The organism is Brevundimonas sp. UBA6550 (assembly GCF_002434505.1).
In the GTDB taxonomy this organism is placed as follows: Bacteria; Pseudomonadota; Alphaproteobacteria; order Caulobacterales; family Caulobacteraceae; genus Brevundimonas.
Genome location: NZ_DJKE01000008.1, coordinates 100,562 through 153,289 on the forward strand (window position 1 = coordinate 100,562; position 52,728 = coordinate 153,289).

Genomic DNA, 52,728 nt, shown 5'->3' on the forward strand with positions numbered 1-52,728 from the left:
GGTGGGATTCGAACCCACGGTACCCTTCCAGGCACGCCGCATTTCGAGTGCGGTACATTCGACCACTCTGCCACCTCTCCGCGGCGCCGATATCGCTTGGTCGAGCGAGGGGCTTCTCTAATCGGAGCCGCTGCGGTTCGCAAGCGGTCTGTGAAAGAAATCCGACGCTATCTTTGGGCCGGCAGGGACAGGCCGGGCGCGGCGCCGGTCTGGTCGTCCACGCCCTTGAATCGAAACAGTTCGGCGGGGCGGCCGCCGGTCGCGGAGGACATCTGCCCGGTGGGTTCGACCAGGCCCGTGCGTTCGACCCCGCGGCGAAAGTTCTGCTTGTGCAGGCCAAGGCCCGAGACGGCCTCTGCGCCGGCCTGAAGCTGCGACAGGGTGAACAGACCCGGCGTCAGGTCGAACAGGACCGGGCGATATTTCAGCTTGCTGCGCAGGCGGCCGAGCGCGGTGGCCAGGATGCGGCGGTGGTCGGACGCCATGGGGCGACCGGGCAGGGGGAAGGGGGCGGGCCGGCCCGCGTCGCGCCAGGCCTCGGACGCCAGGCGCGCCTCGTAGAGCAGTTCGTAGCGTTCCAGCACCCGCTCCTCGTTCCAGCGGTGATCGGGCGTCAGGGCGAACAGGCTGCGCGCGCGGGTCAGGCGCGCCTCGTCGCCATCGGCCCAGGCGATCAAACGCTCGCCGAGATCGGGGGCCGCCGGCAGGCGGCGGTCTTCCCATGGGAAATAGTCGAAGACGGCGTCCCAGCGCGCGTCGTGGACCTGGCCTTCGGCGGCGTCCGGCGTCAGGGCCAGATAGCCGACAGAGACCTCGCGACGGCGGCCCGGTCCCGGCGTGGCGCGGGGCGACGCGCGGCCGGCGTCGCCGAAGGTGTAGAGCTGTTCGACGAAGCCCAGGCGAAAGCCGGTCTGGGCGGTCACGAAGTCGCGCAAGGCCCGCTCGAACGTGCGGTCGCGCGCCGGGTCGAAGGGTCCGAAGGGCAGGGCGCGGGCGCCGTCCTCGGCCGGGGTGGTCAGGACGACGGCCTTCCGGGTCTGGAGCGTCATGACGACCGCCGACAGACCGATGCGAACGCCGTCTTCCGCCCCCTGGGTCATGGTCCTATTCCGTGTGCCAGGCGTCGTCGGCGGGGATCAGGCCGACCGCCCCGGCCAGGACGCGATAACGCTCCAGATAGCGGGCCTGGGCGACCGGCGCCGGCTGGGGTTCGATCACCAGGCTGTAGCCGGCCGGCGGGCTGCCGAAGAAGCCCAGGGATTCCTTTTCGGTGAAGCCGGCCAACTGAGTCGCTTCGAAGAAGGCGCAGGCCTTGTCGGCCTTTTTGATCAGGGTCTTGATGGTCTGCGGCGTCTTGGGCGGCAGGCCGTAGCGCAGGTGGATGGCGGCCTCCAGCTTGGCCTCGAAATCCTTGTAGCCCGAGCCCAGCGCGGCCTTGAACGGCGAGATCATGTCGCCGATCACATATTCGGAGGCGTCGTGCAGCAAGGCGGCCAGACGCCATTTCGGGTCCAGGCCCGGCTTGATGTGGGCCGCGATCTCCTCGACCACGACGCTGTGCTGGGCGACCGAAAAGGCGTGTTCGCCGATGGTCTGGCCGTTCCAGCGCGCGACGCGGGCTAGGCCGTGGGCGATGTCCTCGATCTCGATATCGAAGGGCGAGGGGTCCAGCAGGTCCAGGCGGCGCCCCGACAACATACGCTGCCAGGCGCGGGGGGCGTTCTTCTTGGGGGGGCGCTCGGCCAAGGGACGTGTCCTGATCGCTTACGGGACGGTCAGGTGGCGCAAAGACGCGCCGGGATCAAGCGTCGCCCGTCGATCCGGCCAACTATCCCGCGCCGCAATGAGGCTTTCGGGCGGCCTCAGCGGCCGACGTTCAGCGCGACCAGATCGCGGGCGTCGTCGAACACCCCGCCGTCGCGACGGTCCTTGGAGCGGACCACGGCGATGACGATGGGCCCGCCGGCGGGGCCGCGCGCCTCGAAGCCCACACGGCGCCAGCCGGCGTCGGCGGGCAGGTCGTCGGACAGGATATAAGTCATGCGCGTCGCCGCGCCGGGCGCACGGGTTCGCACCCGTGTCGACTTGTCGTTGGAATCCACGCTGACCGTCGAGGTCTCGGTGCGGGCGTTCTGGCCGTCCTTGGACTGTATGTTGATGCCGCCGATGCGGACGCTGGCGTTGTCGCCCTGGGTTTCGATCCGCAGGCCGGGCAGGCGCACCGAGGCGTCCTCGCCCCGGGTCTGGATGTTGACGCCTGGCGCCTGGACCGAGGCGGTCTCTTCACCGTTCGCGGCGGCGGCCGGCGCCGCCTCGGCGGCGGGCGAGGGGGCCAGTCGGGCGGAGGTCGTCGGCAGTTCGGCGCTGACGCGGTCCTCGAAATCGCGCAGAACGTCATCGACCGGGCGCCCGTCCAACCGGACCAGATGCAGGACGACGTCCGATCCCTTTGGCCCGCCATAGACGCAGTTGGCGCCGCCCGCCGCCGCCAGGCCTTTGCGGGTCAGGACGCCCAGATTGTCCGGGCATTGCAGGGTGTCGATCACCTTCAGAACGCCGGTCTCCTGATCGTCGCTGGACTGGGTGGTGGTGATCCGCACCGAGTTCTCGCCGTCGCAGGCGGACAGGCCGGTCGCGAGGGCAAGGCAAATCAGGACATGACGCATGGTCGAACCTCTCTTGGCCCCTATTCTGCGCGCCGTGGTCGGGCGTTCCAGTGAAATCGCGGTAAGGCGGGTTCAGCCGCCGGGACGCGCGCCTTCGCGGCGGTTCAGGAAGGCCAGCCGTTCGAACAGATGCACGTCCTGCTCGTTCTTCAGAAGCGCGCCGTGCAGCGGCGGGATCAGGCGATTGGGCGTCTTTTCGCGCAGGGTTTCGGCGTCGATGTCCTCGACCAGCAGCAGCTTCAGCCAGTCCAGCAGTTCGGAGGTGGACGGCTTCTTCTTCAGGCCCGGCGTGTCGCGGATCTCGTAGAAGGTTTTCAGCGCCTCGGAGACCAGGCGCGGCTTGATGCCGGGGAAGTGGACATCGACGATGGCCGACAGGGTCTCGGCGTCCGGGAAGCGGATGAAGTGGAAGAAGCAGCGGCGCAGGAAGGCGTCGGGCAGCTCCTTTTCATTGTTCGATGTGATGATGACGATGGGCCGAACCTCGGCGTGGATCGTCTCGTCTGTTTCCTGGACGTAGAACTCCATCCGGTCCAGTTCCTGAAGCAGGTCGTTCGGGAACTCGATGTCGGCCTTGTCGATCTCGTCGATCAGCAGGACGGGTCGGACCGGGGCGGTGAAGGCTTCCCACAGCTTGCCCTTCTTCAGATAGTTGCGGACGTCGTGGACACGCTCTTCACCCAGCTGGCTGTCGCGCAGGCGGCTGACGGCGTCGTATTCGTACAGGCCGTTGTGGGCCTTGGTCGTGGACTTGACGTGCCAGGTGATCAGCGGGGCGTCGAAGGCCTTGGCGATCTCATAGGCCAGCACCGTCTTGCCCGTTCCCGGCTCGCCCTTGATCAGAAGGGGACGCTCCAGCGCCACGGCGGCGTTGACCGCCACCTTCAGGTCGTCGGTCGCGATATAGCGGTCGGTGCCTTCGAAACGGCTCATGAAAAACCCACTCCGTGTTTCCACGAAGTGGGTAGCGTATCGCCATCGACGTGAACAGCGATCAGGTGATGCGTTTGGCCGAAACGGGATCGCTGGCGGGGAAGGTCTCTTCCAGACCCTCGTCGACCAGGGCTTCCTGGCGGCTCTCGGACTTGTCGATCTTGTCCAGTTGATCGGGCTTCTCGACCTGGCCGTCCGCACGTTTGGCGTGGGGGGCGTCGGAATGGGCGTCGTTACGGGCTTTTTCGTGATCCATGACGTTATCCTCTCGGGTTATCGGGCGGGGCTGTCCTGATCGCCGTCCGGGCCGTAGCCCAGGTCGGAGATGTCGTCGTCGGACAGGCGTTTGGCTTCCCAATGGGCGGCGCTGGCCTGGGCGCCGCGTTCATTTTCCATCAGGCCGGAATAGACCAGCTCAACCTCTTCGGGGGCGGACGTCGGCTCTCCGTCGGCGTCCAGCTGACTGCGGTTTTCCCCGTCAACGCCGAGCAGGGCGTCGGCCTCGCGTTCGATGCCGTCCAGGGCCAGCTGGTCGTCGAGGTCGATCTCGGCGTCGGGGTCGAAATCCTCGTCGTCGGCGTCGCCTTCGGCCTGGGTGACGTCCAGAACCTGATCGGCTTCGTCCAGCAGGAAATCGCCGTCGCCCTCGTCGTCCAGATGGGTTTCGTCGAAGGTCTCCGACTGTTCCTGATCGTCCTGATAATCGTTGTCCGGCATGGTCGCCTCCTGTGTCACAGGCAAACGCCGCGTCGGCGATACGTGTTCCCGCAGAGGCTTCGCACAAGGGATGGTTAACCGATGGCGGGCTAGGGTGGCGCGCATCAAGCCTGTCCTTGGGGACGCTGCCTGGAGTTCGGTCCTCAATGGCCCTGAAGCTGTCGCTGAAACCCGGCGAGAAATTCGTCCTGAACGGCGCCGTGGTCCAGAACGGCGACCGTCGCGGCGTGCTGATCCTGCAGAACCGCGCCAGCGTCCTGCGGGAGAAGGACATCATGCAGGCCGAGGACGTCACGACCCCCGCACGCCGCATCTACTTCCCCATCATGATGATGTATCTGGACGAGAGCGGGGCGGCCAAATTCTACGACGAACTGGCGCTTCGGATCACCGAATTCATGGGCGCGACGCAGAACCCGGACATCCTGGCGGAATGCGTTTCGGCCTCGCGTCACGTGCTGGCGCGCGAATACTACAAGGCCCTGATGTCGGCGCGTAAGATTGTCGAGTATGAAGAGAGAGTGCTGAATGTCGCTTCAGGCCTACACAGCGGCGACGGCGAGGGCTGAGAGCCCGCGCGACCTGGAGTACCGCTTGTTCGGTCAGGTCACGCGCGCGCTGGTTCACGCTTCCACGCTCGATCCTTCGGACATCGGCGGCCGCATCGACGCGCTGGATTGGAACAGGCGTCTGTGGTCGACCCTGGCCGGCGACTGCAGCGATCCGGCCAACGCCCTGGCCAATCCGGTTCGAGCCCAGATCATCTCGCTTAGCCTGTTCGTCAATCGTCACTCCTCTGCGGTGATGCGGGGCGAGGAGACGTTCCAGGAACTGATCGACATCAATCGCATGATCATGCAGGGCCTGTCGGGCGGCGCACAGGCCGCCTGAGGTCGCCGACTTCACGAAAGCGCGAAGTCTATTGGCGCAAGGCGTTGAGACGGCTTACGTTTGACCTCCCTGTTCAACAGTCGAAAGGAGGTGATCCAGTGTCTCATTGTCATCAATCGCGAGCGACGGCCGCGACCCTGGGCCTCGGGAAGGCCCTGGTCTGATCCTTTCAGACTGACGTTGCGGCCTGATCCTCTGCGATCAGGCAATGAAGGGCCGTCGGAGCGATCCGGCGGCCCTTTTGCATTGTCCGGTCAGTGAAAGATTCGCGCCATCCAGCTTGCCGCATGGTGGGCGACCTCGATCACCGTTCGCCAGATCAGGAACAGATAGAGGCCGCAGGCGCCCGACGCGACCGCGCCTAGCAGGATGGCCACGCCGTCGCGCTGCATCATGCCCAGGGCGAAGAAGACCAGGGCGATGCCGGGCAGGGCGTCCCCGAACGGAATGGGCAGGGCCATTATGAGCGCCAACACCACGCAGACCAGCCCCGTGACGGTGTCGGCGATCTCGCCCGTCAGGAACGGAATGCGCGGCCGGGTCAGGTTTTCGACATAGCGGACCATCTTCATGATCCGCGATACGCCGGCGCGATAGGCCGGACGGCTGATCGAAGCGTTCAGCGCCCAGCGGGGCAGCCAGATGGCGTCGCGCTGGAACGCCAGTTCCAGCGACATCAGGATGATCGGCACGGCGAACACCGCCTTGCCGCCTGGCGGCCAGGGCAGCAGGGCCAGCATCGACAGAATCAGGATCATGGCCCCGAAGCCGCGTTCGCCGAAGGCGGCGACCAGCTCTTCCAGCCTCAGCTTGGGATCGGGACTTTCGCCGATTTCCTCCAGGACGTCGGAAAACCGCCGCAGGTCGTCGTTTTCAGGCGGTAGGGCGGGCATCGCGATGGGCGCTCGGCTGAAGGTTCGAGCCATCTAGGCGCGCAACGGTTTCACCGCCACTTACAGAATGGCGACACGGTCGAATAATCACGAAATGCGACTTATTTTTCCGCTACGTGATCGGGTTTTCCCTTGCGCTTGGTGTGCGCCAGGTCTTCCAGCTGACCCTCTGTCATGCTGTCGACCATCGACTTGGACGCGCCCTTCAGCTTGGATTTGGGCGTGTCGCCGCGCTTGGCCGACAGGGCGGCGCCGGCGGCCTTTTGCTGGGCTGCGGATTTTGCGGGCATCGGATGTCTCCTCTGGCGGAGACAAGCCGTCAGCCGCCCAGCAGTTCCCGCCCGATCAGGAAGCGACGGATCTCGTTGGTGCCGGCGCCGATGTCGTACAGCTTGGCGTCGCGGACCAGGCGTTCGACCGGCCATTCCTTGGTGTAGCCGGCGCCGCCCAAGGCCTGAACGGCTTCCAGCGACACCTTCACCGCGTTCTCCGACGCCAGCAGGATCGCGCCGGCCGCATCATAGCGGGTCGTCTTGCCCTGATCGCAGGCGCGGGCGACGGCATAGACATAGGCGCGGGCGCTGTTCAGGGCGACGTACATGTCGGCGACCTTGGCCTGCATCAGCTGGAACGAGCCGATCGGCTTGCCGAACTGCTTGCGGTCGCGAACATAGGGCAGAACCACGTCCAGCGCGGCCTGCATGATGCCCAGCGGTCCGGCGGACAGCACGGCCCGCTCATAGTCCAGGCCGCTCATCAGCACGCCCGCGCCGCCGCCCAGCGGACCCATGACGTTTTCTTCCGGCACTTCGCAGTCTTCGAACACCAGTTCGGCGGTGTCCGAGCCCCGCATCCCCATCTTGTCCAGCTTCTTGGAGACGCTGAAGCCCTTCATGCCCTTTTCGATCAGGAAGGCGGTGCAACCCTTTGATCCGGCGTCGGGATCGGTCTTGGCGTACACGACCAGGGTGTCGGCGTGCGGAGCGTTGGTGATCCAGAACTTGGTCCCGTTCAGGACATAGCGATCGCCCTTGCGATCCGCGCGGGTCCGCATCGACATGACGTCCGAACCCGAACCGGCTTCCGACATGGCCAGGGAGCCGACGTGTTCGCCGCTGATCAGTTTGGGCAGGTATTTCTGCTTCTGCTCGGGCGTGCCCCAGCGGCGGATCTGGTTGACGCACAGGTTGGAGTGGGCGCCGTAGGACAGGCCGATGGACGCGGAGGCGCGGCTTACCTCTTCCATCGCCACGACGTGTTCCAGATAGCCCAGGCCCAGGCCGCCGAACTCTTCCTCGACGGTGATGCCGTGCAGGCCCAGATCGCCCATCTCGGGCCACAGCTCGCGCTTGAACTCGTTCTTCTCGTCGATCTCGGCCGCCAGCGGCGCCAGACGATCGGCGGCCCAGCGGGCCGTGGTGTCGCGAATGGCGTCGGCGTTTTCGCCAAGGCCGAATTCCATGGATTGGGGCGCGAAGGGAATGCTCATGCGCAACGGGGTAGCATCGCGCACGGGTCTTCGCCAAGCGTCGTCAGTCGCGGTCGGGACGGCCCCAGCGGCGATAGAGGTTGTAGGCCGACACCCCGATACAGGCGACCGCGATCAGGGCCAGGACCCAGGCCACCGTCGCCGTGTCGCCGCTGCGCGTCGACGAAGCACGTTGAAAGGCGGCGACGGCGACCCCCAGCGACACCATGCCCAGCGCGCCCATGGCGAAGAAGGTGACCAGTTCACCCAGACCCGCGCGCCGCGAAGCCTTGGCGCGCGCCACGACCTCGCGAACCCCCAGCGCCTGATCGGGTGGCGTGAAGTCGGGATCGAGGGCGGTCAGGGCGGGGTCGGCAAGTGTCGGCGCGGCGCTTTCGGCGGCGGTCAGACCCGGCGCGGTCAGGACGACGCTCGCGGCTTCGGCGGCTGCGAAATCCGAGGGGGCGGTTTTGGCGGGCTTTCCAACCAGCGGCTCATGCACATCATTCGCGACGACGACAGCCACGGTCTCGACCGCCTGACCTGTCAGGGGCGCCACGTCGGCGATGGGGCCGACGGTCCTGGCGGCATAGGTCGCCTCGGCCAGCGGCGTCGGGACGGCGCCGGCTTCGGCGGCGGGGAAGGGGGCGACGGCTTCTTCCAGGGCGCCGTCGACCAGGGGCAGGGCGGTCTGGCCTGTCTCGAAAGGAGACGGCAGGGGCGCGGCCAGCAGGTCGGCCAGGGTGACGGCCGCGCCCGGCGCGGCGTTGAACAGGGCGTGTTCGGCCGAGCGGCGGCGCGTGGGTTTTTCGGCGGCGGCGTCGTCGGCCCAGGCGCTCATCGCGGCGGCGGCCTGTCGCGATGCGCCGGCGTTCAGTTGGGCGAGCACGTCGGAGGTCGCGAAGCGCTCGGCGCCGATGGAGAAGGCGAAACTGGCCAAGGCGTCGAACTGGTGCTGGTTCAGCGGCGCCGTCACGTGGTCGCTCACGGCCTTGACGACCGGCAGCAGGTCATACTGCATCAGAAGCTCGGCCTCGGCCTCCGACACCGTGGCGCCGTCCCTGGCGGATCGGGTGTGGCCGTAGCCGATGACCCAGCGGCCGTCGCTGCGACGCACGGCCCGGGGGCGGAACCCTTCGAAGCTCTTGATCAGAAGGACCCCCTCTCGGGAGACCCTGGTCGGTTTGGCTAGGACGTCGGACAAAGTTGACCCAATTGAAGACAGGCGCGTGGCGTTCGCACCGTCCTCAGCAAGGGCCGCGCCGGACGCTGGATCGCGCCCGGTCTAGAGCAGGACCAGTGTGGCCAGACCAAGGAAGATCAGGAAACCGAAGAAGTCGGTGGTCGCCGTCACGAAGACGGCCGACGACACGGCCGGGTCGAACTTCAGCTTGGACAGGGTCAGCGGCGTCAGCACCCCTATGATGGCGGCGACCAAGAGGTTCAGGATCATGGCCGCGCCGATGACCAGGCCGATCTTCCAGTCCTCGTCCCTAAACCAGAATCCGGCCGCGACCCCGATCAGGGGCGCCAGGATCAGGCCGTTGGCCAGGCCCACGACCAGTTCGCGCAGGAAGGTCCGCATGGCGTTGGCAGAGTTCAACTCGCGTGTCGCCAGCGCCCGCACGGTCACGGTCAGGGCCTGGGTGCCCGCATTGCCGCCGATGGCCGAGACGATGGGCATCAGGACGGCCAGGGCCACGATCTGCTGGATAGTGGCCTCGAACAGGCCGATGACGCTGGCGCCCGCCGCCGCCGTGGCCAGGTTGATGGCCAGCCAGGGCACGCGACCGCGCACGATCTCTGGCACCGAGGAGCCGCGATCCTCGTCGGCCACACCGGCTAGGCGCAGGATGTCCTCGCGGTTCTCTTCCTGAATGATGTTGACGATGTCATCGACGGTGATCTGACCGACCAGCCGCCCGCCCGCATCGACGACCGGCGCCGAGATCAGGTGGTATTTCTCGAAGATGTAGGCGACCTCTTCCTGGTCCTGATCGACGGTGATCTCGTTCACCGATTCCATCAGATCGGTCAGGGCCGCGCTGCGGGGCGCGCGCAGCAGGGCGCTGATGGCCACGCCGCCGACCGGCCGGTTGACCGGATCGACCACATAGATGTCGAAGAACAGTTCGGGCAGGTCGTCGCCCTGTTTGCGGATGTGGTCGATGGTGTCGCCCACGCTCCAGAATTGGGGCGCGGCCATGACCTCGCGCTGCATCAGGCGGCCGGCCGATTCCTCGGCGTAGCCCAGGCTGCTTTCGATGGCGGCCCGGTCGACCTCGGGCATGGCGGCCAGGACGCGCTCGCGCTGATCGTCCTCCAGATCCTCCACGACGGCGGCGGCGTCGTCGGAGTCCAGTTCCTGCAGCGCCTCGGCCAGGGTGCCGTGCGGCACGCGCTCCAGCACCTCCTCGCGAATGCCGTCGTCCAGCTCCGGCAAGGTCTCGGCCAGCAGTTCCGGCGGCAGCCACAGCACCACGACCGCGCGATGCTCGGCCGTCAGGAAGCCCATCAGGTCGGCGACGTCGGCGGGGTGCAGGTCTTCCAGCAGCGAACGCAGCCGCATCCCGTCGCCGTCGTCGGCGGCGTCCACGACTTTTTCGACGAAGGCCGGGGTGAGGACATAGTCCTCGTCCAGGGCGGCGTGGTCTTCGGTATCAGGCGCTTCGGCTGGCGCGAAGGCGTTGTCCGTGGTGCTCACGTTGTCGCCTTCCTTGGTAGTGTGTCCAGCCGGAGTTAGCCGATGAATCGCCCTGTTTAGCCAGATGGTGCGGTCGAGAAGACTCGAACTTCCACGGGTTGCCCCACAGCGACCTCAACGCTGCGCGTCTACCAATTCCGCCACGACCGCTCGCATCGGAGCGGCGGCGAATAGACGAAGCCGTTGAAAAAGGAAAGGGGCGAATTGAGCGGCGTCCTGGACGCCCGCAGATCAGGCCGATCCGGCCATGAAGTCATACACGTCGGCCTGACGGGTGACGGTGATGGCGATGCGGTCGTCCCGAATCTCGATCTCGCCGCGCGCCACCGGATAGTTGTTGGCCAGGATCCACACCTCGTCGCCCTCGGCCACGTCCAGGGGAATCACCGCGCCGCGTCCCATGCGCAGCAGTTGGGACATCGGCAGCACCGAACGCCCCAGCACGACTGAGATTTCGACATCGACGGCGTTGATCTGGGTCACGAAAAGCTCTCGGTCACGGCAAGGCCGTCCCTTGCGGAAACGCCTTCGCACCCACATTGAAGCCTCATGCTTGCTGAGCCGTTAAGTCCGTCCCTTCAGAAACTGCGTCTCGACGACGGCCGGCCCGTCGAATGGGCGGTATCCGAAGCCTATGTCGACTATGCCGTCGCCGAAGCCTTCATGGAGGCGCGGGTCGCCGCCATCGCGGCGGGCGAGGCGGCCGAGATGGTCTGGCTGCTGGAACACCCGCCGCTTTATACCGCCGGGGTGTCGGCCAAGGACGAGGACCTGCTGGACGCCGGTCGGTTCCCCGTCCACCGCACGGGGCGCGGGGGGCAGTTCACCTATCACGGGCCGGGACAGCGGGTCTGCTATGTCATGCTGGACATGAACCGGCGGGGCAGGGACGTGCGCTGTTTCGTGCGGGGACTGGAGCTTTGGCTGATCGGCGCCCTGTCCGACTTCGGCGTCGCGGCCGACGTCCGCCCGGGCCGGGTCGGGGTGTGGGTGGAGCGTAAAGGGCCGGGCTGGTCGCGCGAGGACAAGATCGCGGCGATCGGCGTTAAGGTCCGCAAATGGGTCACCTTTCATGGCATCAGTCTGAACGTCGAACCGAACCTGGATCATTTCGGCGGCATCGTGCCTTGCGGCATTCAGGAGCATGGCGTGACCAGCCTGGTCGATCTAGGCGTCCTGGCCACGCTGGACGAGGCGGACGCGGCGCTGCGGCGCAGTTTCGTCTCGTTGTTCGGGCCGGTGACGACAGCGAAGGCGCCGGTCTGAGCCGCGCTGCATCGCTGGGTCGCATGTGACAATGCGGCGAAATCGGGTCGTGCGGGCTTGGCAAGCGCGGGACGCATGGGGTTTAACGCTGGCCAAGCGTTTACCTTTGAGAAGACCGCAGGAAACCCCATGAACCGCATGATCGCCGCCGCATCGGCCGCCGTTCTGTCGCTGACCGTCGCCGCCGGCGCGGCCGTCGCCCAGGACTTCCGCGCCCTGGCCCAGCAGGATCTTCAGGCCGCGCACGACGCCCTGGCTGCGAACCATCCCGCAGCCGTTATTCCCGGCGCGCCCAGCGAAGCCTTCCGCAGCTGGATCGACGCGGGCCTGGCCCAGGCGAAAGCCAAGGTGGGTCAGGTCAACAGCGGCGACAGCCATGCCTATCTGATGCGCTACTACGCCAACGGTTTCCGCGATTCGAACATCGCCATCCGCCCGACCTATGAAGGTCTGGGGCCGTTCTTCGCCACCAGCTGGCCGGGCGTGGCCACGGCCTGGCGCAACGGGGAATATGTCGTCTCCTACGCCAAGCCGGGCGTGCGCAACCTGCCGCCGGTCGGGGCGACCCTGGTCAAGTGCGGCGACAAGACCGTTGCCCAGCTGGCCGAAGAGCGGCTGGATCGCTGGGAAGGCGACCTGACCACCGAGGCCGGTCGCGTTCGCACCGCGCCCTATCTGCTGTGGAACCGCAACAATCCCTTCACCGGCGGCGTGCCGTCGCTGTGCACCTTCAAGGTCGGCCGTCGCGACCGCGACTTCCAGATGCAGCCCCAGCCCGCCGACGCCGCCGGCCTGGAGGCCGCCTATCGCGCCACCGTCTATGTGCCCGGCGCCAATCCGCTGTCGATCGAGACGGTGAACGGTCGGCCCTGGATCAATGTCCATACCCTGGCGGACGACGCCGGTTGGGACGCCTTCTTCGCCGCTGTCGAGGCGCAGCTTCCGGCCATTCGCGGGGCGCAGGGCCTGGTCATCGACCTGCGCGGCGCCAACGGCGCCTCTCTGAACGCCACGGGTCGCGGCTATGGCCTGGCCAACCGCATCTGGACGCCCGAGTTCACCGTCAGCCGCCAGCCCGAGGCCGGCTCCATCACCTATCGCGCCACCCAGGCCAACCGTCAGTGGTTCGTCGACACCCTGGCGCGGATGCAGGCCGATCCGCGCTTCGTCGCCGAATCCGGCCCGGTGATCGAACAGACCCAGGCCATCGTCGCCGCCTTCGATTCGGCCCTGGCCGCCAATCAGCCCACCTTCACCCTGCCGGGTCGTCCGTCCGTGGCCGATACGGGGGCCGCCAACCCGGTCGCCGGGCCTGTCGTGGTTCTGGTGGACGGCGGCTGCACCAGCGGTTGCCTGGACACGCTGGACCTGCTGACGCGCCTGCCGAACGTGCGCCTGGCCGGATCGGTCACGGCCGAGGATTCGATCTTCATCGAGCCCACCGTGCTGCGTCTGCCGTCGAACTATGCCGAGCTGACCTATGGCCACAAGGCCTGGACGACGCGCCAGCGCGGCAATGACGCGCCCTTCACCCCGGCGCAGGGCCTGGCCTACACCGGCGACGCCACCGACGAAGCGGCCGTGCGCGCCTGGGTCGGAACCCTGTTCCAGTAACTTCGCGGTAGTCCGAGAGGCGCAAGGGGCGGGCAGGGGTGGAACCTCGGCCCGCCCCTTCCCATTTGCAGACCATGACCGACTTCGCCCAACACACCGAAAGCCTGCGCTCGCCCTCCGGCTATGATCTGACGCCGCCCGACGCCGAGGAACGCGCCCGGCTGGAGGCGGACCTGAACCCGGAGGAAAAGCGTGTCCTGCTGTCGCACGGCACCGAGGCGCCGTTCTGCGGGACGCTGCTGGGCGAGAAGCGGGCCGGCGTCTTCTGCTGTCGCGAGTGCGGCCTGCCGCTGTTCCGCAGCCGCACCAAGTTCGAGAGCGGCACGGGCTGGCCCAGCTTCACCGAGCCGGTCGACGCCACCCACGTCCACGAAGTCCGCGACACCAGCTACGGCATGATCCGCATCGAGACCCAGTGCGCCCGGTGCGGCAGCCACCAGGGCCATGTCTTTCCCGACGGCCCGCCGCCGACCGGAAATCGCTACTGCATCAACTCCGTGGCCCTGTCGTTCGTCGCGGAGGGAGAGCCGTTGCCGGACCCGTTGGAGCGCGGCGACGGAAACGCCTGACCATCGCCTTATTCGCCGTGCTAGGATGATGTCGAAGGGAGAGGCGAAATGCTGATCGCAGGTTTCTTGGCCGGCATGGCCGTGATGGCGCCGGGCGCGGACCCGGACGGGGTGGTCGCTACCGCCCCGACCAACGCCCCGACCTTGGCCCAGGCCATGAACGCCGCGCCCCAGGCCGCCGTCTCGGCGCCGACGGCCCAGGACGCTCAGCCGCACGGCATGACCACGGAACAGCAGATCCAGAACTGGATTTCGAACCGCACGCCAGGCGCCAGTTTCGAGGAGGCGCCTGCGCCGGGTCCGCAGGACGACCGTCAGATGCATGGCATGGTCGAAGCGGGCATCGGCACCGGCGGATATCGCACCTATGGCGCGGCGGTCTCCATGCCGGTCGGCGAGAACGGACGGCTGGATCTAGCCTATCGCGAGGGGCGCAACGAGCCCTGGGGTTACGGCTATGGCTATCCGGGCCGTTATGGATTGGCGGGTCCCGGCTTCTATTCGCCCTATGGCGTGCGCGCTCGCGGCTATGGCGGCGACACCACCAGCAAGTCGCTGTCGATGGGCTTCAGCTGGAGCAAGGATCGCGATTCGGACGCGCGCGACCCTTACCGGGGGCGGATGTCCGCCTTCGACTGAAAGGGTCGAACCGACAGGTTCTGAATGCAAAAAGGCCCGGCGAAAGCCGGGCCTTTTCAGGTCTCAGATGGTGCCGCCGGGGGGAATCGAACCCACGACCTCAGCCTTACCAAGGATGCGCTCTACCACTGAGCTACGGCGGCCCCGACTGAGGAAGCGGCCGTATAGCCAAACCCTTCCGGGGAGGGAAGCGGCTTTTTGACGATCTGAAAGAAAGTTTGGACATGGCCCGTGATCGCGGCATTCTGCGGCTCATGACTCGTTCTCCGCACGACGCCGTTACGCCGCCAGCCGCCCCCGCGCCCCCGTGCGTCGAGTCGCCGGCCAAGGCCGAGGCCGTGCAACCGCCCGCCGCCGCACCCGAACCAGCCCCGTCCGAAGCGGCGCGCGCCAAGGCCGAAAAGGCCATTCGCCTGGCCGCCGCCCTTCGCGCCAATCTGCGACGCCGCAAGGCGCCTGCCCGGACGCCCGCGGCGCCCAAGGACAGCAACTGAAAGTCATCGGCGCGTCGCCGCCCAGCCCTTTGGCAAGCGCCCGTCGGCTTGCTACAGAACCCTCCCCCCGAAGCGTTTCCTTCGGGCGCGCTTAAGGACCACATGGACAGCATCGCCATTCACGGCGGCGCCCAGCTTTTCGGGGATATTCCCGTCAGCGGCGCCAAGAACTCCGCCATCAAGCTGATGGCCGCCTCGATCCTGACGGATCAGCCCCTGCTGCTGACCAATATGCCGCGCCTGGCGGACACGCGGTTCCTGGGGCAACTGCTGCGCCAGTTCGGCGTGGAGGTGACCGAGCGGGACGGGGCGGACGGGCAGGAGAGCCTGTTCCACGCCAAGGACCTGACCTCGACCTTCGCCCCCTATGATCTGGTTCGCCAGATGCGGGCGTCGTTCAATGTGCTGGGGCCGCTCTTGGCGCGCACGGGCGAGGCCAAGGTCTCGCTGCCGGGCGGCTGCACCATCGGCGCGCGTCCGGTGGACCTGCACCTGCAGGCCCTGACGGCCCTGGGCGCCGAGATCGAGCTGGAAGAGGGCTATGTCACCGCCCGTGCGCCCAAGGGGCTGCGCGGCGCCGAGATCGAATTCCCGTTCGTCTCCGTGGGTGCGACCGAACACGCCCTGTTGGCGGCGGTGCTGGCGCAGGGCACCACGGTTCTGCGTCGCGCGGCGCGTGAGCCGGAAATCGGCGATCTGGCGCACTGCCTGACCGCGATGGGCGCCAGGATCGAGGGCATCGACACCGACGTCCTGACCATCACAGGCGTCTCGTCCCTGAACGGCGCGACCTGGTCGGTGATTCCCGACCGGATCGAGATGGGCTCCTACGCCGTCGCCGCCGCCATGGCGGGCGGCGAGGTGCGCCTGACCAAGGCGCGCGCCGAACTGATCTCGTCTTTGACCGACAAGATGATCGAGGCGGGCGTCGAGGTGTCGCCCACCGCCGACGGGGTGCTGATCAAGCGCGATCCGAAGCGGCGGCTGAAGGCCGTGGACGTGGAGACCGCCATCTATCCCGGCTTCGCCACCGACCTGCAGGCGCAGTTCATGGCCCTGATGACGACCGCCGAGGGCGTCAGCACGGTGCGTGAAACCATCTTCGAGAACCGTTTCATGCACGTGCCGGAACTGGCGCGTCTGGGCGCCGAGATTTCGGTCCACGCCGGCGAGGCCCAGGTGACGGGCGTCGAGGTTCTGCACGGCGCCCAGGTCATGGCCACCGATCTGCGGGCCTCGATGTGCCTGGTGATCGCGGGCCTGGTCGCCGAGGGCGAGACGACGGTGGGGCGCGTCTATCATCTGGATCGCGGGTTCGAGCGTTTGGAGGAGAAGCTCGGCGCGTGCGGCGCCGACATCCGACGCATAAAGGGAACAGGTGATGAGCACTGAGATCGACGCGGTCCCGCCCGTTCCCAGCACGCCGGTCGAGCCGCTGCGCCTGCTGGCGGAGGACGCCGACGATCTTCAGATCATTTCCGCCGCGCTGCAGGACGCCATCCTGCGGCCCGTCGATATCGTTTGGGAAAAGCAGGCGCGCACCCTGACCATCGCCTTCAGCCGCTTCTGCTGGGAATGCGGGGGTACGCGGGTGATGTGCGCCATGCAGTTCGGGGACGTGCTGGCGGTCAAGAGCCGTCGTCTGTCGCGCAGCCCCGACGCCTCGCTGGAGTTGCTGGCGCTGGACTTCCTGCCGACCGAGGCGCCTGGCGGCCGCGTCATCCTGATGTTCGCCGGGGGCGGCGACCTGCGGATCGACGTGGAATGTCTGGACGCCGTGGTGACGGACATCTCCGAGCGCTGGCCCGCGCGGATCGCGCCGACCCATCTGGACGGCCCCGAACTGGATGCCCTGGCACTGGACAAGGGGAATGCGGCATGAGCGGTCCGCACAGGCTGGCCTCCGTCGAACTGGACGCCGCGACCCTGCCGGCCGCGACGGCCGAGATCGAGCATGAGCGGCGCGTCGCCATCTTCGATCTGGTGGAGAAGAACAGCTTCGAACCGCAGGGTGCGCCCGGCGGGCCGTATCGGCTGAAGCTGTCGCTCCAGGACAATCGTCTGGTGTTCGACATCGACGGCGAGGATTTCACCCGCACCTACGCCATCAGCCTGACGCCGCTGAAGGGCGTGCTGAAGGACTATCTGCTGATCTGCGACAGCTATTACGAGGCGTTGCGCGGATCGTCCCCCAGCCAGATCGAGTCGGTCGACATGGGCCGGCGCGGTCTGCACAACGAAGGCGCCGAACAGCTGAAGTCGCGGCTGGACGGCAAGATCGTGGTCGATCACGAGACCGCGCGACGGCTGTTTACGCTGCTGTGCGCCCTCTACCGTCGCGGCTGACCTCGACTATCTCTGCGTTTTCGGGCATTAGGCCCCTCCATTCCGCCCCTCGCGCCCGCCCGGCGTGGGGTCGAACGCATATTCAACGGGCGTGAGAGGCCGCATGGCTAAGGAAGAACTGCTCGAGTTTCCCGGCACCGTCAGCGAACTGCTGCCGAACGCCACCTTCCGCGTGACGCTTGAGAACGACCACGAGATCATCGCCCACACCGCCGGCAAGATGCGCAAGAACCGCATCCGCGTGCTGGCCGGCGACAAGGTGCTGGTCGAAATGACCCCCTACGATCTGACCAAGGGTCGCATCACCTACCGCTTCAAGTAAGGGCAGGCCGGCATTTCCGTGTCTGGGGCCCGTCCTGAACTTGTGCTGGCGTCGTCCAGCCCGCGTCGCATCGAACTGCTGGCGCAGGTCGGCATCACACCCGACCATATCGACCCCGCCGATATCGACGAGACGCCGCTGAAGGGCGAAACCCCGCCGCGTCTGGCCGAGCGTCTCGCCACGTCCAAGGCGCGGGTCGTCGCGGCGCGTCGGCCCGAGGCGGTGGTCATCGCCGCCGATACGGTGGTGGCGGTCGGTCGCCGCTTTCTGGAAAAGGCGGCTGACGAGGCGGAAGCGACTCGGTTTCTGAAACTTCTGTCCGGGCGCAATCACCGCGTCTTCACCGGGGTCGCCGTGGTGCGGGACGGGAAACTGTCGGCGCGCGTCAGCGAAACCCGCGTCGCCTTCAAGCCGCTGTCCGACCACGAGATCGCGACCTATGTCGCCACCGGCGACTGGCGCGGCAAGGCCGGGGCCTATGGCATCCAGGGACCGGCCGGCGCCTTCGTCCAGCGAATCGTCGGCAGCCATCCTTCGGTGATGGGCCTTCCTTTGTATGAGGCGGTTCAACTGCTGCACGGCGTCGGTTGGCGGCCGTGAGCGGGCCGGTCGAGGTCTTCCTCGACGAAACCCCGGGCGAGACGCGCGGCGCGATCCTGCGAAACGGCCGGTTCACCCATCTTCTTATTCAGCGCGAGAGCGACGTGGCGCAGATGCAGCTGGGCGCCCGTTCGATCGGGCGGGTGGTCGAGGTCAATCCCGGGCTGCGCGGCGCCTTTGTCGATCTGGGCGCCGGTGCGCGCGCTTTCCTGCCCTTCAATCGCAATGATCGGCTGACCCAGGGGCAGAGGCTCGAAGTCGTCGTCTCGGCGGAGCCGCGATTCGGCAAGGGCGCCGTCGTTCGCCGCCTGGGGTCGGGGGAGGGCGCGCCGCGCCTGATCCAGAAAGCGCCAAGCGTCGCCGACCAGTTGCGCGCGCTCGCGCCCGGCGAGGAATCAGTCGTTGGGATCGCGGCGATCGACGCGGTTATGGAAGCCGAGGAGGAGGCGCTTGCGCGAACCCATCTCTTTCCCGCGCATGGCCTCGATCTGTCGCTGGAGCGCACTCGCGCCCTGATCGCCATCGACATCGACCATGCGCCCACGCCCGGCCGCGATCCGAAACAGGGCAGGGCGGCGGCGAATCGCGAGGGATTGAACCAGGCGGCGCGTCTGATCGGTCTGCGCCGTTGGGGCGGCCTCGTGGTCGTCGATCTGGTCGGGGACGGACGGGACGCGGCGGCGCAATCCGAGGCGGTTCGCGCCGCCTTCGGCCATGAAGCGCAGGCGGTGTTCGGCCCCGTCAGCCGGTTCGGCCTGCTGGAGCTATCCTTGCCCTGGCGTCACACGCCGCTGGAGGACGTGCTGCTGGACGTCGATGGCCGACCTTCGCTCCAGACCCGCGCCCAGGCTTTGGTCCGCAGGTTGAGGCGACATCTGTTGGCCGATACGGCTGCGCCCCGCATCGTCGCACGTTGCACGCCGGAGGAGGCGGCCGTTCTCGCCCCATTAGTCGAACGTCTGGGGCCGCGCGCCGCAGTTCGGCCGGACGCCGCCGTCGCCGCCGGACGCGGCCATATAGAAGAGACCTGACCGATGTCGATCTGCCCCATCTGCCGCAAGGCCGACGCTGATCCCAAATACAAGCCCTTCTGCTCGCGCCGGTGTTCCGAGGTGGATCTGCAGCGCTGGTTCACCGGCGCCTACGCCATTCCCGCCGCCCTGGACGAAGGCGCCGAAGATGATGACGAAAACGATGGATTGGGCGCTGGACAGGCGCAAAAGCCTCCCCTATAGACCCGCCTCTCGCGACGCCGCGTCGGCGCCTGGATAGCTCAGCTGGTAGAGCAGCGGATTGAAAATCCGCGTGTCGGTGGTTCGAACCCGCCTCCAGGCACCACTCTTTTATTTCCCGAAATCGTCATCCATTCCCAGGCTGTCATGAGCATCCTTTTGCGCTCACGCTTGGAAGGTCGGTTCGACGTCGGCAGGGACGATCCGTCGCGATCTTTGCAATTCGGGCATGAAACCGCCGATGGATCGCTGTTTGGAACAAGCTTGCTCCAACTGACGCGCCGCCTTCATCAAAATGTCGCGCGGCAACGCTTCAATGCGAGGCGCGGGCGAAACTTTTCTCCCGTCCCCTGGGGGAGTTAAAAGCCGTCCTTGTCCCTTGACGCTCCGGTAAGGGTTCTTCAAAGGGGTTGAGACGCCTTCCCGAGGAGGCGTTAACGCGAACGGTCGGAGAGTTGCTCTTCGGCGGTTCGGACATCGGAGGCGACGCGGGCGACCGCATCGGCCTCCACCAAAGATTTCAGCGGACTTCGATCCTCGAGGGGGACGGGGTGCGCTGAAGGAAACATTTCAGGTTGGGGAGCGGTCGCTGACTATGGCCGCACCTTTGGTTCCACGAGTCAGACCAAGCAGGAACTGGCGAACTATGCTGAACAGCAAAAAGACGAACATCCTTCTCGCCATGGCCGGCGCCGCCGCGCTGATGGCGAGCTCGCCGGTTCTGGCCCAGGCCCCGGCCGAGCCGACCCCGGCTGCCTCGACTGCGGCGCCCGCCGCAGCCTCGGCGACCCCGGAAGCCGACCCCGCGTCGATGAACGAAGCCGTTGGCGGCGGTCATCACGGCGGCGGCATCACCCCGATCTCCATGTTCATGGAAGCCACGGTGGTCGTTAAGGTCGTCATGGCCGGCCTGCTTCTGGCCTCGATCCTGTCGTGGACCCTTCTGCTGATCAAACTGTTCGAGTTCGGTTCGCTGAACCGCAAGACGGACAACTTCCTCGAAACCTTCCGCGGCGCTCGCACCATCGCTGACATGCGCGCCGTCGCCACCCAGGAAGAGTTCGACGGCAACCCGCTGGCCGACATGGCCGCCGCCGCCACCGAGGAAATCGAACTGTCGCGTCAGTCGGGCCTGTCGGTCACCGGCGATCACCTGGACTCGGCCCTGGGCCGCGCCCAAGCCGCCGTCGCTGCCGTGCAATCCGGTCTGGCCAAGCGCCTGTCGGGCGGCCAGCAGTTCCTGGCTTCCGTTGGGTCCATCGGGCCGTTCGTCGGTCTGTTCGGCACCGTTTACGGCATCATGAACTCCTTCATCGGCATCGCCGAATCCAACACGACCAACCTGGCCGTCGTTGCTCCGGGTATCGCCGAGGCCCTGCTGGCCACCGGTATCGGCCTGTTCGCCGCTATCCCGGCCGTCGTGTTCTACAACTACTTCAACACCCGCATCGCCGGTTACGGCACCCGCGCCGACGGCTTCGCCGCTGAGCTGCTGAACGGCATCTCGCGTCAGCTCGACAAGGGAGCGTAAGACGGATGGCCGCCAAGATTAAATCGGGCGGCGCTGGCAACGTGGTCGAGGCCAACAGCGATATCAACGTTACGCCTTTCGTTGATATCATGCTGGTCTTGCTCATCATCTTCATGGTGGCGGCTCCGCTAGCCTCCGTGTCGGTGCCCGTCGAGTTGCCAATCGCCGTCGCCAAGGCGGCCCCGAATCCGCCCAAGCCGGTCTATATTTCGATCCAGAACGACGGCGACGTCTATGTGGGCGACTTCCGGACCGACGTCGGCTCTCTGGGTGAAGATCTGCTGAAACAGATCGGATCCCGGAACCCGGCCGATGAGCGGATCTTCATTCGGGGCGACCAGAACACCCGTTACGGCGATTTCATGCAGGTCATGAACGCGCTGCAGGATAACGGCTTCTACAGCGTTGCACTGGTCGGCGAAGACCAGGCGACGAGCTAGAGCGCGGAGATAGTATGACAGACGTCGAATATCATCGCAGTCGTTACGACGTACCCAAGTCGAAGGGCTTCATGGGGGTTTCCTACCCCGTGCTGATCGTTTGCCTGCTGGTCGTCACCATCCTGTTCGCCTTGCTGATCTTCTTCCTGCAGCAGTCCAAGTTCAAGCTGAAGGAATTCAACTACGTCGACGAGTCCGTCGAGGTCGAGTTGGTCGAGCCGGTTCCGCCGCCTCCGCCGCCTCCGCCCCCGCCGCCTCCGCCGACGGATCAGCCGCCGCCGCCCAAGCTTCAGGTGCGCGTGCCGGCGCCGGTCCCGAACGTCACGCCTCCTCCGCCGGTGAACATCACGCCGACGAAGAAGGAAGATCGGGTGGAATACACGGGTCCGCCCGTGAATATTCCTGGACCGCCGCCGCCGCCCGCTCCGCCGGCTCCGGCTCGTCCGTCGACGATCACGAACGTCCAATGGGCGCGCCAGCCGCGTCCGACCGCGGACGACTTCCCGGCGCGCGCGCTGGAACGTGAGATCAGCGGATCGGCCACCGTGGAGTGCACCGCGCGCTCCAACGGGTCGCCGGCCAACTGCCAGGTGATCTCGGAAGAGCCCGCAGGCATGGGCTTCGGACGCGCCGCCGTTCGCGTGGTTCAGCGTGGACAACTGTCCCCGCGGACCGTCGATGGCGCCGCCCAGGATGCGACCTTCCGCGTTCGGGTGCCGTTCAACCTCGGTTGAGCCAAGAAGCGATCAAGACGAAACGCCCCGGAGAGCCATCTCCGGGGCGTTTTTCTTTGGCCGGGCGCCGACGGAAATCTCCTGATGAAATCGCACGAAGTCGCTTGATCGCATCGGTCAGGCCCGGTAGAGAACGCGCCTCGCGATGAGCGGGCCGCCTTAGCTCAGTTGGTTAGAGCGCCGGTTTGTGGAACCGGAGGTCCTCAGTTCAAGCCTGAGAGGCGGTACCATCGCAAAGCGCGGCCAGGCTTGAAGCCGGCCGGCGCAGCGACCATCTCCTGATCATCGGCGCATTGGCCGATCCCCCACATCGACAGGAGAGCGCGAATGAAGATGCGCAAGCTGGGCCCGAACGGACCCGAGGTTTCGGCCATCGGCCTGGGCTGCATGGGCATGAGCGCCTTCTATGGCGGCGCGGACGAAGCCCAGTCGGTGTCGGTCATTCACCGCGCGCTCGATCTGGGGATCACCCTTTTCGATACGGCCGAAATGTATGGGCCGCATACGAATGAGGTTCTGGTGGGCCGGGCGCTCAAGGATCGTCGGGACAAGGCGTTCATCGCCACCAAGTTCGGCATCAACTACAACGCCGACCGCAGCCGCCTGATGACGGACGGCAGCCCCGCCAACGTCAGGCGCGCCATCGAAGGCAGCCTCCAGCGCCTGGGCGTCGATCACGTCGATCTCTATTACCTGCACCGGGTGGATCCGGACACGCCGATCGAGGAGACCGTCGGCGCGATGGCCGAACTGGTCCAGGAGGGCAAGGTGCGCTTCCTGGGTCTGTCCGAGGCCGCGCCGGACACCTTGCGCAAGGCCCATGCGACCCATCCGATCACGGCGCTGCAGACGGAGTATTCGCTGTGGAGCCGCGAGCCTGAGGACGACCTGTTCGCCGTGACCCGCGAACTGGGTATCGGCTTCGTGCCCTACAGCCCGCTGGGACGCGGCTTCCTGTCCGGCGACATCACATCGATCGAAGATCTGGACGCCGACGACTTCCGTCGCAGCAATCCCCGCTTCATGGACGAGAACTTCCAGAAGAACCTGGATCTTGTGGACGCGGTCAAGGCCATCGCGGCCGACAAGGGCGCCACGGCCGCTCAACTGGCCCTGGCCTGGGTGCTGGCGCAAGGCGATGATCTGGTCCCCATCCCCGGCACACGCCGCATCGCGACGCTGGAGCAGAATGCGGCCGCCGTGGACCTCGTGCTGTCGCCGGAAGACCTGGCCCGTATCGACGCGGTCTTCCCCAAGGGCGCCGCCAGCGGGCATCGCTATGCCGAGGCGGCGCGCGCGGCCTTGAATCGTTGAGCGCCAGACGTCTGAAATGAAAAAGGCCCGGTCGGATCGCTCCGGCCGGGCCTTTCGTCTGTCTGGCGGCAAGACCTACTGAATGCGGGTCCAGGTCTGGGTCTTGCACAGCGGGGCGACGATGCAGCCGCGCAGGCGCAGGGTATTGTCGTTGGTCATGGTGATGGTGCCGCGATAGGTGCCGCCGTCCGCCGGATTATAGACCGAACCGTTGCGCCACTCCGTCGGCCCGCCGGTGAAGCCCGTCAGCATGGGCAGGTTGCGCAGGGTGCGGGTCCGCTGAGCCGCATCGCGGTTATGCTCGTCGCGCGCACCGGCGTTGGCGCGGATATGGTCGGACGTCACCAGCGTGCCGCACAGGGCCTGGCCGCAGCGCGCGATGCGAACCTGCCCGCCGTTGGTCGGAGTCTGCCACAGGCCGGTGGGGTCGCCGGCCAGGGCGGGCGTGGCGAGCGCGCCGGTCAGGGCCGCGGCGGCCAGCAGAATCTTTATCTTCATGGTCGTTTCCTTTGTCCTCAGGCCGCTTGGGACGGTCCTCTTGAAGAACACGCTGATCCTGATTTCCGTCGAAAACAAGTCGGAAATCGCGGCCGGAAAATGTGAACATGGGCGACGTTACGTCAAGTTTTCAGGCGCTTGGCGGCATTGGAGGCGCCGTGTCGCGGCGATATCCGACGGCCCCGAGCAGCTTGAAGATTAGCCGATCAGCGCCAGCCAGTCGTCCTCGGACAGAACCTTGACCCCATGCTTCTCGGCGTCCTTCAGCTTGGAGCCCGCGCCCGGACCGGCGACGAGGTAGTCGGTCTTCTTGGACACCGAACCCGAGACCTTGGCGCCCAGGCTTTCGGCGCGGGCCTTGGCCTCGTCGCGGGTGAAGCGCTCCAGCGCGCCGGTGAAGACCACGGTCTTGCCGGCCACGACGGTGTCGGACTTGGGCCGTTCGGCGTCGACGATCCGGGTCAGTTCGGCCTCGAGGGCGGCGACGACCTCCAGATTGTGCGGCTCGTGGAAGAAGTGGGCCAGGGCCTCGGCGGCGACGGGACCGACGCCGGTGACGCCGGCGATCTGGTTCAGCATTTCGGACGGACCTTCGTGGCGCGCCACGCGGGCCAGTTCGACCAGGCCCGACCAGTCGTCGGTCAGGGTCGCCAACGAACGCCGGGCCGGGGCGGCCATGCCGGGGAAGGCCTGGGCGATCTTCATGTCCAGGGTGGCCGTGGGCCAGGGATCGGCGGCGGGCGGCGTCGCCTCGGCCATCAGGGCCAGGACGCGCGGCGAGATGGCGTGGGCGCCGGCCAGCGCGCGCCAGGCCGGCGACGGAATGCCCGACGCGGCCTGAAGACAGGCGGCCTTCAGCGCCGACCAGCTCTCGAACGCGCGGGCCAGGATGATGGAGGTCTGTTCGCCGATGTCGCGCACCCCCAGGCCGAACAGGAATCGGTCCAGCGAAATGACGCGCCGCGCGTCGATGCCGGCGACCAGGTTGCGGATGCTGGTCTCGCCGTAACCGTCGTCCCGCTCCAGCTCGGCCAGCCGATCAGGGTCGCGCGCCAGGCGGAAGATGTCGGCGGGCTCCTTGATCCAGCCCCGCGCATGGAAGGCGACCAACTGCTTCTCGCCCAGTCCCTCGATGTCGAAGGCGCGGCGGCCGACGAAATGCTTCAGCCGCTCCACGATCTGGGCGTCGCAGATCAGGCCGCCGGTGCAGCGGCGCTTGACCTCGTCGCCCTCGCGCACCGCTTCTGACCCGCAGACCGGGCAGTGATCGGGGAAGACGTAGGGAACGGCGTCGGCCGGTCGCTGGTCCAACTGGACGCCCAGGATCTGAGGGATCACGTCGCCGGCGCGTTGCAGGCGCACCGTGTCGCCGATGCGCACGTCCAGACGCTGGATTTCGTCCTCGTTGTGCAGGGTGGCGTTGCGCACGACCACGCCGCCCACGGTCACCGGATGCAGCCGGGCGACGGGGGTCAGGGAGCCGGTGCGGCCGACCTGGATGTCGATGCCTTCCAGCACCGTGGTCGCCTGCTGGGCCGGGAACTTGTGGGCGATGGCCCAGCGGGGGCTGCGGGCGACGAAGCCGAGGCGGCGCTGCCAGTCCAGCCGATCGACCTTGTACACCACGCCGTCGATGTCATAGCCCAGGGTGGCCCGGTCGCGCTCCAACTCCCGATAGACGGCGATCAGCCCCTCGGCGCCCTCGACCCGGCGGGAACGCTCGTTGACGGGAAAGCCCCAAGCCCTGAGCCTTTGCAGGGCCTCCCACTGGGTCTCGGCGAAGTCGATGGAGTGTTCGCCCCAGGCGTAGGCGAAGAAGGTCAGGGGGCGTTTGGCGGTGATCCGCGCGTCCTTCTGGCGCAGGGACCCTGCGGCGAAGTTGCGGGGGTTGGCGTAGGTGCGGCGTCCCTCGGCCTCGGCCGTCGCATTGAAGGCGTCGAAGGCGGCGTTGGGGGCATAGACCTCGCCGCGCACCTCGATCCGGTCGGGCCAGTCGTCGCCGTTCAGGGTCTGGCGGACCGCCGCGATGGTCTTCAGATTGGCGGTGACGTCCTCGCCGGTGCGGCCGTCGCCGCGTGTGGCCCCGATGCTGAGCTTGCCGTCGACATAGAGCAGGTTGGCGGACAGGCCGTCGATCTTGGGTTCGGCGACGAAGGCGATGGGTTCGTCGGCCGGCAGTTTCAGGAATCGGGCGATCCGCGCCACGAAATCGCGCACCTCGCCCTCGTCGAAGGCGTTGTCCAGCGACAGCATGGGCACGCCGTGGCGGACCTCTGCGAACTGGCTGGAGGCGGCGGCGCCGACCTTGTTCGACGGCGAATCCGGACGGATCAGATCGGGGAAGGCGGCCTCGATGGCGGCGTTGCGGGCGCGCAGGGCGTCGTAGTCCGCATCGGAAATCTCGGGCGACGCCTCGGCGTAGAGCGCGTCGTGACGCGCCATCTCTGCGGCCAGCCAGGCCAGTTCGTCCGCCGCGATCTCTGGCGTCAGGTCATCGAGGGCAGGGGGCGGAGGATTCGTCGGGGCCATTCGTGTGCCTTATCATCTGTCGGCGGTCGCGTGCATCGTCATGACTGCGAACGAACGGCTGACGCGAGGTTCGGGTGCCGCTAGGGTCGGGCGGCCTTTACGGAGTTCGCATGATCCGCCCGACCGCCTGTTCCCTTCTATTGGCCGCTCTGTTGATCGGCGGCTGCACGCCGGTTTCGCCCGTAACGGTCGCCGGCGCGCCGACGGCCAGTCCCGTGGTCTCCAGTCCGCTGCTGGACGATGTGCGCATCCTGTCCGGCGACGACATGCAGGGGCGCGACACCGGCTCGGCGGGCGGCGAGCGGGCGCGGGCCTATATCGTGTCGCGGCTGGAGGCGATGGGGGTTCAGCCCGCATCCTTCGGCCGGCTTCAACCGTTCGAGGCGCCGGGACGCACGCGCGAGGGCGTGAAACGGTTCAGCGGCGTCAACATCGTCGGCCTGATCCCCGGCACGCGGGTGGCGGACCGCTATATCGTGGTGACGGCCCACTACGATCATGTCGGCATCAACGACAGCCAGATCTATCACGGCGCCGACGACAATGCGTCGGGCGTGGCGACGATGCTGGAGCTGGCGCGGCGGCTGAAGGCCGATCCGCCGGAGCACAGCGTGCTGATCGTGGCTCTGGATGGGGAGGAGCGAGGGCTGCTGGGCGCGCGAGAATTCGTCAAGGCGCCGCCCGTGCCGCTGGCGTCCGTCAGCCTGAACCTGAACTTCGACATGACGGCGCGCGCGGAGACCGACGGACATCTGTGGGTCACCGGCGGTCATCAGCACCCCGATCTGCGCCGCATCTTGCAGGCGACCCCGGCGCAGGGGGCCGTGTCCTTCGCCTTCGGCAAGGACACGCCGCAGGACACGGGCGAGAACAACTGGGTCGAGGCGTCCGATCACGCCGCCTTCCACGCGGTGGGGGTGCCGTTCCTCTATATGGGCGTCGACTATCATCCCGATTACCACCGGCCCAGCGACACCTTCGAGCGGATCGATCCGGCGGTGTTCACCAATGCCACGGACCTGGCCATCGCGGGCTTTCAGGCCCTGGACAAGGCGCTGGACCGATGAGGCGTCTGCTGGGGGCGGTCGCCGTGCTGGGGCTGCTGGCCGTCGGCGCCTGTGAACGGCGCGAAGACCCTGCCCGGCCACACAGCGTTGGGCAAACCGCCGTGTTTCGTCACGACCTCAGCGGCGATGTGTCGGGCGAGTATCGGCCGGCTGCAGCCGACGAAGCCGCCGTCGCGTCGCTGTTCATCGGCCAGAAGGCGGCGTTCGCGGCCTGGGAGGGCGGGGCTCGCAGCGCGCCGCCCCTGATCTTGACGCTGAACGGGCCTCAAGGCGAGGAGCGGGTTCTGCCGGAGACGTATCGCGTCACCGATGCATCCGTTCGGATGACGGGCGCGACGCCAGAGGGCCGGATCGAGCTGGAAGCGCGTATCGACCAGGATGCGCTGGCGACCGCCCGCCGAAATCTGGGCGACCGCACCGTTGTCATTTCGGGGACCGTGCAGTCAGCCGGCCGACGAGCGCCCATCGCCCTGACGGCCTGGAACGGCGACTGACTTAAAGCAGGATGCGAACGACCAGATAGACGCCGCCGGAGACCAGCGCCCAGAGCAGGATGCTGAACCCCGTCAGCACGCCTATCGTCATCCGCCCCGACCATCCTGGTCCTGGGGGTTGTCCACCGCGAGCCGGTTCGGCGGCCGCAGGGCGCTTGTCGTCATTGGCGGGTGCGGATCGCATTCGCAACCTATGGTAGGTGTCGTTCTCATCGTCAACAGCTTGAAGGGGTCGGGATCGAGGGTTGCGTTTTCAGCAACCCGAAGCGATTGTTCGGTGGGGAGGGGTCTGATGTCGATCACCGAGGCGATCCGGGCGCCATTGGCGGGCAAAGCCATCCGCGCCCCGCGATGGAGTCTGGACGGCGCAGGCCTGATTCGCGCGCTGGACATCGTCCTGGCGTCGGCCGCGCTGCTCTTTTTCCTTCCGCTGATGCTCCTGGCGGCCCTGGCCGTGCGGAGCCAGGGCGGCGGGCCTGTGCTGTTTCGTCAGCAGCGGATCGGGCTGGGCGGGCGCGTCTTCGACTGTCTGAAGTTTCGCACCATGGCGGCCGATGCGGAGGCGCAGCTTCCCGGTTTGATCGATGCGGAATGGCGGGCGTCGCGCAAGTTCCGCCACGACGTGCGCGTGACACGGCTCGGCGGCCTCTTGCGCCGCTCCAGCATCGACGAACTGCCCCAGCTGCTGAACGTGCTGAGGGGCGAGATGTCGTTGGTCGGACCCCGGCCGATCGTGATGGAGGAGGCGATTTTGTATGGGCGGCGGCTGGCCGACTACTGCGCCGTGCGCCCCGGATTGACGGGGCTTTGGCAGGTGTCCGGCCGCAACGACGTGCCCTATCGCCGCCGCGTGGCGATGGATGTCTGGATGGTCAGGAACCTGACGCTCGGCGTCTATCTCGCCATCCTCGCGCGCACCGTCCCCGCCGTGTCGAGCCGACGCGGCGTCTATTAGGGCCGGCGTTCCTCGAAGCCGTCGTCGGTACCGATGATGGCCAGATCGGCCAGGTCCAGGAACAGGCCGTGTTCGACGACGCCGGTGATCAGCTTCAGGTCGTCGGCCAGCCGCACCGGGTCGTTGATCGCCTTGCACGCCGCGTCATAGATCAGATTGCCGCCATCGGTGCGGACCAGGCCGCGATCCGCCTGACGCACCCGGGCGGGCTGGTTGATGTCGTGGTCGATCAGGACGTCGGCGATACGGTTGGCCGTCGTCTTGTGACCGAAGGCCACGACCTCGATCGGCAGGGGAAAGGCGCCCAGAACCGGCACCACCTTGGCCGCGTCGGCGATGACGATGCAGCGGCTGGACGCCTCCCACACGAGTTTTTCGCGCAGCAGGGCCGCGCCGCCGCCCTTGATCAGCGCCAGGCCCGGCCCCACCTCGTCGGCGCCGTCCACGGTCAGATCAATGCGCGGCGTGTCCTCCAGCGTCGACAGGGTCAGGCCCAGTTCGCGCGCCAGATCGGCGGTCTTTTCCGAGGTCGGGACGCAGCGCAGACCGGACAGGTTGCGCGCCGCCAGCGCCTTGACGAACCAGGCGGCGGTGGAGCCTGTGCCCAGGCCCACGATCATGCCGGCCTCGACATGGGCGGCGGCCGCCTCGCCGGCGTTCTTCTTCTGGATGTCGCTCATTTGGACGGCTCGCTCTTGGATTGGCCGGCCTTGGCCGCCGCCTTCCTGGCCTTGGCCGTCTCGCGGAAAGCGGCGGCGGCGTCGGCCTTGATGGTTTGGCGCGCGCGACCGAACGCCAGGGCGTCGGCGGGCACGTCCTCGGTGACGACCGAGCCCGAGGCGATCAGGGCGCCGTCGCCGATACGGACCGGCGCCACCAGGCTGGAGTTCGAGCCGACGAAAGCCCCGGCGCCGATCTCGGTGCGGGCCTTGTTGAAGCCGTCGTAGTTGCAGAAGATCGTGCCGGCGCCGATGTTGGCGCCCGCGCCCACGGCCCCGTCGCCCAGATAGGACAGGTGGTTGGCCTTGGCGCCCTTGGCCATGGCGACGTTCTTCACCTCGACGAAGTTGCCGATCTTGACGCCTTCGGCCAGGTCGGCGCCGGGACGCAGACGGGCATAGGGGCCGATCTCGGCGCCGGGGCCGACGCGGGCGCCTTCGATATGGCTGAAGCTGCGGATGCGCGCGCCGCCGTCGATCACCGCGCCGGGCCCGAACACGACGAAGGGTTCGATCACGGTTCCGCCGCCGACCTGGGTGTCCCAGGCGAAGTGGACGGTGTCGGGCGCGCTCATGGTCACGCCGGCGGCCAGGAAGGTCTCGCGCTGAACCTGTTGGAACAGGGCCTCGGCCTGCGCCAGTTCGGCCTGGGAGTTGACGCCCATCACCGCGTCCTCGGCGGCGAAGACGGCGCGGGTCGGATGACCGCCCTTGCGCGCCAGTTCGACCACATCGGTCAGATAGTATTCGCCCTTGGCGTTGTCGTTCGTCACATCCGCCAGCAGCGAGAACAGCAGGGCGGCCGGCGCGGCCATGACGCCGGAGTTGCAGGCGGTGACGGCCAGAACTTCGGCGGACGCCTCCTTGGCCTCGGTGATGGCGAGCAGAGCGTCGCCATCCAGGATCAGTCGGCCATAGGCGCCCGGATCGCGCGCCTCGAAGCCGATCACGGTCACGCCGTCGGCGTTGAACACCGGCGCGATGTCGCCGGCCTTCAGCAGGGGAACGTCGCCATAGGTGACGACCACCTCGCCGTCGAACCCGGCCAGGGCCTGTTCGGCGGCGCGGACGGCGTGGCCGGTGCCCAGCGGCGGGTCCTGAACCGCGATGGCGGCCTCGCCCAGCCGTTTGACGACATGGGCGCGGACCTCGGGGGAGTGATTTCCGACCACGACCACGATCCGCTCGCAGCCCAGACCCTCGGCCGCGTCGATGGCGTGGTCCAGCATGGCGCGGTGGGCGACGGGGTGCAGCACCTTGGGCAGAGGCGACTTCATGCGCGTTCCCTGGCCGGCGGCGAGAATGATGGCGGCGCGAGCGCGCGTCTGGCTGGTCATGAATCGTCCCGAAGGCTAGTCGTCTCGCGATCTAGCCCATTCGGCGGGCCAGCGGGAGATGTGGATGACCGATCGCGACCTGGAAGGCTGGACCATCGCCTTCGACCTGGATGGGACGCTGGTCGATTCCGCGCCGGATCTGATCGGGACCCTCAATCGGCTGCTGGTCGAGGAAGGTCTGCCGCCGGTGTCGATGCAGTCGGCCTCCACCCTGATCGGTTCGGGCGCGCGTGCGCTGCTGGTTCACGGGTTCGAGGCGGCGGGCGCGTCGGTCGAGCGGGCGCAGTCCGACGAACTGTTCGACCGCTTCCTGGTCGATTACGCGGCCCATATCGCGGACGGCTCGCAGCCGTTCGACGGGGTGGTCGAGACGCTGGAGCGGTTGGCGGACCGTGGGGCGATCCTGGTGGTGGCGACCAACAAGCGTTCGGACCTGTCCGAACTGCTCCTTCAAAAGCTGGACCTCGCCCGCCATTTCGCGGCCATCGTCGGCCCCGACCGGGTCAGTGCGCGCAAACCGTCCGGCGCCCACCTGAAGGAGGCCGTGGCCCTGGCCGGCGGCGATCCCGGGCGGGCGATCATGGTCGGCGACGCCGCGCCCGACGCAGGCGCGGCCAGGGACGCCGGCATGCCTTGCATCCTGGTCACCTTCGGTTTCACCCCGGTTCCGGTCGAGACCCTTGGGGCGGACGTCCTGATCGACGATTTCGAGGATGTGGAGGAGGCAATCGACGGCCTGTTGTCCGACTTCTACGTCTCGAAGGCGCTGAAATTCTGAAGGCGGTCGTCAGTAAATCTCTCGACGAATGATCGCCGACGCGGTTGCGGATCGCCCTGGCGATGGACAGATTGGCGCACCCCGTCGAAAGTGCCCCTCATGTTCGCTCGCTTCCTGAAAATTCCGCTGTGGCAGCGGACCGCCGCCGGCTTTGTCCTGGGCATCGTGGCCGGGCTGATCCTGCGGGAGCGGGCCGAGGTCTGGCTGCAACCGATCGGCGACGTCTATCTGAACCTGATCCGCATGGTGGTGGCGCCGCTGGTGCTGTTCACCATCGCCAGCTCCATCGCCAAGCTGGGCGAGGGGGCGGGCGCCGTCCGGCTGGGCGTGCGCACCATCGTCTGGTTCGCCATCACCTCCCTGTTGGCCGTGCTGGTCGGTTTCGCCTTCGGGCACATCATCAATCCGGGCGTCGGCCTGTCGAACCTACCGCTGGGCGAGGTCAAGGAACGGGTGATCCCGACCCCGCTGGAGGTGCTGATCGGCGTCGTGCCGACCAATCCGTTCGCCGCCCTGGCCGAGGGCAAGGTGCTGCAGATCATCTTCTTCTCGGCCCTGGTCGGCATGGCGCTGGTGGCGCTGGGCGACCGAGCGCAGGGCGCGCGCCGGCTGGTGGACGAGGGCGCGGCGATCATTTTCCGCATCACCCGCTGGGTGATCCAACTGACGCCCATCGGCGTGTTCGGCCTGATCGGCTCGGTGGTCGGCGGCTATGGATGGGAAGCTCTGCTGCCGCTTTTGAAGTTCATCGCCGCCATATACGCCGCCTGCCTGTTCCACATCCTGATCGTCTATTCGGGCCTGTTGAAGGTGCATGGGCTGAAGGTGACCAGCTTCTTCCGCGGCGCCTTCGCGGCCCAGCAGACGGCGTTTGCGACATCGTCGTCGCTGGGCACCCTGCCGATCACCCTGCGCCAGACGGTCGAAAGGCTGGGCGTGCCACAGGCCTATGCCGCCTTCGCCGTGCCTCTGGGCGCCAATGTTAAGATGGACGGATGCGGCGCCATCTATCCGGCCATCGCCTCGATCTTCATCGCCCAGTATTTCAAGATCGACCTGACCCTGACCCAATATGTGCTGATCGGCCTGACGGCGGTGCTGGGGTCGCTGGGCACGGCGGGGGTGCCGGGCACCTCCATCGTCATGTTGACCCTGACCCTGTCGACCGCGGGCCTGCCGCTGGAAGGCATCGGTTACATCGTCGCCATCGACCGTGTCATCGACATGATGCGCACCGCGACGAACGTCACGGGTCAGATGCTCGTGCCGGTCCTGGTGGCCAAGGAAGAGGGCATATTGAACCAGGACATCTACGACGGCCATGTGGCCTGGCTGCCTGGCGACCCCGAGGCCGAGACGCCGGAAACGGTTCGCGCCGCCGGAATCTGAAACGGACGCTTGCGCGGGGCGGGCGACCGGGCTATGTCGCCGCCTCCGCAAGGCATGGATGCGTAGCTCAGCGGGAGAGCACCTCGTTCACACCGAGGGGGTCACAGGTTCAATCCCTGTCGCATCCACCATTTTCTCCAAATGTGAATGGGCGCCGATGTGAACCCGGCGCCGCACCGCGCATTTCAGGTCCATGAAACTGATCATCCTGTTCGTCGGCGCGGTCGTTCTGGCCGGCGCCCTGTTCGCGCTTTCCGGCATGTTCGAGGGGAGACGGCGGGCGCACTTCACCGACAAGGATGCGGACGGCGAACCCGACGAGCCGAACGGCCCCGCCAAGGATCTCTGATCGGCGTCGGCTGCTAGATCATCCAGTCAGTCGGCCAGTCCCCTGTCGCCTCGCGATAAGCCAAGGCCAGTGCGCCATAAAGGCCTGCGGAAGCGCCGGCTGACGGTGCGGCGATGTAGTCTTCCATGTCCAGGCCGCGCACGCTGGCGTCGTAACCGCCCAACTGCTGGATCAGCGCGCGTCTGACCTTGTCGTAGAGGTGCGGCTGCATGACGCCGCCGCCGATGATGATGCGCTGGGGTCTCAGCACATAGGTCAGATTGGCGCAAAGGCTGGCGACATAGTGGGCCGCCATCGCCCAGGCGGGATGGTTCTGCGGCAGGGTTTCGGCGGGCGCGCCCCACCGCATCTGCATCGCCGGTCCGCTGGCCAAGCCCTCCAGACAGTCGCCGTGGAAGGGGCATGCGCCGGGAAAGGCGGTGTCGCCCGCTGCACGCGGCGTTCGGATATGCCCGGCCTCTGGATGGTTCGCCCCGCCGTGCGGTCGTCCGTCGATCATCACGCCCACCCCGACCCCCGTGCCCACGGTGACGTAGCAGAAACTGTCCAGCCCGCGTCCGCTGCCGAACAACCTTTCGCCAACGGCCGAGCCATTGACGTCGGTGGTCAGCACCGTGGGCGTATCCGCCGTGCGCCGCAGATGGCTCAGGAGGTTGGCGCCGCTCCAGCCCGGCTTCGGCGTCGTGGTGATCGCACCATAGTCTGGCGCATCAGGGCGGAGCGATAGCGGCCCGAAACTGCAGACGCCAAGGGCGGCCAGAGGGCCGTGGGCCGCCGCCGTTCTGGCGAAGAAGGCGTCGACCGCGGCCAGGGTTTCATCGGGCGTCGTCGTCGCAACGCGGACCTGCTCCAAAATCCGGCCGTCGCCATCGGCGACGCCGCACACGAACTTGGTGCCGCCCGCCTCGACGCCGCCGAGCAATAGGGTTTGCGTCATCGGCTTTGCTTCCGTTTGGCTATCGAGTGTGCGCCAAGAGGCGACATTCGCCTCTCGTCGCAGCGCGTGTCAGGTGCGACCAAGGTTCGCGTCGGCGAACAGGTTCGCCGTCGGGGCGTTGTTGGATCATGACCCTGCTCGCTCGCCTTCTCATCATGCTCGACTCCCTGACCAAGTTTGTGACGCGGCAGGAACGCCTGCTCTGACGTCAATCCGGCGACGGATGGATTTGGCGCATTGCGTCCGCCCCGTCATGCCGCCACCTTGTCCGCGACGCGATTTGACGAAAGGACCGCCCGATGGCTCGCAAACCCAACTATAGTTTCGAACGGCAGGAACGCGAGCGGGCGGCGGCGGCGAAGGCGGCCGAAAAGGCGGCGGCGAAGGCCCAGCGCAAGGCGGAGAATGCGACTGAAAAGGCGCCGTCCGCCGAAGACTGATCCTGCGCCGCAAAATCCATCCGTGTTTTCGTTGTTTGGACAGGCGCAAAGCCCTATTCTTGCACGATGACACGCTGGACCCCCGAAAGCTGGAGAACCAAGACCGCCCTGCACATGCCGGCGGACTATCCCGATCCCAAGGCTCTGGCAGTGGTCGAGGACGAACTGCGCGCTCTGCCGCCGCTCGTCTTCGCCGGCGAGGCGCGCCGCCTGACGTCGAAATTGGCGCAGGTGGAGCAGGGGGACGCCTTCCTGCTTCAGGGCGGCGACTGCGCCGAGAGCTTCAAGGAGTTCTCGACCGACAATATCCGCGACACCTTCCGCCTGATCCTGCAGATGGCGGTGGTCCTGACCTTCGCCGGCCGCAAGCCGGTGGTGAAGGTCGGCCGGATCGCCGGTCAGTTCGCCAAGCCGCGCTCGTCGCCGCTGGAGGAGATCGACGGCGTCGAACTGCCCAGCTATCGCGGCGACATCATCAACGGCATGGCGTTCACGCCCGAGGAGCGCGCGCCCGATCCCCAGCGCCTGATCCGGGCCTATAACCAGTCGGCGTCCACGCTGAATCTGCTGCGCGCCTTCGCCGGCGGCGGCTATGCCGATCTGTACAACATCCACCGCTGGACGCTGGGCTTCGCCGGCGACAATGCGGCGGGCACCCAGTATCGCGAGCTGGCCGACAAGATCACCGAGGCCCTGGCCTTCATGGAGGCGGTCGGCGTCACGCCAGAAACCCATCCCGACCTGAGCCGGGTCGAGGTCTTCACCAGCCACGAAGCCCTGCTGCTGAACGTCGAAAGCGCCCTGACGCGGCTGGACGGCGGTTCCGGCGACTGGTTCGACACCTCGGCCCACATGCTGTGGATCGGCGAACGCACCCGTCAGCTGGACGGCGCCCACGTCGAGTTCATGAAGGGGATCAAGAATCCCATCGGCGTGAAGTGCGGGCCGACCATGACGGCCGACGACCTGCTGCCGCTGATCGACGCGCTGAACCCGGACAATATCTCGGGCCGTCTGACGCTGATCGGACGCTTCGGTCACGACAAGGTGGGCGAGCGCCTGCCCAAGCTGATGCGCGAAGTGAAGGCGTCGGGCCGCAAGGTGATCTGGTCCATCGACCCGATGCACGGCAATACGCTGAAGGCCGGCAATGGCTACAAGACCCGGCCCTTCGACCGGATTCTGGGCGAGGTGCGGACCTTCATCGACGTGGCCGAGGCCGAGGGCGTCCACCCCGGCGGCGTGCATCTGGAGATGACGGGTCAGAACGTCACGGAATGTCTGGGCGGCGCCCAGGCGGTGACGGAGGACGATCTGTCCAACCGCTATCACACCCATTGCGATCCGCGCCTGAACGCCGATCAGGCGCTGGAACTGGCCTTCCTGGTCGCCGAACGGCTGAAGTCCGGCCGCGTCAGCCGATCCGAGGCCGCCTGATCGCACGAGGCCGCAGGGCGACCATCGCATGGTCGCCCTTGCTCCATCTGCGCGTCGATAGCGAATCCTGTTGGTGCATTCCGCTTGTCGGGCAGGGAATGGCGCCGCAGATACGACCGGATGCGGTCACGGCGCGGACATGGAGCCGCTGTCTGATCGACCGACAACGACAAAGGGCTTTTCGGGTCGCTCCCGGAGAGTGACGGACATGGATACGCCTGCGCACCAAGACGAAAAGCCCGGCCGTGTCGCCTATCAGGGCGCGCCGGGCGCCTTCAGTCACGAGGCGTGTCTGGCCCTGCGGCCGTGGGACGAGGCGGTGGCGTTCGAAACCTTCGAAGGCGCGCTCCAGGCCCTGACGTCCGGCGACTGCGGCTGCGCCCTGATCCCGGTCGAGAACTCGACCATCGGCATGGTGGAACCCGCCGCGACCCTGGTGCGCGCCCTGGGGATCGCGCCGGTCGCGGAGGTGTGGCGACCCATCCGTCATGCGCTGATGGGGCTGCCCGGCGCCCGCCTGTCCGACATCCGCACGGTCGAAAGCCACCCCATCGCCCTGGCTCAGTGCGAGCAGACGCTGAAGACCCTGCACATGACGGTGATCGAACATTTCGACACCGCCGGGGCCGCGCGGGACGTGGCCGAGGCCGGCGATCCGACCCGCGCCGCCATCGCAGCCGTCGGCGCGGCGGAGGTTTACGGTCTGTCGATCCTGCGCAACGATTTGCAGGATTCGAGCGATAATCGCACGCGCTTCGTTCTGCTGAGCGCTTCCGAGGGTTGACGACGCACGGTCTTTGCGTGTCTTAAGCCCGCACGGATCGCAAAACGATCCGCTTGACCGGAACCGGACCATGTCCCGCCAGCGCGCCCTCTCTGTTTCGTTCGACCGTTCGCGCGCGGTGTCCGGCCTCTATTTCGGCTACGGCTTTTACGGCTTTCGATACGCCGGCTGAGGCGTCGGGCGCACTCCGTCCCTGACTGCTTCACCGGCGACCGCTCTGGATCGGAGCGGCTGTTCGCCCCTGCACATATCGAAATTCAGAATGCCGAAAGCCCTATCCCATGCCCAATTCCAACATTCAGCAAGTCTGGCCAGACATGGCCGACCTGACCCCCGAACAGCAGGCGCTGGCCGCCCTGCGCGCCGAGATCGACGGCATCGACGACCAGATCCTGGCCCTGTTTGAACAGCGCCTCGCCGTCGCCGCCACCGTGGGCCGCGCCAAGGACGCCCCGACCGGCCCCCACACCAAGCTGCGCCCCGACCGCGAGCAGACGGTGCTGTCGCGTATGCTGTCGAAATGCCAGCCCGAGAACGCCGAGGCGGTCGAGCATCTGTGGCGCGAGATCGTCGGCTGGGGTCTGGCGCGCCAGGGCCGGCTGCAGGTCCAGGTCTGGGCCCCGATCGAGCCGACGCGGGCCTTCGACGGCGCCCGCCTTCGGTTCGGCGCGGCGGCCGACATCAGGATGGTGCGCGATCCGCAAAAGGCGCTGGCCTTCGCCGCCGAGGGGCACGGCGTCGCCGTCCTGGCCATCAATACCGAAGACGCCTGGTGGATGGGCCTTCGCCGCGAATGGTCGATGCTCAGCGTCTTCGACGGTTACGGCGGCGAGACGCCGACGTCTCTGGCCGTGGGCAAGATCGATCCGCCGGCTCTGCCCAAGGGCCGGCGCGTCATCGTGACGGCGGGCGGCGATGCGGGCGACGGCGGCGGCGCGCGACGCTGGGGCCTGAACACCCATCACGGCTGGACCATCGCCCTGACCGAGGCCGAACTGGCGCCGGGCGATGCCGAGGGCTGTGTCGGCGCGATCGGCTAGGTTTGATCGACATTCGGCCCCAAGCCGTCATTCCGGGGCTGAGCGAAGCGATGAATCCGGAACCCAGGACTACAGCCACGGACGCCCCGGAATGACGATCCAGGATTTCTACCGACTGACTGTCAATTGGTCCCAGACCTTTCCCCGTCCAAAGGAATCCGGGATTCTCGACCGGCGGCTGCTGTGTCACGGCCGCCAGCCATCCTTTCCGCCTGGGCGAAACCGCGCGTTTTCAGCGGCTTGAAGGACGGGATCGGCTTTTTCCTGAGTCCGATGTCAAAGGCGGTTATGATGCCGGCTCGGTCTTTGACATCGCCATCCCTCGACGAGACTTGGACTCGTTAGACTCGTTGGACTGTTTTTTCGAGTCCAACTTCCAGACCCGAATTGCACTTCGTTGCACTGTGCAATTCGGGCTCTATTTTTCTTCAACAAAAACAATGATCTGTTGCGTCAATTGCACGCCATTGCACCTTTTTTTGCGCGTGCAATGCGCCGCCCTTCCTGGCGCTGTCGCCGAAACGGCCTGAAGATCGGATCGCCGAAGAGGGCTGTGTCCCGAAGCGGATGCGGCCCTTGTTTCAGACGGCCATATTGTCGATCAGTCGCGTCTTGCCCAGCCAGGCGGCGGTCAGGATGCGTGCCGGTGCGTCGACGACATCGTTGCGGAACGGCGTCAGGTCCTCGGCGTGGCGAATGACGACGTAGTCGACGCGCTCGAACCCGGCTTTCAGTATGGCGGCATAGGCTTCACGTTCGATCCCCGGCAGAGGACGGCCGGAGGCGGCCTCCGCAGCAGCCTGGAACAGTATGCCGTTCAGTTGCCGCGCCGAGGCCAGTTCGGCCTCTGACAGATAGGCGTTGCGCGACGACAGGGCCAAGCCCCAGCCGTCCCGTTCGGTCGGGGCGCCGACGATCTCGACCGGCAGGTCCAGATCGCGCACGAACCGGCGAATGACCATCAGCTGCTGATAATCCTTCTCGCCGAAAACGGCGACGTCGGGCTGGACCTGGTTGAACAGCTTGGTCACGACCAGGGCGACGCCGCCGAACATCTGCGGCCGGAAATCGCCCTCCAGACCCAGGGCGGGGCCGGCCATGGCGATGCTGGTGGCGAAGCCTTCGGGATACATCTCCGCCGCCGTCGGCGCGAACATCAGGTGACAGCCGGCGCCGGCCAGCAGGCGCGCGTCCTCCTCCTGCTGGCGGGGGTATTTGTCCAGGTCCTCGTGGGCGGCGAACTGGGTCGGATTGACGAAGTTGGAGGCGACCACGCGGTCGGCGCGCCGGGCCGCTTCTCGCACCAGGGTCAGGTGGCCTTCGTGCAGGGCGCCCATGGTCGGAACCATGCCGACGCTGAGGCCTTGTCGTTTCCAGTCCCGAACGGTCGCGCGCAGGTCGGCCAGGGTGCGGACGACGGGCAGGGGAGGAGCGTCCATCATGATGAAGCGATTAACCTTTCCGCTTAAGCCTGTTGATGCACCAGACTTCAAAGACTGGGCGCTAGGGTCGTGCTTATGACGCCCGCAGAAGCGACCCGTCCAGTTCTGATCGCTCCGGCCCTGATTGCGGCCTTGGTCGGCGCCGTCGCGCTTTCGGGGTGCGGGGCGGCCAACGGCGATCCCCATAAGTTCGGATCAATGGCGGATCAGGTGGCGGCGGTCGATGTGCCGCTGACGCCCGGCGGCGATCCGTCCGCCCATCGTGCGCGGTCGGCCGAGGCGGCCGGTCTGCGCCCCGTCCGGTTCAGCGCCATGAAGGTCGCGGTGATGGATCCCCACGCCATGTGGGACGCCCGCGACGATCAGGCGGGGGTGCGCCGCGTGGCCGAGGACGCCGGGCTGCGCGACGCGGTGATTCGGATGGTTCAGCCGGCGGTTCAGACCGCATCGGCTGTTCCGGTTCGTGAAGCCGGCGCGGCGACGCCGGCGCCGGAGCGGGCCTCCATGATGCATGACGCCGGCTTGCGCCATCCGACGCCCACGGGCCGCACCATCCAGTTGGGCGCCTATTCCAGCCCTGACGCGGCGCGCCAGGCGTGGACACGGTTGAAGGCGTCCGCCGATCTCGCCGCCCTGGCGCCGGTGTTCGAACCCGTAGAAGTTCAGGGCCGAACATTGACGCGGTTGAAGGTCGGCCCCGTTCCGAACGAGGCCGCCGCCGCCGTCTGCCGCGCCGCCGCCGTCGCCGACGCCTGGTGCGCCCGCAACAGCTGATCCCCGCTTTCAGCGCCGTCCACAGGTCTGCGTTAAGGTTCCGTTGACGTTTGGCGCGCGGCGGCCGACTCTCGGTCGAACTGGACCGCGCCTGAGTCGCGCCGGTCGGCACAGAGGATTCCCTCGAATGACGCAGCCGCATGTGATCGTTCTCGGCAACGAAAAGGGCGGGGCGGGCAAGTCCACCCTGGCCATCCACATCGTCACGGGCCTGCTGCACGCGGGCCGGACGGTGGCGATCATCGATCTGGACCTGCGCCAGCGGTCGATGCAGCGCTTCTTCCACAATCGCCTGGCCTGGCTTGCGGCGAACGAACAGGCCTTGCCGCAGCCCTTCATCCCCGACATGGGCGACGGCAAGGCCCTGGCCAAGGCCGATGTCGCCGAACAGATCGCCGCCTTCGAACGCGCCTTCGACGAGGCGGCCGCTCAAGGGGTGGACTGCATCCTGATCGACACCCCGGGCGGCGATACGGCGGTCTCCAGCGCCGCCCACGCCCGCGCCGATCAGATCGTGACGCCGATGAACGACAGCTTCGTCGACTTCGACCTGCTGGGCGAGGTCGATCCGGTGTCGCTGGAGCTGCTGAAGCCGTCCATCTATTCCGAGAGCGTCTGGGAGGCGCGCAAGCAACGCGCCATCGCCCAGGGTCGCCACGCGACCATCGACTGGCTGGTGGTGACCAACCGTCTGGCCGTCGCCGAGGCTCGCAACCGCAAGCGTCTGGAAGAGCGGATGAACAAGCTGGCCAAACGGGTCGGTTTCCGCGTCGGACCGGGTCTGCGCGACCGGGTCATCTATCGCGAACTGTTTCCCTTCGGCCTGACCGTGGCGGACCTGTCCAATGACATCCGGCCCGTCGCGGTGTCGCTGGCCCACGTCGCGGCGCGCCAGGAGATGCGCAACCTGATGATGGCCATGGGGCTGGAGCAGGTGATCGCCCCTTTGGACGTGGCGGCCTGACGGTTTGACGACCCGATGGGTTTGATTTGGCTGGCCCTGGCGGCCATCGCCGTCTGGGCCCTGGTCCGGCTGGGTCGCCAGACCGAGCGGCGCGGCCGGGCGCATTGGCGCGTGACGGCGACCCTGTTGGGATCGGTCCTGCTGGCGGGCGGCGCGCTCGCGGCCTTTCGCGGCGCATGGCTGGCGGCGGCGGCGCTGGCCGGGGCGGGGCTCTATCTGGCCTGGTCCTCGCGAATACGATCCGCCGTTCGCTCCGAGCCGATCAGCGAGGCCGACGCCCGCGCCGTGCTGGGCGTCCCGGCGGGCGCGGACGAGGCGGAAATCCGAGCGGCGTGGAAGCGCGCCATGGCCCGCGCCCATCCCGATCAGGGCGGCACCGAGGGGCTGGCGACGCGCGTCAACGCCGCGCGTGATCGCCTGCTGAAGCGGCGGGGGTCTTCCTAGCCGACACCAGATTCATTCGAAACAGTAGTTGTTGCGTATCAGTTTCATCTGGCCTAGATCATCTGAACCAACTTTCGGATGGAGCCGGAAATGAAGATCGCAACCCTCGCCGCCGTGTCGGCGCTGGCCCTGCTGGCCGCGTGCAACAAGCCGGGCGAAGCGCCCGCCGCCGCCCCGAACGCCCCGGCCGAAGCCCCGGTGTCCGTGAAGGCGCCGGCCGGCGTCTATGTGCTGGACCCCACCCACGCCACGCTGCAGTGGTCGCTGCTGCACAATACGATCTCGCACTACACTGCGCGGTTCGACAAATTCGAGGCCAGGCTGACGCTCGACCCGGCGAACCTGGAAAACTCCAAGATCACCGCGACCATCGACCCCGCCTCGGTCAATGCGGCCTATCCCGCCGACTACAAGGCATCCCATGCGGGTTCGGCCTATTCCGGCTGGAACGACGACATGGCCAACAATCCGACCTGGCTGAATGCCAAAACCTTCCCCGCCATCACCTTCGTCTCGACGTCGGTGAAGAAGACGGGCGCGCGCACGGCCCAGGTGACGGGCGATCTGACCTTCCTGGGCCAGACGCATCCGGTGACGCTGGACGCGACCTTCAACGGCGAGATCGACCGCCATCCCTTCGCCAATGTGCCCGCCGTCGGCTTCGCGGCCGAAGGGCGGTTCAAGCGGTCCACGTTCGGCATGGCGGTCGGCCCCATCGGCGACGAGGTGACGATCCGCTTCGACGGCGAGTTCATCCAGGAAGCCGCCCCGGCCGCGCCCGCGTCCTGAGACCCAGATCAAGAGAGCGGCGATTTCGGTCGCCGCTCTTTTTACGTCGCCCTCAAGTCCGAGTGTCCATGTCCCAAGCCCGCACCCGCTATTCGTCCGTCGCCATCGCCCTGCACTGGGCCATCGCGCTTCTGATCCTGTCGATGATCCCGATGGGTCTGTGGATGACGTCGGCGATCGACAAGCCTGACAGCCAGGCCCTGGCCTATCGGGTCTTCCAGATCCACAAGTCGATCGGCTTTCTGATCCTGGCGCTGACGGCGGTGCGGATCGTCTGGCGGCTGACGCATCGCCCGCCGGCCTTGCCCGGGACGATGAAGCGGTGGGAGGCCTTTGCTGCGGGCGCAACCCATGTGGCCTTCTACGCCCTGTTGCTGGCCCTGCCGCTGACGGGCTGGCTGTATGTGTCGGCCGGCTGGGCGGTGTCGCAGGATCGGGCGCTGGAGGTGGCGACCAGCTGGTTCGGCCTGTTTCCCATTCCGCACCTGCCGGGCGTGGCCGAACTGTCGACCCAGATGCGGCGGGCGCTGGCCTTCCAGGCCATGGGCGCCCATTCGCTGATGGCCTGGGGCGCGGTCGTGCTGATCGTCCTGCACGTCGGCGCGGCCCTGAAGCACCAGTTCGTGGATAGGGATGGCGTGCTGGGCCATATGGTTCCGGGTCTGAAGGCCGGCCATGCCTATGAGCCTGCCGCTCCTGCGCCGTCGCCGGTGTGGGCCGAGCGCGCGGCGGGCGTCGCCCTGGTGCTGGCCGTCGCCGTCGCCGGCGCCATCGCCGCCCGACCCTACGCCTTGACGGAAGGCCAGCTGGCCGAGATCGCGCCGGCGCCCGTCGCCGCCGCCGCCCAGCCGAAGCCGGAGGCGCCGATCACGCCGGGCGCGGCGGCGGCATGGACCATCGACGCCGCCGCCTCCAGCATCCGCTTCACCGGAACCCACGCCGGGAAACGGTTCGAAGGGCGGTTCGACAAGTGGGAAAGCCACGTCTGGTTCGACCCAGCCGACCTGACAGGATCCAAGGCGGTGGTTCTGGTCCAGACCGCGTCGGCGCGGACGGGCGATCCGACGCAGGAAGGTTCGCTGCAGGGCGCGGAATGGTTCGATCCGGCGCAGTATCCGGTCGCCCGTTTCGAGGCGACGCGCTTCCGATCCCTGGGTGGCGACCGCTACGAGGCGGCGGGCGACCTGCGCATCAAGACGACCACCATCCCCGTGGTGCTGCCGTTCCGGTTCAGCGAATCCGGCGGCGTGGCCAAGGTGGACGGCGCGCTGGAGCTGGATCGGACGGCGCTGGATCTCGGCATGGCCTCGGACGCTGCGGCGGATTGGGTGTCCAAAATGATCGGGGTTCGGATCGAGGTCTCCGCCCGCCGCGCGTCGTGAACCGACGCTTGCCCTGACGGAAGCGAGGGCTTACGGCTCCGCGCCTTGATGAACGATTCAGGGAGCGGTCGATGACCCTCGCACTTCTGTTTCCGGGCCAGGGCAGCCAGGCCATCGGCATGGGCGCGCAGCTGGCGGACGCCTTCGCCTCCGCGCGCGAGGTCTTCGCCGAGGTGGACGAGGCCCTGGGCCAGAAGCTGTCGGTGCTGATGCGCGAGGGGCCCGAGGACCAGCTGACCCTGACCGAGAACGCCCAGCCCGCCCTGATGGCGGTGTCCGTGGCGGCGATCCGGGCGTTGAAGGTCGAGTTCGGTTTCGACGTCTCGGCGGCGGCCTATGTCGCCGGTCACTCGCTGGGTGAGTATTCGGCCCTGGCGGCGGCGGGCGCGATCTCGCTGTCGGACACCGCACGGCTCTTGAAGCTGCGCGGCCAGGCCATGCAGCGCGCCGTGCCGTTGGGGCAGGGGGCGATGGCCTCGCTGATCGGTCCGAAGACCGACCTGGCGCTGGCCGAGGCCGCAGCGGCGGCGGGCGCCGAACTGGGCGTCTGTGTGGTCGCCAACGACAATAACGCCGGCAACATCGTCATCTCCGGCGAGAAGGCGGCGGTCGACCGCGCCATCGAGAAGGCCAAGGAACTGGGCGCGCGGGCGATCCCGCTGAACGTCTCGGCGCCCTTCCACTGTCCGCTGATGCAGCCAGCCGCCGACGAAATGGCCCAGGCCCTGGCGGACGCAAGGATCGTCGCGCCGGTCGTGCCGGTGATCGCCAATGTGCTGGCGCGCCCGGAAAGCGACCCCGAAGTCATTCGCCGTCTGCTGGTCGAACAGGTCACGGGCCGCGTGCGCTGGCGCGAGAGCATGGAGTGGATGGCGACAGAAGGGGGCGTGACGCGCTTCGCCGAGATCGGCTCGGGCAAGGTGCTGACCGGCATGGCCAAGCGGATCGCGCCGGACGCCGAGAGCCTGCCGCTGAACACGCCGGAAGAGCTGGAAGCCTTCGCCAAGGCTCTTTGATAGCCGCTCATCCCGGCGGAGGCCGGGACCCAGCCCTTTGGGCGATGAGCGTTTGAGTTTGCGTTGGAATGGTGATCCCGGCCATCCTGCGCGTGAAAGCACTGGGTCCCGGCTTTCGCCGGGATGAGCGGAGAATTTCAATGTTCAATCTTGCAGGCAAGACCGCGCTGGTGACCGGCGCGACGGGCGGTATCGGTGGAGCGGTGGCGCGGGCGCTGCACGCCCGGGGCGCGACCGTGGTGCTGTCGGGCACGCGCGAGGCGGTTCTGGCCGATCTGGCAAAGGAGCTGGGCGCCAATGGAACGGGGCGCGCCCATTTCGCCACCGCCAACCTGTCGGACCCGGAATCGGTCGATAATCTGGTGAACGCGGCCGAGACGGCGGCGGGCGCGCCGCTCGACATCCTGGTGGCCAACGCGGGCATCACCAAGGACGGTCTGCTGATGCGGATGAAGGACGAGGACTTCCAGTCGGTCATCCAGATCAATCTTGAGAGCTATTTCCGCCTGACCCGCGCGGCGGTGAAGGGGATGATGAAGTGCCGCTCGGGCCGAATCATCGGCGTGACCTCGGTGGTCGGCGTGACCGGCAATCCCGGCCAGACCAACTATTCGGCGTCCAAGGCCGGCATGATCGGTTTTTCCAAGTCATTGGCCCAGGAGGTCGGCTCGCGCGGGATCACGGTCAACTGCATCGCGCCGGGCTTCATCGCTTCGCCGATGACCGACGTGCTGAACGATCAGCAGCGCGAAGCCATCCTGACCAGGATCCCCGCCGGGCGCCTGGGCACGGGCGACGAGATCGCCGCCGCCGCCGTCTATCTGTCGTCGAACGAAGCCGCCTATGTGACGGGCCAGACCCTGCACGTGAACGGCGGCATGGCGATGATTTAAGGCCCGCCGCCGTCATCACGACGCGCAACAGACTATTTCCAGCCCGAAAGCCTGTGCTAAAGGGCTTGATGCAACGGCGGTTCGGGCTTTCGGGCTTGCGTCGCCTTCGCTGCCGTGAGACGGCGATTTCCGAGCTACCCCCGCCTCTACGGCGATTTCAAACAGGCAGAGAGACACTGATGTCCGACACCCTCGAGCGCGTTCGCAAGATCGTCATCGACCACCTGGACGCCGATCCGGACAAGGTCACGGAAAAGGCCAGCTTCATCGACGACCTGGGCGCCGACTCGCTCGACAACGTCGAGCTGGTGATGGCCTTCGAAGAAGAATTCGACATCGAGATCCCGGATGACGCCGCCGAGCACATCCAGACGGTCGGCGATGCGGTCAAGTTCATCGACGAAAAGTCGGCCGGCTAATCCCAGCCCCCGACGGGAAGCCGAAAGGCTGACGGTTCAAAGGGCCGCCCGGCGCTCCTAGCGGAGACGCCCGGCGGCCTTTACTGTTTCTGACCCTGACGAATCCGCATGTGATTCCGTCGGGGAAGGTTTGGAGCTGAAGGAGCACGCACCATGCGCCGCGTCGTCGTTACGGGCATCGGTCTGCTGACACCCCTGGGGTGGGGCGTCGAGAAGAGCTGGCAAGGCATCGTCGAGGGACGGTCGGGCATCGGCCCGATCACCGCCTTCGACACGGAAGGTTATGGCTGCACCATCGCCGGCGAGGTGCCGAGCGTGGATGGGCGCGGCGGGGGCGGCGAAGGCGACTTCGACCCCGAAAAGATCATGTCCGCAAAGGACAGAAAGCGCGTCGACGATTTCATCCTGTACGCCATCGCGGCGGCGGACGAGGCCCTGGCCGACGCCGACTGGAAGCCCGAAACGGACGAGGACCGCGAGGCCACCGGCGTCATGGTCGGATCCGGCATCGGCGGCCTGGGCCCCATCGCGGAGACGGCCATCGTCCTGAAGGAACAGGGCGTGCGCCGGGTCAGCCCCTTCTTCATTCCCTCGGCCCTGATCAATCTGGCCTCGGGCCAGATTTCGATCCGCCATGGGCTGAAGGGGCCGAACCATTCGGTCGTGACCGCCTGCGCCACCGGCGCCCACGCCATCGGCGACGCGGCGCGGATGATCGCCCTGGGCGATGCGGAGGTGATGGTGGCCGGCGGGGCGGAAAGCTCCATCGTGCCCATCGGCATCGCTGGCTTCCTGGCCTGCAAGGCGCTGTGCACCGCCTACAACGACACGCCCGAGACGGCCTCGCGCCCCTATGACCGGGGCCACGCCGGCTTCGTCATGGGCGAGGGCGCCGGGGTCATGGTGCTGGAGGAGTACGAGCACGCCAAGGCGCGCGGCGCCAAGATCTACGCCGAGGTGGTGGGCTATGGCATGAGCGGCGACGCCTATCACATCACCGCCCCGTCCGAGGACGGCGAGGGCGGCCTGCGGGCCATGAAGATGGCCTTGAAGCGGGCCGGAATGCAGCCGTCCGACCTGGATTACGTCAATGCCCACGGCACCTCGACCATGGCCGACTGGATCGAGTTGAAGGCCATCGAGCGGCTGGCCGGCGATCACGCCAAGAACCTGACCGTCAGTTCGACCAAGTCGATGACGGGCCACCTGCTGGGCGCGGCCGGCGCCATCGAGGCGGCCTTCTGCGTTCTGGCCATCCGCGATCAGGTCGCGCCGCCGACGATCAATCTGAACGACCCGGAGATGGAGACGCCCATCGATCTGGCCGCGAACAAGGCCAAGCCGATGAAGATCGACGTCGCCATGTCCAACAGCTTCGGCTTCGGCGGCACCAACGCCTCGGTCATCTTCAAGAAGGTGGACTGAATGTTCGGACGGGGACGGGTCGAGAAGTCGAGCGGACGGTCGGGATTCACGGTCTCGCTGCTGACCGCATCGGCGACTTTCGGCCTGTTCCTGCTGGTCGCCTTGATCGCGGTCTGGGCCGTCTATTACGCGCCCGGCCCCTCGGCGCGGCAGGGCGACAAAACGGTCGTGACCCTGGCCAGCGGTTCCGGCGTCTCCGCCATCGCCGCCAAGATGAAGGCCGAGGGCGTGATCCGTTCGACCGACCTGTTCCGCGCGGCGGCGACCCTGACCGGGGCGGATCGTCGGCTGAGGGCCGGGGAATATGAAGTGCCCTCGGGCATGTCCCTGGCCGGGGTGCTGAACCTGCTGGTCGAGGGGCGGGTAGTGCGTCACTTCGTGACCCTGCCCGAAGGTTGGTCTTCGCTTCAGGCGGTGGACATCCTGAACAAGGAGCCGGTGCTGATCGGCACGGTCGCGGACACGCCTGCGGAAGGCAGCCTGTGGCCCGACACCTATGAGGTGGCGCGCGGGGATACGCGACAGTCGGTGATCGACCGGATGCAGCGCGCGGCGACGGAGAACCTGCGCCTGCTGTGGAGCCAGCGCTCGCCCGCGACCGTGGCGCGCACGCCGGAAGAGGCAGTCGTCCTGGCCTCCATCGTCGAAAAGGAAACCGCCCTGGCGACCGAGCGTCCGCGCGTGGCGGCGGTCTTCTCCAACCGGCTGCGCGCCGGAATGCGTCTGGAGAGCGATCCGACCATCGTTTACGGCATCACCAAGGGGCGGCCGCTGGGGCGCGGCATCCGGCGTTCCGAACTGTTGGCCGCGACCCCGTGGAACACCTATCAGATCAACGGCCTGCCGCCGACGCCTATCGCCAATCCGGGCGTGGAGGCGGTCAAGGCCGTCTTGAACCCGCAGGCGGACCCGGCCCTGTTCTTCGTCGCGGACGGATCGGGCGGCCACGCCTTCGCCCTGACCTATGAGGAGCATCAGCGAAACGTGGCCCGCTGGCGCCAGATCGAACGCCAGAAGGCGGGCCTGCCGCCTGAGGAGCCCGCGCCCGCAGTTCCCGGAACCAATCCCGCGCCGATGACGCCAGCGGCCGAACAACCCGCGACGGGCCAGGCGACCATCACCCTGCCGCCCGGCGCCAGTCAGGGGGCGAGATGACCGCGCTATCAGGCATGACGGGATTCGGCCGGGCGGACGGCGCCGGCGACGGCTGGACCTGGTCGGTCGAGGCCCGGTCCGTCAACGGTCGCAACCTGGAAGTCCGGTTTCGCGGACCCCACGGTTTCGACGCGGTGGAGCGGGCGGCCAAGGCGGCGGGGCAGGCCCGGTTCGCACGCGGTCAGGTTAGCATCGGCCTGCAGGCCAAACGCACCGACGCCGGCGAAGCCTCGGTCGCCGTCAATGCGGCCGTGCTGGCGCGCTATCTGACTCTGGCCAACGAACTGGCCGAGGATGGGGCGACGCCGCCGTCGGCGGACGGGCTGTTGGCGCTGCGCGGCGTGATCGAGACGCCCGAGGAGGTTGACGATCCCGAGGCGCGGTCGGCGCTCGAAGCCGCCATGGCCCAGACGGTGGAGCAGGCGCTGGACGCCTTGAAGGCGTCGCGCCAGCAGGAGGGCGCGCTTCTGGCCCCGGTGCTGGAGGATTTCATCGCCCGGATCGAAACCCTGACGGCTCAGGCCGAAAGCGAGGCGGCGGCGCAGGTCGAGACGATCCGCGAGCGGTTCACGCGCCGCATCACCGAACTGGCCCCCGACGCGCCCGGTCTGGACGAGCGAATCTTCCTTGAGGCGGCCGCGCTGGCGGCCAAGGCCGACGTGCGCGAGGAACTGGATCGACTGACGGCCCATGTCGCGGCGGCGCGCCAGCTTGTGGCCTCGGCGCCAGCCGGGCGGAAACTCGACTTCCTGATGCAGGAATTCATGAGAGAGGCGAACACCCTCTGCTCGAAATCGGCTACGACCGCGCTCACCGGAATCGGCCTGGAGCTCAAGGCCGTCATCGAACAGTTGCGTGAGCAGGTCCAGAATGTCGAATGAACGCACGCCCCGCCGGGGCGTCCTCCTGATCGTCGCCAGCCCCTCGGGCGCCGGCAAGACCTCGCTGTGCCGCCGCCTGATGGCGGACCACGGGGGACTGGAGCTGTCGGTCTCCATGACCACGCGCGGCATACGGCCGGGCGAGGTGGACGGCCGCGACTATCATTTCGTCGGCCACGACGAGTTTCAGCGTCTGATCGACGAAGACGCCTTCCTGGAATGGGCCGATGTTCACGGCAATCGCTACGGCAGCCCGCGGGGTCCGGTCGACCGCGCCCTGGCCGAGGGGCGCGACGTCCTGTTCGACATCGATTGGCAGGGCGCGCGCGACGTGGCCGAGAAATGCCCCGAGGACGCCGTGCGCGTCTTCATCCTGCCGCCCAGCCTGGAAGAACTGCGTCGTCGCCTGGTGACCCGCTCGCAGGACGCCGAGGATGTGATCGAGCGCCGCGTCGCCAACGCCAAGGGCGAGATCGAACACTGCGACGCCTTCGACTATGTGCTGGTCAACGAGGATTTCGACCGATCCTACGCCGAACTGGCCCACATCTATCACGCCGAGCGTTCGCGCCGGTTCCGCAACCTGTGGGTCGGCGACTACAAGGCCGCCCTGCTGCGCGAAGCGGTCTGAGAAAAACGCCGCAGACCTCGGGGCCTGCGGCGTCTGGGTACTCTACGCTACGCTACTGAAACCCTTTTGCCATGGCGGACGCCATCGGAGAGTAAACGGTGTCATAGGGAAGAACCCCTACACCGGGCCCCTGATTTACGTCCTGTTCGCCCTCTGTCCCTAAGGTAGGGGCAGCGAGGGGCTCATGATATCTCTGGATTCCATCGGACCGATCCTGGCGGGCAGCGCCAGGGAACGCGCCAAACAGGCGCCGGTGCGCCTATTGCTCGCCGTTGTCATGGCCTGGGCCATGTACGCCGGGGGCATGGCGTCGTGGATTCCGGTCTGGCTGGCGACCGCGCTGATGGTGCAGGGGTTCGAGTTCTGGGCCATGGCGCCGTTCCGGCGGGATCGACCGTCGACCGGCGGCCTGGCGGTCGGCCTGGCCTTGATGTCCACGATCCTGATGGCCACCCTGTTCGGCGGGATGGCCATGATCATCTGGACGACCAATCACCCCGCCCTGGTGACCCTGGCGGCCCTGACCCTGGCCGGAGGATTGCTGACCAATGTCGCTTCCGGCATCGGTTCGCGCGTGCTCTTCTTCATCGGCGGCGGCCCTTATCTGCTGTTCCTGGCCCTGATGCCGGTGATCAAGCTGGTTCAGGGCGATACGCGCGGCGTGGCTGTCATGACCCTGTCGGCCGCCCTGTTCGCGGGCATGATGCTGAACATCTATTGGCGCGTGTATCACGCCCGGCAGGCCGAGGTTCGGTCCCGCGCGGAGGCGGAACGCCGTCTCGAGCAGGCGCAGGGCGCCATGGCCGATCGCGCCGCCATGGCCGCCATCGTCAGTCACGAACTGCGCACCCCGGTCAGCGCCATACTGGCCGGCGCCCATGTCATCCGCGACGGCAAGCTGCCGGAGAAGCGGGAGGAGACGGCCGAGCTGATCATCGACGCCGGGCGCCTGATGACCGGCATGCTGAACGACCTTCTGGATCACTCCAAGATGGAGGCCGGGGCGATGGCGATAGAGAGCCGGGATTTCGAGCTGGGCGAGCTTGTGCGCGACACCGCCCGGTTCTGGACCGCGCCGGCCGCCGAAAAAGGCCTTGTGCTGGACTTGGCGGTGGATCACGACGAAGCCGTCTGGCTGCGCGGCGATCCCTATCGCCTGCGTCAGATCATCAACAATCTGGTGTCCAACGCCATCAAGTTCACGCCGGCCGGGGTGATCCGCCTGGAAGCCGCCGCGCCGCACGGCGATGGCCAGCATTGTCTGACCCTGACCGTCGTGGATCAGGGCGCCGGCATTACGCCGGAAGCCATGAACCGTCTGTTCTCGCCGTTCGCGCAAGGGTCCGCCGAGGTGGCGCGCACCTATGGCGGGACGGGGCTGGGCCTGACCGTCAGCCGCGAGCTGGCGCGGCTGATGGGCGGCGACCTGACGGTGAAGAGCGCACCGGGCGAAGGGGCGGCCTTCACCCTCTGCGTCGATCTGCCGGCAGGACAGCCCACCCAGGCGAACGAGGGTTTCGAAGGGTCTGCCCCGACCCTGACGCGGCGCATCCGCGTTCTGGCCGTGGACGATCACGAGATCAATCGCCGCACCATCGCCCTGGTATTGCAGCCGTTGGAGGTCGATCTGGCCACCGCCTCCGACGGGCATCTGGCGTTGTCATTGCTGGCGGAACGGGCGTTCGACGTGGTGTTGATGGACGTCAACATGCCGGGCATCGACGGCAATGAGACGACGCGGCGCCTGCGCGGCTCCGACGGTCTGAATGCGGCCGTGCCTGTGATCGGCTTCAGCGCCGGCACCGAGGCCGAACAGGTGGACGCCTGTTACGCCGCCGGCATGACCGACTGGCTGCCCAAGCCCTTGGAGCCCAAGCAGCTGTACGATGCGCTTCACCGGGCGACATCGACGGCGGACGTGGTGTCAGCTGCGGGCGGCGAACCAGGGACGCAGGCGGCTTAAAGCGTCCTCGATCTCGGGCGTGGAAACGGCGAAACTGAACCGGATGAAGCGGCGGCCATCCACCGGGTCGAAATCCACGCCGGGCGCGGTCGCGACGCCGGTGTCGCGCAGCATCTGCTCGCAGAAGGCGGCGCTGTCGTCCGTCAGATGGCCGATGTCCGCCCAGATATAGAAGGCGCCGTCCGGCGGGGCGATCTTCTTCAGGCCCAGCGCCGGCAGGGCCTGAAGCATCAGGTCGCGATTTCGGGCGTAGGTCTGGACATGGCCCTCCAACTCCTCGACCGCATCCATGGCGACCAGACCGGCGTGCTGGCTCAGCGACGGCGGGGTAAGGAACATATTGCCGATGTAGGCGCGGGCGGCGTCGACCTGCGCCTCGGGGACCAGCAGCCAGCCCAGGCGCCACCCGGCCATGCTCCAGTAT

Annotated in this window: 61 protein-coding genes and 6 tRNA genes (2 of these 67 only partly in view); 45 read left to right on the forward strand and 22 right to left on the reverse strand. The window is 67.3% G+C overall.

The features are described from left to right. The 7 genes from B3Z70_RS08365 to B3Z70_RS08395 form a co-directional block, all read right to left on the reverse strand. Positions 1-80 (reverse strand) — tRNA-Ser (locus B3Z70_RS08365); it reaches 112 nt to the left of the window's first position. A gap of 87 nt (positions 81-167) precedes the next feature. After that, a complete protein-coding gene (locus B3Z70_RS08370) occupies positions 168-1,100 on the reverse strand; it encodes an NUDIX hydrolase (protein ID WP_292022540.1) in 933 nt (310 codons plus the stop codon). Positions 1,101-1,104: 4 nt separating this feature from the next. Continuing rightward, positions 1,105-1,746: a YfbR-like 5'-deoxynucleotidase gene (locus B3Z70_RS08375; protein ID WP_409410601.1), complete on the reverse strand. Its 642-nt coding sequence runs from the start codon at positions 1,744-1,746 to the stop codon at positions 1,105-1,107. A 116-nt stretch (positions 1,747-1,862) separates the two neighbouring features. After that, positions 1,863-2,666, reverse strand: coding sequence for a methyltransferase type 11 (locus tag B3Z70_RS08380; protein WP_292045356.1), 804 nt, complete (start codon positions 2,664-2,666; stop codon positions 1,863-1,865). A gap of 72 nt (positions 2,667-2,738) precedes the next feature. Then, positions 2,739-3,599 carry an AAA family ATPase gene (locus tag B3Z70_RS08385; protein WP_292021856.1) on the reverse strand — a complete coding sequence of 287 codons (861 nt, stop codon included), beginning with the start codon at positions 3,597-3,599 and terminating at the stop codon, positions 2,739-2,741. Positions 3,600-3,660: 61 nt separating this feature from the next. Next, positions 3,661-3,855 carry a hypothetical protein gene (locus B3Z70_RS08390; protein ID WP_292021858.1) on the reverse strand — a complete coding sequence of 65 codons (195 nt, stop codon included), beginning with the start codon at positions 3,853-3,855 and terminating at the stop codon, positions 3,661-3,663. Between the two features lie 17 nt (positions 3,856-3,872). After that, entirely contained in the window at positions 3,873-4,316 is a 444-nt protein-coding gene (locus B3Z70_RS08395; protein WP_292021860.1) for a hypothetical protein, read from the reverse strand. A 146-nt stretch (positions 4,317-4,462) separates the two neighbouring features. Between B3Z70_RS08395 and flbT the strand changes: the two genes are divergently transcribed. Continuing rightward, entirely contained in the window at positions 4,463-4,885 is a 423-nt protein-coding gene (flbT, locus tag B3Z70_RS08400) for a flagellar biosynthesis repressor FlbT (protein ID WP_292021862.1), read from the forward strand. Beyond that, a complete protein-coding gene (gene flaF, locus B3Z70_RS08405) occupies positions 4,845-5,207 on the forward strand; it encodes a flagellar biosynthesis regulator FlaF (RefSeq protein WP_292021864.1) in 363 nt (120 codons plus the stop codon). Before flbT ends, flaF begins: the two co-directional genes overlap by 41 nt. A gap of 254 nt (positions 5,208-5,461) precedes the next feature. Here flaF and B3Z70_RS08410 read toward each other — a convergent pair whose 3' ends face one another. The 7 genes from B3Z70_RS08410 to B3Z70_RS08440 form a co-directional block, all read right to left on the reverse strand. Then, entirely contained in the window at positions 5,462-6,100 is a 639-nt protein-coding gene (locus B3Z70_RS08410) for an exopolysaccharide biosynthesis protein (RefSeq protein WP_292021867.1), read from the reverse strand. 101 nt (positions 6,101-6,201) lie between these two features. Continuing rightward, positions 6,202-6,390: a DUF3008 family protein gene (locus B3Z70_RS08415; protein WP_292021868.1), complete on the reverse strand. Its 189-nt coding sequence runs from the start codon at positions 6,388-6,390 to the stop codon at positions 6,202-6,204. A 29-nt stretch (positions 6,391-6,419) separates the two neighbouring features. Beyond that, positions 6,420-7,589, reverse strand: a complete 1,170-nt coding sequence (locus tag B3Z70_RS08420; RefSeq protein WP_292021935.1) for an isovaleryl-CoA dehydrogenase — start codon at positions 7,587-7,589, stop codon at positions 6,420-6,422. A gap of 43 nt (positions 7,590-7,632) precedes the next feature. Beyond that, positions 7,633-8,772 (reverse strand): lysozyme, encoded by a 1,140-nt coding sequence (locus B3Z70_RS08425; RefSeq protein ID WP_409410600.1) that lies wholly within the window; start codon positions 8,770-8,772, stop codon positions 7,633-7,635. 81 nt (positions 8,773-8,853) lie between these two features. Beyond that, on the reverse strand, positions 8,854-10,272 hold the full coding sequence (gene mgtE, locus B3Z70_RS08430; RefSeq protein ID WP_292021871.1) for a magnesium transporter: 1,419 nt from the start codon (positions 10,270-10,272) through the stop codon (positions 8,854-8,856). A 65-nt stretch (positions 10,273-10,337) separates the two neighbouring features. Beyond that, positions 10,338-10,422 (reverse strand) — tRNA-Leu (locus tag B3Z70_RS08435). An 81-nt stretch (positions 10,423-10,503) separates the two neighbouring features. Next, a complete protein-coding gene (locus tag B3Z70_RS08440) occupies positions 10,504-10,812 on the reverse strand; it encodes a FliM/FliN family flagellar motor switch protein (protein ID WP_292021874.1) in 309 nt (102 codons plus the stop codon). A gap of 9 nt (positions 10,813-10,821) precedes the next feature. Between B3Z70_RS08440 and lipB the strand changes: the two genes are divergently transcribed. The 4 genes from lipB to B3Z70_RS08460 all read left to right on the forward strand — a co-directional run bounded on the left by lipB (position 10,822) and on the right by B3Z70_RS08460 (position 14,360). After that, on the forward strand, positions 10,822-11,538 hold the full coding sequence (lipB, locus tag B3Z70_RS08445) for a lipoyl(octanoyl) transferase LipB (protein WP_292021876.1): 717 nt from the start codon (positions 10,822-10,824) through the stop codon (positions 11,536-11,538). A gap of 129 nt (positions 11,539-11,667) precedes the next feature. Beyond that, positions 11,668-13,152 carry a hypothetical protein gene (locus B3Z70_RS08450; RefSeq protein WP_292021878.1) on the forward strand — a complete coding sequence of 495 codons (1,485 nt, stop codon included), beginning with the start codon at positions 11,668-11,670 and terminating at the stop codon, positions 13,150-13,152. 74 nt (positions 13,153-13,226) lie between these two features. Then, complete coding sequence (msrB, locus tag B3Z70_RS08455; RefSeq protein ID WP_292021880.1) at positions 13,227-13,721, forward strand: peptide-methionine (R)-S-oxide reductase MsrB; 495 nt, start codon at positions 13,227-13,229, stop codon at positions 13,719-13,721. Between the two features lie 48 nt (positions 13,722-13,769). Next, positions 13,770-14,360 carry a hypothetical protein gene (locus B3Z70_RS08460; RefSeq protein WP_292021882.1) on the forward strand — a complete coding sequence of 197 codons (591 nt, stop codon included), beginning with the start codon at positions 13,770-13,772 and terminating at the stop codon, positions 14,358-14,360. A 68-nt stretch (positions 14,361-14,428) separates the two neighbouring features. Here the strand turns inward: B3Z70_RS08460 and B3Z70_RS08465 are convergent. Then, a tRNA-Thr gene (locus tag B3Z70_RS08465) sits at positions 14,429-14,503 on the reverse strand. Positions 14,504-14,584: 81 nt separating this feature from the next. Here B3Z70_RS08465 and B3Z70_RS08470 point away from each other — a divergent pair. The 14 genes from B3Z70_RS08470 (at position 14,585) to B3Z70_RS08535 (ending at position 23,373) form a co-directional block, all read left to right on the forward strand. Continuing rightward, positions 14,585-14,854: a hypothetical protein gene (locus tag B3Z70_RS08470; protein ID WP_292045358.1), complete on the forward strand. Its 270-nt coding sequence runs from the start codon at positions 14,585-14,587 to the stop codon at positions 14,852-14,854. A 102-nt stretch (positions 14,855-14,956) separates the two neighbouring features. Beyond that, complete coding sequence (murA, locus tag B3Z70_RS08475; protein WP_292021885.1) at positions 14,957-16,246, forward strand: UDP-N-acetylglucosamine 1-carboxyvinyltransferase; 1,290 nt, start codon at positions 14,957-14,959, stop codon at positions 16,244-16,246. Then, on the forward strand, positions 16,236-16,736 hold the full coding sequence (locus B3Z70_RS08480) for a DUF2948 family protein (protein WP_292021887.1): 501 nt from the start codon (positions 16,236-16,238) through the stop codon (positions 16,734-16,736). Before murA ends, B3Z70_RS08480 begins: the two co-directional genes overlap by 11 nt. Continuing rightward, the gene (locus B3Z70_RS08485) at positions 16,733-17,200 is read left to right on the forward strand and encodes a UPF0262 family protein (protein WP_292021890.1); all 468 of its coding nucleotides are present in this window, start codon (positions 16,733-16,735) and stop codon (positions 17,198-17,200) included. The genes B3Z70_RS08480 and B3Z70_RS08485 overlap by 4 nt, the downstream gene beginning before the upstream one ends. 103 nt (positions 17,201-17,303) lie before the next feature. After that, the gene (gene infA, locus B3Z70_RS08490) at positions 17,304-17,522 is read left to right on the forward strand and encodes a translation initiation factor IF-1 (protein WP_008261544.1); all 219 of its coding nucleotides are present in this window, start codon (positions 17,304-17,306) and stop codon (positions 17,520-17,522) included. 18 nt (positions 17,523-17,540) lie between these two features. After that, on the forward strand, positions 17,541-18,122 hold the full coding sequence (locus B3Z70_RS08495; protein ID WP_292021892.1) for a Maf family protein: 582 nt from the start codon (positions 17,541-17,543) through the stop codon (positions 18,120-18,122). After that, a complete protein-coding gene (locus B3Z70_RS08500) occupies positions 18,119-19,153 on the forward strand; it encodes a ribonuclease E/G (RefSeq protein WP_292021895.1) in 1,035 nt (344 codons plus the stop codon). Before B3Z70_RS08495 ends, B3Z70_RS08500 begins: the two co-directional genes overlap by 4 nt. 3 nt (positions 19,154-19,156) lie before the next feature. Continuing rightward, positions 19,157-19,357 carry a DNA gyrase inhibitor YacG gene (locus B3Z70_RS08505; protein ID WP_292021897.1) on the forward strand — a complete coding sequence of 67 codons (201 nt, stop codon included), beginning with the start codon at positions 19,157-19,159 and terminating at the stop codon, positions 19,355-19,357. Positions 19,358-19,384: 27 nt separating this feature from the next. Further along, positions 19,385-19,460, forward strand: a tRNA-Phe gene (locus B3Z70_RS08510). Between the two features lie 540 nt (positions 19,461-20,000). Then, positions 20,001-20,885, forward strand: coding sequence for a tonB-system energizer ExbB (exbB, locus tag B3Z70_RS08515; RefSeq protein WP_292021899.1), 885 nt, complete (start codon positions 20,001-20,003; stop codon positions 20,883-20,885). Between the two features lie 5 nt (positions 20,886-20,890). Continuing rightward, positions 20,891-21,325 (forward strand): biopolymer transporter ExbD, encoded by a 435-nt coding sequence (locus B3Z70_RS08520; RefSeq protein ID WP_292021900.1) that lies wholly within the window; start codon positions 20,891-20,893, stop codon positions 21,323-21,325. A gap of 14 nt (positions 21,326-21,339) precedes the next feature. Then, on the forward strand, positions 21,340-22,059 hold the full coding sequence (locus tag B3Z70_RS08525; protein WP_292021901.1) for an energy transducer TonB: 720 nt from the start codon (positions 21,340-21,342) through the stop codon (positions 22,057-22,059). 153 nt (positions 22,060-22,212) lie between these two features. Then, positions 22,213-22,289, forward strand: a tRNA-His gene (locus tag B3Z70_RS08530). Between the two features lie 97 nt (positions 22,290-22,386). Beyond that, positions 22,387-23,373: an aldo/keto reductase gene (locus B3Z70_RS08535; protein WP_292021902.1), complete on the forward strand. Its 987-nt coding sequence runs from the start codon at positions 22,387-22,389 to the stop codon at positions 23,371-23,373. Between the two features lie 75 nt (positions 23,374-23,448). Here B3Z70_RS08535 and B3Z70_RS08540 read toward each other — a convergent pair whose 3' ends face one another. Next, positions 23,449-23,871, reverse strand: a complete 423-nt coding sequence (locus B3Z70_RS08540) for a DUF2147 domain-containing protein (protein WP_292021903.1) — start codon at positions 23,869-23,871, stop codon at positions 23,449-23,451. A gap of 40 nt (positions 23,872-23,911) precedes the next feature. Between B3Z70_RS08540 and B3Z70_RS08545 the strand changes: the two genes are divergently transcribed. Further along, positions 23,912-24,073: a hypothetical protein gene (locus B3Z70_RS08545; protein ID WP_292045360.1), complete on the forward strand. Its 162-nt coding sequence runs from the start codon at positions 23,912-23,914 to the stop codon at positions 24,071-24,073. On the opposite strand, the gene ligA is transcribed toward B3Z70_RS08545, so the two are convergent. Then, positions 24,070-26,400, reverse strand: coding sequence for an NAD-dependent DNA ligase LigA (ligA, locus tag B3Z70_RS08550; protein WP_292021904.1), 2,331 nt, complete (start codon positions 26,398-26,400; stop codon positions 24,070-24,072). The genes B3Z70_RS08545 and ligA overlap by 4 nt on opposite strands. 110 nt (positions 26,401-26,510) lie before the next feature. On the opposite strand from ligA, the gene B3Z70_RS08555 reads away from it, so the two are divergent. The 3 genes from B3Z70_RS08555 to B3Z70_RS08565 all read left to right on the forward strand — a co-directional run bounded on the left by B3Z70_RS08555 (position 26,511) and on the right by B3Z70_RS08565 (position 28,916). Continuing rightward, a complete protein-coding gene (locus tag B3Z70_RS08555) occupies positions 26,511-27,467 on the forward strand; it encodes a M28 family peptidase (RefSeq protein WP_292021905.1) in 957 nt (318 codons plus the stop codon). Then, positions 27,464-27,961: a hypothetical protein gene (locus B3Z70_RS08560; RefSeq protein WP_292021907.1), complete on the forward strand. Its 498-nt coding sequence runs from the start codon at positions 27,464-27,466 to the stop codon at positions 27,959-27,961. Before B3Z70_RS08555 ends, B3Z70_RS08560 begins: the two co-directional genes overlap by 4 nt. Positions 27,962-28,253: 292 nt before the next feature. After that, positions 28,254-28,916: a sugar transferase gene (locus tag B3Z70_RS08565; RefSeq protein WP_292045362.1), complete on the forward strand. Its 663-nt coding sequence runs from the start codon at positions 28,254-28,256 to the stop codon at positions 28,914-28,916. Here B3Z70_RS08565 and rpiA read toward each other — a convergent pair. Both rpiA and glmU read right to left on the reverse strand, forming a co-directional pair. After that, on the reverse strand, positions 28,913-29,596 hold the full coding sequence (gene rpiA, locus B3Z70_RS08570; RefSeq protein ID WP_292021911.1) for a ribose-5-phosphate isomerase RpiA: 684 nt from the start codon (positions 29,594-29,596) through the stop codon (positions 28,913-28,915). The two genes, B3Z70_RS08565 and rpiA, sit on opposite strands and share 4 nt — an antisense overlap. Further along, positions 29,593-30,972, reverse strand: coding sequence for a bifunctional UDP-N-acetylglucosamine diphosphorylase/glucosamine-1-phosphate N-acetyltransferase GlmU (glmU, locus tag B3Z70_RS08575; protein WP_292021913.1), 1,380 nt, complete (start codon positions 30,970-30,972; stop codon positions 29,593-29,595). Before glmU ends, rpiA begins: the two co-directional genes overlap by 4 nt. A gap of 58 nt (positions 30,973-31,030) precedes the next feature. Between glmU and B3Z70_RS08580 the strand changes: the two genes are divergently transcribed. The 4 genes from B3Z70_RS08580 (at position 31,031) to B3Z70_RS08595 (ending at position 33,488) form a co-directional block, all read left to right on the forward strand. Beyond that, positions 31,031-31,750, forward strand: a complete 720-nt coding sequence (locus B3Z70_RS08580) for an HAD-IA family hydrolase (RefSeq protein ID WP_409410503.1) — start codon at positions 31,031-31,033, stop codon at positions 31,748-31,750. Positions 31,751-31,849: 99 nt separating this feature from the next. Further along, positions 31,850-33,139 (forward strand): dicarboxylate/amino acid:cation symporter, encoded by a 1,290-nt coding sequence (locus B3Z70_RS08585; protein WP_292021916.1) that lies wholly within the window; start codon positions 31,850-31,852, stop codon positions 33,137-33,139. A gap of 56 nt (positions 33,140-33,195) precedes the next feature. Then, positions 33,196-33,270: transfer RNA gene (locus B3Z70_RS08590), tRNA-Val, on the forward strand. Between the two features lie 62 nt (positions 33,271-33,332). Beyond that, positions 33,333-33,488, forward strand: coding sequence for a hypothetical protein (locus B3Z70_RS08595; protein ID WP_292021918.1), 156 nt, complete (start codon positions 33,333-33,335; stop codon positions 33,486-33,488). Positions 33,489-33,501: 13 nt separating this feature from the next. Here B3Z70_RS08595 and B3Z70_RS08600 read toward each other — a convergent pair whose 3' ends face one another. Beyond that, on the reverse strand, positions 33,502-34,425 hold the full coding sequence (locus B3Z70_RS08600) for an ROK family protein (RefSeq protein WP_292021920.1): 924 nt from the start codon (positions 34,423-34,425) through the stop codon (positions 33,502-33,504). Positions 34,426-34,724: 299 nt separating this feature from the next. Between B3Z70_RS08600 and B3Z70_RS08605 the strand changes: the two genes are divergently transcribed. From B3Z70_RS08605 to B3Z70_RS08620, 4 genes are all read left to right on the forward strand, one after another. Beyond that, positions 34,725-34,865, forward strand: coding sequence for a hypothetical protein (locus B3Z70_RS08605; RefSeq protein ID WP_292021922.1), 141 nt, complete (start codon positions 34,725-34,727; stop codon positions 34,863-34,865). A 66-nt stretch (positions 34,866-34,931) separates the two neighbouring features. After that, complete coding sequence (locus B3Z70_RS08610) at positions 34,932-36,302, forward strand: class II 3-deoxy-7-phosphoheptulonate synthase (RefSeq protein ID WP_292021924.1); 1,371 nt, start codon at positions 34,932-34,934, stop codon at positions 36,300-36,302. Positions 36,303-36,510: 208 nt separating this feature from the next. Beyond that, positions 36,511-37,086 (forward strand): prephenate dehydratase domain-containing protein, encoded by a 576-nt coding sequence (locus B3Z70_RS08615; RefSeq protein WP_292021926.1) that lies wholly within the window; start codon positions 36,511-36,513, stop codon positions 37,084-37,086. A 317-nt stretch (positions 37,087-37,403) separates the two neighbouring features. Further along, complete coding sequence (locus B3Z70_RS08620; RefSeq protein ID WP_292045364.1) at positions 37,404-38,126, forward strand: chorismate mutase; 723 nt, start codon at positions 37,404-37,406, stop codon at positions 38,124-38,126. Between the two features lie 581 nt (positions 38,127-38,707). Here B3Z70_RS08620 and panC read toward each other — a convergent pair. Further along, positions 38,708-39,565, reverse strand: a complete 858-nt coding sequence (gene panC / locus B3Z70_RS08625; RefSeq protein WP_292021937.1) for a pantoate--beta-alanine ligase — start codon at positions 39,563-39,565, stop codon at positions 38,708-38,710. 78 nt (positions 39,566-39,643) lie between these two features. Here panC and B3Z70_RS08630 point away from each other — a divergent pair, with 78 nt between their 5' ends. From B3Z70_RS08630 to B3Z70_RS08690, 13 genes are all read left to right on the forward strand, one after another. Then, a complete protein-coding gene (locus B3Z70_RS08630) occupies positions 39,644-40,342 on the forward strand; it encodes an SPOR domain-containing protein (RefSeq protein WP_292021930.1) in 699 nt (232 codons plus the stop codon). A gap of 127 nt (positions 40,343-40,469) precedes the next feature. Then, complete coding sequence (locus tag B3Z70_RS08635; protein ID WP_292021933.1) at positions 40,470-41,306, forward strand: division plane positioning ATPase MipZ; 837 nt, start codon at positions 40,470-40,472, stop codon at positions 41,304-41,306. 15 nt (positions 41,307-41,321) lie between these two features. Next, positions 41,322-41,750: a molecular chaperone DnaJ gene (locus B3Z70_RS08640; protein WP_292045365.1), complete on the forward strand. Its 429-nt coding sequence runs from the start codon at positions 41,322-41,324 to the stop codon at positions 41,748-41,750. Positions 41,751-41,840: 90 nt separating this feature from the next. Next, positions 41,841-42,539 (forward strand): YceI family protein, encoded by a 699-nt coding sequence (locus B3Z70_RS08645; protein WP_292045368.1) that lies wholly within the window; start codon positions 41,841-41,843, stop codon positions 42,537-42,539. A 68-nt stretch (positions 42,540-42,607) separates the two neighbouring features. Continuing rightward, positions 42,608-43,921, forward strand: coding sequence for a cytochrome b/b6 domain-containing protein (locus B3Z70_RS08650; protein WP_292045370.1), 1,314 nt, complete (start codon positions 42,608-42,610; stop codon positions 43,919-43,921). 71 nt (positions 43,922-43,992) lie between these two features. Beyond that, a complete protein-coding gene (fabD, locus tag B3Z70_RS08655) occupies positions 43,993-44,937 on the forward strand; it encodes an ACP S-malonyltransferase (RefSeq protein ID WP_292023929.1) in 945 nt (314 codons plus the stop codon). Positions 44,938-45,077: 140 nt separating this feature from the next. After that, on the forward strand, positions 45,078-45,830 hold the full coding sequence (fabG, locus tag B3Z70_RS08660) for a 3-oxoacyl-[acyl-carrier-protein] reductase (protein ID WP_292023931.1): 753 nt from the start codon (positions 45,078-45,080) through the stop codon (positions 45,828-45,830). A 179-nt stretch (positions 45,831-46,009) separates the two neighbouring features. Further along, positions 46,010-46,249 carry an acyl carrier protein gene (locus B3Z70_RS08665; protein ID WP_008264317.1) on the forward strand — a complete coding sequence of 80 codons (240 nt, stop codon included), beginning with the start codon at positions 46,010-46,012 and terminating at the stop codon, positions 46,247-46,249. A gap of 153 nt (positions 46,250-46,402) precedes the next feature. Beyond that, a complete protein-coding gene (gene fabF / locus B3Z70_RS08670) occupies positions 46,403-47,674 on the forward strand; it encodes a beta-ketoacyl-ACP synthase II (protein WP_292023934.1) in 1,272 nt (423 codons plus the stop codon). After that, a complete protein-coding gene (gene mltG, locus B3Z70_RS08675) occupies positions 47,675-48,829 on the forward strand; it encodes an endolytic transglycosylase MltG (protein WP_292023935.1) in 1,155 nt (384 codons plus the stop codon). Beyond that, positions 48,826-49,710 (forward strand): YicC/YloC family endoribonuclease, encoded by an 885-nt coding sequence (locus B3Z70_RS08680; RefSeq protein WP_292023937.1) that lies wholly within the window; start codon positions 48,826-48,828, stop codon positions 49,708-49,710. Before mltG ends, B3Z70_RS08680 begins: the two co-directional genes overlap by 4 nt. Next, complete coding sequence (gene gmk / locus B3Z70_RS08685) at positions 49,700-50,341, forward strand: guanylate kinase (RefSeq protein WP_292023940.1); 642 nt, start codon at positions 49,700-49,702, stop codon at positions 50,339-50,341. Before B3Z70_RS08680 ends, gmk begins: the two co-directional genes overlap by 11 nt. A 184-nt stretch (positions 50,342-50,525) precedes the next feature. Then, positions 50,526-52,304, forward strand: a complete 1,779-nt coding sequence (locus tag B3Z70_RS08690) for an ATP-binding protein (protein ID WP_292045371.1) — start codon at positions 50,526-50,528, stop codon at positions 52,302-52,304. On the opposite strand, the gene B3Z70_RS08695 is transcribed toward B3Z70_RS08690, so the two are convergent. Then, positions 52,266-52,728, reverse strand: the final stretch of a protein-coding gene (locus tag B3Z70_RS08695) for a pyridoxal phosphate-dependent aminotransferase (protein ID WP_292023942.1). 662 nt of this gene lie beyond the right edge of the window; 463 of the gene's 1,125 nt are visible here — the last part of the coding sequence; the start codon falls outside the window, past its right edge — the gene reads right to left on this strand; it ends in the stop codon at positions 52,266-52,268. The genes B3Z70_RS08690 and B3Z70_RS08695 overlap by 39 nt on opposite strands.

What these genes read in the sequence shown, in the direction of transcription:
- B3Z70_RS08370 (WP_292022540.1), bottom strand. Translation starts at nt 1,100, where the DNA reads ATGACCCAGGGGGCGGAAGACGGCGTTCGCATCGGTCTGTCGGCGGTC.
- B3Z70_RS08380 (WP_292045356.1), bottom strand. Translation starts at nt 2,666, where the DNA reads ATGCGTCATGTCCTGATTTGCCTTGCCCTCGCGACCGGCCTGTCCGCC.
- B3Z70_RS08385 (WP_292021856.1), bottom strand. Translation starts at nt 3,599, where the DNA reads ATGAGCCGTTTCGAAGGCACCGACCGCTATATCGCGACCGACGACCTG.
- B3Z70_RS08390 (WP_292021858.1), bottom strand. Translation starts at nt 3,855, where the DNA reads ATGGATCACGAAAAAGCCCGTAACGACGCCCATTCCGACGCCCCCCAC.
- B3Z70_RS08395 (WP_292021860.1), bottom strand. Translation starts at nt 4,316, where the DNA reads ATGCCGGACAACGATTATCAGGACGATCAGGAACAGTCGGAGACCTTC.
- flbT (WP_292021862.1), top strand. Translation starts at nt 4,463, where the DNA reads ATGGCCCTGAAGCTGTCGCTGAAACCCGGCGAGAAATTCGTCCTGAAC.
- flaF (WP_292021864.1), top strand. Translation starts at nt 4,845, where the DNA reads ATGTCGCTTCAGGCCTACACAGCGGCGACGGCGAGGGCTGAGAGCCCG.
- B3Z70_RS08410 (WP_292021867.1), bottom strand. Translation starts at nt 6,100, where the DNA reads ATGCCCGCCCTACCGCCTGAAAACGACGACCTGCGGCGGTTTTCCGAC.
- B3Z70_RS08415 (WP_292021868.1), bottom strand. Translation starts at nt 6,390, where the DNA reads ATGCCCGCAAAATCCGCAGCCCAGCAAAAGGCCGCCGGCGCCGCCCTG.
- B3Z70_RS08420 (WP_292021935.1), bottom strand. Translation starts at nt 7,589, where the DNA reads ATGAGCATTCCCTTCGCGCCCCAATCCATGGAATTCGGCCTTGGCGAA.
- B3Z70_RS08440 (WP_292021874.1), bottom strand. Translation starts at nt 10,812, where the DNA reads ATGTGGGTGCGAAGGCGTTTCCGCAAGGGACGGCCTTGCCGTGACCGA.
- lipB (WP_292021876.1), top strand. Translation starts at nt 10,822, where the DNA reads ATGCTTGCTGAGCCGTTAAGTCCGTCCCTTCAGAAACTGCGTCTCGAC.
- B3Z70_RS08450 (WP_292021878.1), top strand. Translation starts at nt 11,668, where the DNA reads ATGAACCGCATGATCGCCGCCGCATCGGCCGCCGTTCTGTCGCTGACC.
- msrB (WP_292021880.1), top strand. Translation starts at nt 13,227, where the DNA reads ATGACCGACTTCGCCCAACACACCGAAAGCCTGCGCTCGCCCTCCGGC.
- B3Z70_RS08460 (WP_292021882.1), top strand. Translation starts at nt 13,770, where the DNA reads ATGCTGATCGCAGGTTTCTTGGCCGGCATGGCCGTGATGGCGCCGGGC.
- B3Z70_RS08470 (WP_292045358.1), top strand. Translation starts at nt 14,585, where the DNA reads ATGGCCCGTGATCGCGGCATTCTGCGGCTCATGACTCGTTCTCCGCAC.
- murA (WP_292021885.1), top strand. Translation starts at nt 14,957, where the DNA reads ATGGACAGCATCGCCATTCACGGCGGCGCCCAGCTTTTCGGGGATATT.
- B3Z70_RS08480 (WP_292021887.1), top strand. Translation starts at nt 16,236, where the DNA reads ATGAGCACTGAGATCGACGCGGTCCCGCCCGTTCCCAGCACGCCGGTC.
- B3Z70_RS08485 (WP_292021890.1), top strand. Translation starts at nt 16,733, where the DNA reads ATGAGCGGTCCGCACAGGCTGGCCTCCGTCGAACTGGACGCCGCGACC.
- infA (WP_008261544.1), top strand. Translation starts at nt 17,304, where the DNA reads ATGGCTAAGGAAGAACTGCTCGAGTTTCCCGGCACCGTCAGCGAACTG.
- B3Z70_RS08505 (WP_292021897.1), top strand. Translation starts at nt 19,157, where the DNA reads ATGTCGATCTGCCCCATCTGCCGCAAGGCCGACGCTGATCCCAAATAC.
- exbB (WP_292021899.1), top strand. Translation starts at nt 20,001, where the DNA reads ATGCTGAACAGCAAAAAGACGAACATCCTTCTCGCCATGGCCGGCGCC.
- B3Z70_RS08520 (WP_292021900.1), top strand. Translation starts at nt 20,891, where the DNA reads ATGGCCGCCAAGATTAAATCGGGCGGCGCTGGCAACGTGGTCGAGGCC.
- B3Z70_RS08525 (WP_292021901.1), top strand. Translation starts at nt 21,340, where the DNA reads ATGACAGACGTCGAATATCATCGCAGTCGTTACGACGTACCCAAGTCG.
- B3Z70_RS08535 (WP_292021902.1), top strand. Translation starts at nt 22,387, where the DNA reads ATGAAGATGCGCAAGCTGGGCCCGAACGGACCCGAGGTTTCGGCCATC.
- B3Z70_RS08540 (WP_292021903.1), bottom strand. Translation starts at nt 23,871, where the DNA reads ATGAAGATAAAGATTCTGCTGGCCGCCGCGGCCCTGACCGGCGCGCTC.
- ligA (WP_292021904.1), bottom strand. Translation starts at nt 26,400, where the DNA reads ATGGCCCCGACGAATCCTCCGCCCCCTGCCCTCGATGACCTGACGCCA.
- B3Z70_RS08555 (WP_292021905.1), top strand. Translation starts at nt 26,511, where the DNA reads ATGATCCGCCCGACCGCCTGTTCCCTTCTATTGGCCGCTCTGTTGATC.
- B3Z70_RS08560 (WP_292021907.1), top strand. Translation starts at nt 27,464, where the DNA reads ATGAGGCGTCTGCTGGGGGCGGTCGCCGTGCTGGGGCTGCTGGCCGTC.
- B3Z70_RS08565 (WP_292045362.1), top strand. Translation starts at nt 28,254, where the DNA reads ATGTCGATCACCGAGGCGATCCGGGCGCCATTGGCGGGCAAAGCCATC.
- rpiA (WP_292021911.1), bottom strand. Translation starts at nt 29,596, where the DNA reads ATGAGCGACATCCAGAAGAAGAACGCCGGCGAGGCGGCCGCCGCCCAT.
- glmU (WP_292021913.1), bottom strand. Translation starts at nt 30,972, where the DNA reads ATGACCAGCCAGACGCGCGCTCGCGCCGCCATCATTCTCGCCGCCGGC.
- B3Z70_RS08580 (WP_409410503.1), top strand. Translation starts at nt 31,031, where the DNA reads ATGTGGATGACCGATCGCGACCTGGAAGGCTGGACCATCGCCTTCGAC.
- B3Z70_RS08585 (WP_292021916.1), top strand. Translation starts at nt 31,850, where the DNA reads ATGTTCGCTCGCTTCCTGAAAATTCCGCTGTGGCAGCGGACCGCCGCC.
- B3Z70_RS08595 (WP_292021918.1), top strand. Translation starts at nt 33,333, where the DNA reads ATGAAACTGATCATCCTGTTCGTCGGCGCGGTCGTTCTGGCCGGCGCC.
- B3Z70_RS08600 (WP_292021920.1), bottom strand. Translation starts at nt 34,425, where the DNA reads ATGACGCAAACCCTATTGCTCGGCGGCGTCGAGGCGGGCGGCACCAAG.
- B3Z70_RS08605 (WP_292021922.1), top strand. Translation starts at nt 34,725, where the DNA reads ATGGCTCGCAAACCCAACTATAGTTTCGAACGGCAGGAACGCGAGCGG.
- B3Z70_RS08610 (WP_292021924.1), top strand. Translation starts at nt 34,932, where the DNA reads ATGACACGCTGGACCCCCGAAAGCTGGAGAACCAAGACCGCCCTGCAC.
- B3Z70_RS08615 (WP_292021926.1), top strand. Translation starts at nt 36,511, where the DNA reads ATGGATACGCCTGCGCACCAAGACGAAAAGCCCGGCCGTGTCGCCTAT.
- B3Z70_RS08620 (WP_292045364.1), top strand. Translation starts at nt 37,404, where the DNA reads ATGGCCGACCTGACCCCCGAACAGCAGGCGCTGGCCGCCCTGCGCGCC.
- panC (WP_292021937.1), bottom strand. Translation starts at nt 39,565, where the DNA reads ATGGACGCTCCTCCCCTGCCCGTCGTCCGCACCCTGGCCGACCTGCGC.
- B3Z70_RS08630 (WP_292021930.1), top strand. Translation starts at nt 39,644, where the DNA reads ATGACGCCCGCAGAAGCGACCCGTCCAGTTCTGATCGCTCCGGCCCTG.
- B3Z70_RS08635 (WP_292021933.1), top strand. Translation starts at nt 40,470, where the DNA reads ATGACGCAGCCGCATGTGATCGTTCTCGGCAACGAAAAGGGCGGGGCG.
- B3Z70_RS08640 (WP_292045365.1), top strand. Translation starts at nt 41,322, where the DNA reads ATGGGTTTGATTTGGCTGGCCCTGGCGGCCATCGCCGTCTGGGCCCTG.
- B3Z70_RS08645 (WP_292045368.1), top strand. Translation starts at nt 41,841, where the DNA reads ATGAAGATCGCAACCCTCGCCGCCGTGTCGGCGCTGGCCCTGCTGGCC.
- B3Z70_RS08650 (WP_292045370.1), top strand. Translation starts at nt 42,608, where the DNA reads ATGTCCCAAGCCCGCACCCGCTATTCGTCCGTCGCCATCGCCCTGCAC.
- fabD (WP_292023929.1), top strand. Translation starts at nt 43,993, where the DNA reads ATGACCCTCGCACTTCTGTTTCCGGGCCAGGGCAGCCAGGCCATCGGC.
- fabG (WP_292023931.1), top strand. Translation starts at nt 45,078, where the DNA reads ATGTTCAATCTTGCAGGCAAGACCGCGCTGGTGACCGGCGCGACGGGC.
- B3Z70_RS08665 (WP_008264317.1), top strand. Translation starts at nt 46,010, where the DNA reads ATGTCCGACACCCTCGAGCGCGTTCGCAAGATCGTCATCGACCACCTG.
- fabF (WP_292023934.1), top strand. Translation starts at nt 46,403, where the DNA reads ATGCGCCGCGTCGTCGTTACGGGCATCGGTCTGCTGACACCCCTGGGG.
- mltG (WP_292023935.1), top strand. Translation starts at nt 47,675, where the DNA reads ATGTTCGGACGGGGACGGGTCGAGAAGTCGAGCGGACGGTCGGGATTC.
- B3Z70_RS08680 (WP_292023937.1), top strand. Translation starts at nt 48,826, where the DNA reads ATGACCGCGCTATCAGGCATGACGGGATTCGGCCGGGCGGACGGCGCC.
- gmk (WP_292023940.1), top strand. Translation starts at nt 49,700, where the DNA reads ATGTCGAATGAACGCACGCCCCGCCGGGGCGTCCTCCTGATCGTCGCC.
- B3Z70_RS08690 (WP_292045371.1), top strand. Translation starts at nt 50,526, where the DNA reads ATGATATCTCTGGATTCCATCGGACCGATCCTGGCGGGCAGCGCCAGG.